51 protein-coding genes, 1 pseudogene and 2 riboswitches (2 of these 54 cut by a window edge) are annotated in these 57,671 nt (G+C 47.2%); of the genes and pseudogenes, 13 read left to right on the top strand and 39 right to left on the bottom strand.

The window, feature by feature from the left end; all coding sequences use genetic code 11:
• The 3 genes in view from gatB to gatC are tightly spaced (at most 14 nt apart) and all read right to left on the bottom strand, a layout consistent with a single transcriptional unit that may run on beyond the window.
• Positions 1-1,074: the 5' portion of an Asp-tRNA(Asn)/Glu-tRNA(Gln) amidotransferase subunit GatB gene (gene gatB, locus J7E26_RS00960; RefSeq protein WP_214800491.1), read on the bottom strand. The gene continues 357 nt to the left of window position 1, outside the view; only the first 1,074 of its 1,431 coding nucleotides appear in the window; it begins with the start codon at positions 1,072-1,074; its stop codon lies off the left edge, out of view.
• Positions 1,075-1,087: 13 nt separating this feature from the next.
• Positions 1,088-2,545 (bottom strand): Asp-tRNA(Asn)/Glu-tRNA(Gln) amidotransferase subunit GatA, encoded by a 1,458-nt coding sequence (gene gatA, locus J7E26_RS00965; protein ID WP_214800492.1) that lies wholly within the window; start codon positions 2,543-2,545, stop codon positions 1,088-1,090.
• Positions 2,546-2,559: 14 nt separating this feature from the next.
• A complete protein-coding gene (gene gatC / locus J7E26_RS00970; RefSeq protein WP_039062737.1) occupies positions 2,560-2,850 on the bottom strand; it encodes an Asp-tRNA(Asn)/Glu-tRNA(Gln) amidotransferase subunit GatC in 291 nt (96 codons plus the stop codon).
• Between the two features lie 421 nt (positions 2,851-3,271).
• On the opposite strand from gatC, the gene putP reads away from it, so the two are divergent.
• Positions 3,272-4,750 carry a sodium/proline symporter PutP gene (gene putP, locus J7E26_RS00975; protein ID WP_214800493.1) on the top strand — a complete coding sequence of 493 codons (1,479 nt, stop codon included), beginning with the start codon at positions 3,272-3,274 and terminating at the stop codon, positions 4,748-4,750.
• A gap of 111 nt (positions 4,751-4,861) precedes the next feature.
• Positions 4,862-5,560 (top strand): MgtC/SapB family protein, encoded by a 699-nt coding sequence (locus tag J7E26_RS00980; protein ID WP_214812897.1) that lies wholly within the window; start codon positions 4,862-4,864, stop codon positions 5,558-5,560.
• An 81-nt stretch (positions 5,561-5,641) separates the two neighbouring features.
• Here the strand turns inward: J7E26_RS00980 and J7E26_RS00985 are convergent, their stop codons facing one another.
• The 5 genes from J7E26_RS00985 to pcrB form a co-directional block, all read right to left on the bottom strand.
• Positions 5,642-6,643: a phosphotransferase enzyme family protein gene (locus J7E26_RS00985; protein WP_214800494.1), complete on the bottom strand. Its 1,002-nt coding sequence runs from the start codon at positions 6,641-6,643 to the stop codon at positions 5,642-5,644.
• Between the two features lie 284 nt (positions 6,644-6,927).
• On the bottom strand, positions 6,928-8,124 hold the full coding sequence (locus J7E26_RS00990; RefSeq protein ID WP_214812898.1) for a CamS family sex pheromone protein: 1,197 nt from the start codon (positions 8,122-8,124) through the stop codon (positions 6,928-6,930).
• 15 nt (positions 8,125-8,139) lie between these two features.
• Positions 8,140-10,146, bottom strand: a complete 2,007-nt coding sequence (gene ligA, locus J7E26_RS00995) for an NAD-dependent DNA ligase LigA (RefSeq protein ID WP_214800496.1) — start codon at positions 10,144-10,146, stop codon at positions 8,140-8,142.
• Between the two features lie 24 nt (positions 10,147-10,170).
• On the bottom strand, positions 10,171-12,387 hold the full coding sequence (gene pcrA, locus J7E26_RS01000) for a DNA helicase PcrA (protein ID WP_214800497.1): 2,217 nt from the start codon (positions 12,385-12,387) through the stop codon (positions 10,171-10,173).
• A 58-nt stretch (positions 12,388-12,445) separates the two neighbouring features.
• Entirely contained in the window at positions 12,446-13,135 is a 690-nt protein-coding gene (pcrB, locus tag J7E26_RS01005) for a heptaprenylglyceryl phosphate synthase (protein WP_214800498.1), read from the bottom strand.
• Positions 13,136-13,367: 232 nt separating this feature from the next.
• On the opposite strand from pcrB, the gene J7E26_RS01010 reads away from it, so the two are divergent.
• Positions 13,368-14,942: an FMN-binding glutamate synthase family protein gene (locus J7E26_RS01010; RefSeq protein ID WP_214800499.1), complete on the top strand. Its 1,575-nt coding sequence runs from the start codon at positions 13,368-13,370 to the stop codon at positions 14,940-14,942.
• A 35-nt stretch (positions 14,943-14,977) separates the two neighbouring features.
• Here J7E26_RS01010 and J7E26_RS01015 read toward each other — a convergent pair whose 3' ends face one another.
• The 3 genes from J7E26_RS01015 to J7E26_RS01025 are packed head-to-tail and all read right to left on the bottom strand — an operon-like array spanning position 14,978 to position 18,056.
• Entirely contained in the window at positions 14,978-15,289 is a 312-nt protein-coding gene (locus J7E26_RS01015) for a YerC/YecD family TrpR-related protein (RefSeq protein WP_003155745.1), read from the bottom strand.
• Positions 15,290-15,291: 2 nt separating this feature from the next.
• Positions 15,292-16,287: a DUF3048 domain-containing protein gene (locus tag J7E26_RS01020; RefSeq protein ID WP_214800500.1), complete on the bottom strand. Its 996-nt coding sequence runs from the start codon at positions 16,285-16,287 to the stop codon at positions 15,292-15,294.
• Positions 16,288-16,313: 26 nt separating this feature from the next.
• Positions 16,314-18,056 (bottom strand): adenine deaminase, encoded by a 1,743-nt coding sequence (locus J7E26_RS01025; RefSeq protein WP_214800501.1) that lies wholly within the window; start codon positions 18,054-18,056, stop codon positions 16,314-16,316.
• A 121-nt stretch (positions 18,057-18,177) separates the two neighbouring features.
• Between J7E26_RS01025 and J7E26_RS01030 the strand changes: the two genes are divergently transcribed.
• A complete protein-coding gene (locus J7E26_RS01030; RefSeq protein ID WP_214800502.1) occupies positions 18,178-18,411 on the top strand; it encodes a YgaP family membrane protein in 234 nt (77 codons plus the stop codon).
• 22 nt (positions 18,412-18,433) lie between these two features.
• Here the strand turns inward: J7E26_RS01030 and J7E26_RS01035 are convergent, their stop codons facing one another.
• Entirely contained in the window at positions 18,434-19,672 is a 1,239-nt protein-coding gene (locus J7E26_RS01035; RefSeq protein ID WP_214800503.1) for an APC family permease, read from the bottom strand.
• Positions 19,673-19,817: 145 nt separating this feature from the next.
• Between J7E26_RS01035 and J7E26_RS01040 the strand changes: the two genes are divergently transcribed.
• The gene (locus J7E26_RS01040; protein WP_214800604.1) at positions 19,818-20,240 is read left to right on the top strand and encodes an Lrp/AsnC family transcriptional regulator; all 423 of its coding nucleotides are present in this window, start codon (positions 19,818-19,820) and stop codon (positions 20,238-20,240) included.
• Between the two features lie 39 nt (positions 20,241-20,279).
• On the opposite strand, the gene purD is transcribed toward J7E26_RS01040, so the two are convergent.
• The 24 genes and pseudogenes from purD to J7E26_RS01160 form a co-directional block, all read right to left on the bottom strand.
• The gene (gene purD / locus J7E26_RS01045) at positions 20,280-21,548 is read right to left on the bottom strand and encodes a phosphoribosylamine--glycine ligase (RefSeq protein ID WP_214800504.1); all 1,269 of its coding nucleotides are present in this window, start codon (positions 21,546-21,548) and stop codon (positions 20,280-20,282) included.
• Between the two features lie 15 nt (positions 21,549-21,563).
• Positions 21,564-23,102 carry a bifunctional phosphoribosylaminoimidazolecarboxamide formyltransferase/IMP cyclohydrolase gene (purH, locus tag J7E26_RS01050; protein WP_214800505.1) on the bottom strand — a complete coding sequence of 513 codons (1,539 nt, stop codon included), beginning with the start codon at positions 23,100-23,102 and terminating at the stop codon, positions 21,564-21,566.
• On the bottom strand, positions 23,099-23,686 hold the full coding sequence (gene purN / locus J7E26_RS01055) for a phosphoribosylglycinamide formyltransferase (RefSeq protein WP_214800506.1): 588 nt from the start codon (positions 23,684-23,686) through the stop codon (positions 23,099-23,101). Before purN ends, purH begins: the two co-directional genes overlap by 4 nt.
• On the bottom strand, positions 23,683-24,723 hold the full coding sequence (gene purM, locus J7E26_RS01060; RefSeq protein WP_214800507.1) for a phosphoribosylformylglycinamidine cyclo-ligase: 1,041 nt from the start codon (positions 24,721-24,723) through the stop codon (positions 23,683-23,685). The genes purN and purM overlap by 4 nt, the downstream gene beginning before the upstream one ends.
• A gap of 91 nt (positions 24,724-24,814) precedes the next feature.
• Positions 24,815-26,245, bottom strand: coding sequence for an amidophosphoribosyltransferase (purF, locus tag J7E26_RS01065; RefSeq protein WP_214800508.1), 1,431 nt, complete (start codon positions 26,243-26,245; stop codon positions 24,815-24,817).
• Positions 26,221-28,449, bottom strand: a complete 2,229-nt coding sequence (purL, locus tag J7E26_RS01070) for a phosphoribosylformylglycinamidine synthase subunit PurL (protein WP_214800509.1) — start codon at positions 28,447-28,449, stop codon at positions 26,221-26,223. The genes purF and purL overlap by 25 nt, the downstream gene beginning before the upstream one ends.
• Positions 28,433-29,116 carry a phosphoribosylformylglycinamidine synthase subunit PurQ gene (gene purQ, locus J7E26_RS01075; protein ID WP_214800510.1) on the bottom strand — a complete coding sequence of 228 codons (684 nt, stop codon included), beginning with the start codon at positions 29,114-29,116 and terminating at the stop codon, positions 28,433-28,435. Before purQ ends, purL begins: the two co-directional genes overlap by 17 nt.
• The gene (gene purS, locus J7E26_RS01080) at positions 29,113-29,367 is read right to left on the bottom strand and encodes a phosphoribosylformylglycinamidine synthase subunit PurS (RefSeq protein WP_061520208.1); all 255 of its coding nucleotides are present in this window, start codon (positions 29,365-29,367) and stop codon (positions 29,113-29,115) included. The genes purQ and purS overlap by 4 nt, the downstream gene beginning before the upstream one ends.
• Positions 29,367-30,086 carry a phosphoribosylaminoimidazolesuccinocarboxamide synthase gene (gene purC / locus J7E26_RS01085; protein ID WP_214800511.1) on the bottom strand — a complete coding sequence of 240 codons (720 nt, stop codon included), beginning with the start codon at positions 30,084-30,086 and terminating at the stop codon, positions 29,367-29,369. Before purC ends, purS begins: the two co-directional genes overlap by 1 nt.
• Positions 30,087-30,161: 75 nt before the next feature.
• Positions 30,162-31,454: an adenylosuccinate lyase gene (gene purB, locus J7E26_RS01090; RefSeq protein WP_061520206.1), complete on the bottom strand. Its 1,293-nt coding sequence runs from the start codon at positions 31,452-31,454 to the stop codon at positions 30,162-30,164.
• Positions 31,454-32,593, bottom strand: a complete 1,140-nt coding sequence (gene purK, locus J7E26_RS01095; RefSeq protein WP_214800512.1) for a 5-(carboxyamino)imidazole ribonucleotide synthase — start codon at positions 32,591-32,593, stop codon at positions 31,454-31,456. The genes purB and purK overlap by 1 nt, the downstream gene beginning before the upstream one ends.
• Positions 32,586-33,074, bottom strand: coding sequence for a 5-(carboxyamino)imidazole ribonucleotide mutase (gene purE, locus J7E26_RS01100; RefSeq protein ID WP_214800513.1), 489 nt, complete (start codon positions 33,072-33,074; stop codon positions 32,586-32,588). The genes purK and purE overlap by 8 nt, the downstream gene beginning before the upstream one ends.
• A 131-nt stretch (positions 33,075-33,205) precedes the next feature.
• A riboswitch (purine riboswitch) is annotated at positions 33,206-33,307 on the bottom strand.
• Positions 33,308-33,385: 78 nt separating this feature from the next.
• Positions 33,386-33,583: an NETI motif-containing protein gene (locus J7E26_RS01105; protein WP_003155772.1), complete on the bottom strand. Its 198-nt coding sequence runs from the start codon at positions 33,581-33,583 to the stop codon at positions 33,386-33,388.
• Positions 33,580-34,134: a DUF2179 domain-containing protein gene (locus tag J7E26_RS01110; RefSeq protein ID WP_061520202.1), complete on the bottom strand. Its 555-nt coding sequence runs from the start codon at positions 34,132-34,134 to the stop codon at positions 33,580-33,582. Before J7E26_RS01110 ends, J7E26_RS01105 begins: the two co-directional genes overlap by 4 nt.
• Before the next feature lie 166 nt (positions 34,135-34,300).
• Positions 34,301-34,477, bottom strand: a complete 177-nt coding sequence (locus J7E26_RS01115; protein ID WP_214800514.1) for a Fur-regulated basic protein FbpA — start codon at positions 34,475-34,477, stop codon at positions 34,301-34,303.
• A 138-nt stretch (positions 34,478-34,615) separates the two neighbouring features.
• Complete coding sequence (locus J7E26_RS01120) at positions 34,616-35,398, bottom strand: hypothetical protein (protein ID WP_214800515.1); 783 nt, start codon at positions 35,396-35,398, stop codon at positions 34,616-34,618.
• A gap of 199 nt (positions 35,399-35,597) precedes the next feature.
• Positions 35,598-36,920: an NCS2 family permease gene (locus J7E26_RS01125; protein WP_214800516.1), complete on the bottom strand. Its 1,323-nt coding sequence runs from the start codon at positions 36,918-36,920 to the stop codon at positions 35,598-35,600.
• Positions 36,921-37,054: 134 nt separating this feature from the next.
• A riboswitch (purine riboswitch) is annotated at positions 37,055-37,156 on the bottom strand.
• Between the two features lie 137 nt (positions 37,157-37,293).
• A pseudogene (locus tag J7E26_RS01130) lies at positions 37,294-38,732 on the bottom strand (DUF4179 domain-containing protein).
• Positions 38,714-39,247: a sigma-70 family RNA polymerase sigma factor gene (locus J7E26_RS01135; RefSeq protein WP_214800517.1), complete on the bottom strand. Its 534-nt coding sequence runs from the start codon at positions 39,245-39,247 to the stop codon at positions 38,714-38,716. Before J7E26_RS01135 ends, J7E26_RS01130 begins: the two are co-directional and overlap by 19 nt.
• A 111-nt stretch (positions 39,248-39,358) precedes the next feature.
• Positions 39,359-40,900, bottom strand: coding sequence for a glutamine-hydrolyzing GMP synthase (gene guaA / locus J7E26_RS01140; protein ID WP_214800518.1), 1,542 nt, complete (start codon positions 40,898-40,900; stop codon positions 39,359-39,361).
• Positions 40,901-41,061: 161 nt separating this feature from the next.
• The gene (locus tag J7E26_RS01145) at positions 41,062-43,269 is read right to left on the bottom strand and encodes a transglutaminase TgpA family protein (RefSeq protein ID WP_214812899.1); all 2,208 of its coding nucleotides are present in this window, start codon (positions 43,267-43,269) and stop codon (positions 41,062-41,064) included.
• Between the two features lie 20 nt (positions 43,270-43,289).
• Positions 43,290-44,471: a DUF58 domain-containing protein gene (locus tag J7E26_RS01150; RefSeq protein WP_214800520.1), complete on the bottom strand. Its 1,182-nt coding sequence runs from the start codon at positions 44,469-44,471 to the stop codon at positions 43,290-43,292.
• Positions 44,471-45,433 (bottom strand): AAA family ATPase, encoded by a 963-nt coding sequence (locus J7E26_RS01155; RefSeq protein ID WP_214800521.1) that lies wholly within the window; start codon positions 45,431-45,433, stop codon positions 44,471-44,473. The genes J7E26_RS01150 and J7E26_RS01155 overlap by 1 nt, the downstream gene beginning before the upstream one ends.
• 145 nt (positions 45,434-45,578) lie before the next feature.
• Positions 45,579-46,454, bottom strand: a complete 876-nt coding sequence (locus J7E26_RS01160; RefSeq protein ID WP_214800522.1) for a cation diffusion facilitator family transporter — start codon at positions 46,452-46,454, stop codon at positions 45,579-45,581.
• Positions 46,455-46,845: 391 nt separating this feature from the next.
• Between J7E26_RS01160 and gabP the strand changes: the two genes are divergently transcribed.
• From gabP to J7E26_RS01180, 4 genes are all read left to right on the top strand, one after another.
• Entirely contained in the window at positions 46,846-48,231 is a 1,386-nt protein-coding gene (gene gabP, locus J7E26_RS01165; protein WP_214800523.1) for a GABA permease, read from the top strand.
• A 108-nt stretch (positions 48,232-48,339) separates the two neighbouring features.
• Entirely contained in the window at positions 48,340-49,878 is a 1,539-nt protein-coding gene (gene cotA, locus J7E26_RS01170; RefSeq protein ID WP_214812901.1) for an outer spore coat copper-dependent laccase CotA, read from the top strand.
• Positions 49,879-50,084: 206 nt separating this feature from the next.
• Entirely contained in the window at positions 50,085-50,294 is a 210-nt protein-coding gene (locus J7E26_RS01175) for a cold-shock protein (RefSeq protein WP_214800525.1), read from the top strand.
• A gap of 112 nt (positions 50,295-50,406) precedes the next feature.
• A complete protein-coding gene (locus J7E26_RS01180; RefSeq protein WP_214812904.1) occupies positions 50,407-50,565 on the top strand; it encodes a hypothetical protein in 159 nt (52 codons plus the stop codon).
• A 34-nt stretch (positions 50,566-50,599) separates the two neighbouring features.
• On the opposite strand, the gene J7E26_RS01185 is transcribed toward J7E26_RS01180, so the two are convergent.
• Together J7E26_RS01185 and J7E26_RS01190 are read right to left on the bottom strand one after the other, a co-directional pair.
• Entirely contained in the window at positions 50,600-51,643 is a 1,044-nt protein-coding gene (locus J7E26_RS01185) for a PD40 domain-containing protein (RefSeq protein ID WP_214800526.1), read from the bottom strand.
• Between the two features lie 63 nt (positions 51,644-51,706).
• Positions 51,707-52,075: an RlpA-like double-psi beta-barrel domain-containing protein gene (locus J7E26_RS01190; RefSeq protein ID WP_214800527.1), complete on the bottom strand. Its 369-nt coding sequence runs from the start codon at positions 52,073-52,075 to the stop codon at positions 51,707-51,709.
• A gap of 363 nt (positions 52,076-52,438) precedes the next feature.
• Between J7E26_RS01190 and J7E26_RS01195 the strand changes: the two genes are divergently transcribed.
• The 4 genes from J7E26_RS01195 to J7E26_RS01210 all read left to right on the top strand — a co-directional run bounded on the left by J7E26_RS01195 (position 52,439) and on the right by J7E26_RS01210 (position 57,210).
• Positions 52,439-53,479, top strand: coding sequence for a 2,3-butanediol dehydrogenase (locus J7E26_RS01195; RefSeq protein WP_214800528.1), 1,041 nt, complete (start codon positions 52,439-52,441; stop codon positions 53,477-53,479).
• A gap of 187 nt (positions 53,480-53,666) precedes the next feature.
• Entirely contained in the window at positions 53,667-54,164 is a 498-nt protein-coding gene (locus J7E26_RS01200; protein ID WP_214800529.1) for an RNA polymerase sigma factor SigV, read from the top strand.
• Positions 54,164-55,024 carry an anti-sigma-V factor RsiV gene (gene rsiV, locus J7E26_RS01205; RefSeq protein ID WP_214800530.1) on the top strand — a complete coding sequence of 287 codons (861 nt, stop codon included), beginning with the start codon at positions 54,164-54,166 and terminating at the stop codon, positions 55,022-55,024. The genes J7E26_RS01200 and rsiV overlap by 1 nt, the downstream gene beginning before the upstream one ends.
• A 269-nt stretch (positions 55,025-55,293) precedes the next feature.
• Positions 55,294-57,210: an acyltransferase family protein gene (locus J7E26_RS01210; RefSeq protein ID WP_214812906.1), complete on the top strand. Its 1,917-nt coding sequence runs from the start codon at positions 55,294-55,296 to the stop codon at positions 57,208-57,210.
• A 48-nt stretch (positions 57,211-57,258) separates the two neighbouring features.
• Here the strand turns inward: J7E26_RS01210 and J7E26_RS01215 are convergent, their stop codons facing one another.
• Positions 57,259-57,671, bottom strand: partial view of an SPFH domain-containing protein gene (locus J7E26_RS01215; RefSeq protein ID WP_214800532.1) — the end only. Its footprint extends 592 nt past the window's final position; the window shows 413 of its 1,005 coding nt (coding positions 593-1,005); its start codon lies beyond the right edge, outside the window; the stop codon is at positions 57,259-57,261.

A 57,671-nucleotide genomic window follows, 5' to 3' on the forward strand; every position in this document is an offset into this window, starting at 1 on the left:
TTTTTGCTCAGCGTTCAGATAGGCTGACACTTCACCCATGAGCCAGTTTGATGCCTGCTTTGCTTCGGCGCCTTTTTTGACTGTTTCTTCGAAGAAGTCAGCCATTTCTTTTGTAAGCGTCAATACCATGGCATCATATGCAGGCAGTCCGAGCTCTTCGATATAACGCTTGCGGCGTTCATCCGGAAGCTCAGGAATGCTGGCCTTTACCCGCTCTTTCCATTCGTCATCGATGTAAAGCTCGACAAGATCCGGCTCTGGGAAGTAGCGGTAGTCGTCTGACCCTTCTTTAATACGCATAAGAATGGTTTTTTTCGTTGCTTCATCATAACGGCGTGTTTCCTGCTGGATGATTCCGCCGGAAAGGAGAACCTGCTCCTGGCGTTTTTCTTCATGCTCAAGGCCTTTTTGCACGAACGCGAAGGAGTTCAAGTTTTTCAGCTCTGTTTTTGTGCCGAATTTCTCTTGGCCGATCGGGCGGAGGGAAATGTTGGCGTCACAGCGCAGCGATCCTTCTTCCATTTTACAGTCAGAAACGCCTGTGTACTGAATAATTGATTTCAGTTTTTCAAGGTATGCGTATGCTTCCTCCGGTGTGCGGATATCCGGCTCAGACACGATTTCGACCAGCGGCGTGCCTTGGCGGTTGAAGTCAACGAGGGAATAGCCGTCGCCTGTATGCGTCAGTTTTCCCGCATCTTCCTCAAGGTGAAGACGTGTGATGCCGATTTTTTTCGTTTTTCCGCCGACTTCAATTTCAATCCAGCCGTTTTCGCCGATCGGCTTGTCGAATTGAGAAATTTGATACGCCTTCGGGTTATCCGGATAGAAATAGTTTTTACGGTCAAACTTCGTATCCGTCGCGATTTCGCAGTTTAGGGCCATAGCGGCTTTCATCGCGAATTCGACTGCCTCTTTGTTTAACACGGGCAATACGCCCGGGTAACCGAGGTCGATAACGCTCGTTTGGGTATTTGCATCCGCGCCGAATGGCGTCGGAGAGCTTGAGAAAATTTTAGATTTCGTTTTTAACTCCACATGGACTTCTAGTCCGATTACCGTTTCAAAGTTCACTTCATTTCACCCCTTACAGTTCAGGTTTTGCTTTATGATGGTCTGTTGCCTGTTCAAACGCATGAGCGACACGGTACACAGTGCCTTCATCGAAGTGTTTTCCGATGATTTGCAGCCCGAGCGGCAGTCCGTCCGTAAATCCGCACGGCACGCTGATTCCCGGTACGCCCGCAAGGTTGACAGGGATCGTTAAAATATCGTTGGCGTACATTGTCAGCGGATCGCTTGTTTTCTCGCCGATTTTAAATGCCGGTGTCGGCGTTGTCGGCCCGACGATGACGTCATATTTCTCAAATACGTCTTCAAAGTCTTTTTTAATGAGCGTGCGCACTTTTTGCGCTTTTTTGTAGTACGCGTCATAGTAGCCTGAGCTGAGAGCGAATGTGCCGAGCATAATACGGCGTTTCACTTCGTTGCCGAAGCCTTCTGAGCGTGTTTGTTTATACAGGTCGATCAGGTTGTCCGCATTGTCCGTGCGGTATCCGTAGCGGATGCCGTCAAAGCGTGCAAGGTTCGCAGACGCTTCTGAAGAGGACAGCAGGTAATACGTCGCAAGGGCGTATTTACTGTGCGGAAGAGATACTTCTTCCCATGTTGCGCCGAGACCCTCAAGCACCTTCAAAGCGGCAAGAACGGATTCCTTCGCTTCTTTGCCGACGCCTTCGCCGAGATATTCTTTCGGAACGGCAATTTTTAAGCCTTTAATATCGCCCGTTAATGAAGAAAGAAAGTCAGGCACATCCACATTGGCGCTTGTCGCATCCATTTTGTCAGCGCCTGCAATCGCTTGAAGCAAAAATGCGTTGTCTTCTACCGTTCTTGTGATCGGGCCGATTTGGTCTAATGAAGAGGCAAAGGCAACTAAACCGTAACGTGACACGCGTCCGTATGTAGGCTTTAATCCGACAACGCCGCAGAATGAAGCCGGCTGGCGGATGGAGCCGCCCGTGTCAGATCCGAGTGAAAACGGCACTTCTCCCGCTGCAACCGCAGCCGCGGAGCCGCCGCTTGAACCGCCGGGAACCGTATCCAGATTCCAAGGGTTTTTCGTGGCTTTGTACGCGGAGTTTTCGGTTGAAGACCCCATCGCGAATTCGTCCATGTTCAGCTTTCCGATTGTGACAGCTTCAGCAGCCTGAAGGCGCTCGACAACCGTCGCATCGTAAATAGGATCAAAGTTTTCAAGAATTTTGCTTGAACATGTCGTGCGAAGCCCTTTTGTCACGATATTGTCTTTGACGCCGATCGGCATTCCGAACAGAAGGCCGTGTTCAGAACGGCCGTCCACCGCTTCATCGAGCTCTTTTGCGTAAGCGCGCGCTTTTTCTTCATCAAGCTGCAAAAACGCCTGAACCTTATCATCTACGGATGCGATCCGTTTGTAAGATTCATCAACAAGATCAGAAATTTTGATCTCTTTTTTATGTATCATTTGTTTCAGTTCTGTGATTTTGTGATCAAATAATGACATACTGTCTCCCTCCTTTAATCCAGAATTGATGGCACACGAACATAGCCGTCTTTATGATCGGGAGCATTTTTCATAACATCCTCGATCGGAAGGCCTTTACCCGCTTCATCTTCTCTCATTACGTTTTTCATTTTCAGCACGTGAGTCGTCGGCTCCACGTTATCCGTATCCACTTCATTCAGCTCCTCGGCAAACGAGATGATGCTGTCAAGCTGTTCAGTGAACATTTCAGCTTCTTCATCCGTAATGGCAAGTCTCGCCAAATGAGCAACATGCTTTACTTCTTCTATAGAAATTCGTGACATAAGATCCACCTCCGCATAATTCTCCGTTTCGTCATATAATACTGATCATATCAAAAACAAGCCCTCTAAAGCAACAGAACGCCGCCTTCTAAGCCATGATGAAACCTTCTCTATTTTATCCTAAAACGAGGCGAAAGAGAAACGAAATATATGTCAGAAAATTTTTACTTTTATAAATTATTGACAGCGTTTTCATCTTTAAGCTGTTCTAGGTTGACGGCGGATTTCCCCCTGAATAGGCGAGGTTTCAGCAGTTGATTGATCGGGGATACTTTGTTAGGTTTAGTAACCATAGCCTGCACGAAATCGTGCGAGCCGCATGTAATAATGGCAAAAGGCTTACCGCCGGCGCTTGTTCCGGCACTATCAAAATGCAGAGGTGATGTCAAAATTAACAGGAAAGAAGAGAGGGTCCAGAAACGTGAGTATTGAATTAATTATATCTTTAGGAATTTACTTTGCTGCCATGCTGTTAATCGGCTGGTACGCTTTTAGAAAAACGACGAATATCAATGACTATATGCTGGGCGGAAGAGGACTCGGACCGTTCGTAACGGCGCTGTCTGCAGGGGCCGCTGATATGAGTGCATGGATGCTGATGGGGGTTCCCGGCGCAATGTTCGCAACGGGATTATCTACCTTATGGCTGGCGCTCGGATTGACAATCGGCGCATATTCAAACTATCTGCTGCTTGCTCCGAGGCTTCGCGCTTACACGGAAGTGGCGGACGATGCGATTACGATTCCTGACTTCTTTGATAAACGGTTCCGCCATTCGTCATCATTGCTGAAAATTGTTTCCGCCGTGATTATTATGGTCTTTTTCACACTGTACACATCGTCCGGAATGGTATCCGGAGGCAGATTGTTTGAATCAGCATTTGGCGCCGACTACAAATTCGGTCTGTTCTTAACGGCCGGTGTTGTTGTGCTTTACACGCTGTTTGGCGGTTTTCTCGCTGTCAGTCTGACTGACTTTGTACAGGGAGCGATCATGTTTGCGGCATTAGTGCTTGTGCCGATCGTTGCTTTTACCCAGCTCGGGAGCGTTTCAACGACGATTGATTCGATCAACGCCGTAGATCCGAAGCTATTGGATATCTTTAAAGGCGCGAGCGTCATTAGCATTATTTCTTATTTGGCATGGGGACTCGGCTACTACGGCCAGCCTCATATCATCGTGCGATTTATGGCGATCAAAGAAGTGAAGGATTTAAAACCGGCCCGCAGAATCGGCATGAGCTGGATGGTTATTTCCGTTCTCGGTTCATTGCTGACGGGGATCATAGGTGTTGCGTATTCTCATCACTTCGGAGTTGCCGTAAAAGATCCGGAAACGATTTTCATTATATTTTCTAAAATACTGTTCCATCCGCTGATTACGGGCTTCTTATTGTCAGCGATTTTAGCGGCGATTATGAGTTCCATCTCCTCGCAGCTTTTAGTAACGGCAAGCGCCATTACGGAAGATTTATACCGCGCCTTTTTCAGACGGGAAGCGAGCGATAAAGAATTGGTCATGATCGGCCGCATGTCGGTATTGATCGTGGCCGTCATTGCTATCTTTCTTTCCCTAAATCCGAACAGCACGATTCTTGACCTGGTCGGATATGCGTGGGCAGGCTTCGGTTCGGCCATCGGGCCCGCGCTTCTGCTCAGTCTGTACTGGAAACGGATGAATGAATGGGGAGCGCTTGCGGCGATGATTACCGGAGCCGCGGCCGTTTTAATCTGGATTACGACGGGCCTTGCCGTTTCAACCGGCGTATATGAAATCATCCCGGGGTTCTTCCTCAGTTTGATTGCAGGTATCACTGTCAGTCTTTTAACCAAAAAACCGGCGGATGCTTCTTATCAGCTGTTCAGCCGGATGGAAACACTTTTAAAAAGCAAAAAATAAGCAAAAGCCGTCAGAATTTATCCCTGACGGCTTTTTTCTTCAGCTCTTGTCCTGCTATAAATACTGTGAGAAAATCATATCAATTTACTATAAGCAAAATGTGGAGGTGCTGTGGAATTGAGCTGGCCTATCGATCCAGACATTTTATTAAAGCTGGGCATTGCCACGCTGATCGGCATGATTATCGGGCTTGAGCGCGAATTAAAGAATAAACCGCTCGGACTGAAAACCTGCATTGTCATCGCCGTCAGCTCTTGTATGCTGACGATTGTCAGCATTAATGCGGCATATCATTTCCCAAAATATTACCGTATCATGATGGACCCGCTCCGCCTTCCCGCCCAAATCATTTCCGGTGTCGGTTTTATCGGCGCGGGCGTGATTCTGCGCAAAAGCAATGATGTCATTTCCGGGCTGACGACATCCGCCATAATCTGGGGCGCGGCCGGGCTTGGTCTGGCAACGGGAGCCGGCTTTTATAAAGAAGCATTCGCGAGCCTCTTGTTCATCCTGATCAGCGTTGAATTTCTGCCGTGGTTCATCAGAAAAATCGGCCCCGACCGCTTGCAGGAAAAAGATATCCGCGTGAGGATGTCTCTTTCTGACAAAGATAAAATGACCGAGATTTTAAAGGAAATGAAAAGCAAACAGATCCGTATCCACTCCGTCCGGATTGATGATCTGCATGAAAAGGAATTTCCGATTATGGAAGTGAAAATCAGAGTCCATAAAAACCGTTACACCACGGACGTATATTATGATATTAAAGCGATTCAAGGTGTCGTCGGGGTGAAGTGCGATACGTTATAAAGGTCTTCAGGATGTAACATCCTGGAGACCTTTGTTTAGATTGCAACACAACGCCGGCCTGATGTCAGCCGGCGCTTTCTCTTATACTAAGGCAGAGAAATTGAATTCAGTAATCGGTGTTTGTTTTTCTATATCGTTTCTGAAACCTTCAAGCATCCGACGCTCTTCATCCCCAAGTGAATCAAGATCAAATGCCTGATGCAATAAACCGTAAATCAGCATATGGCGCAGACGGAGAAAAACCGGTATTTTTTCAAGCCAAGAAGGGTCAAGATCATTTTCCTCTCTGTATCCCTTCATAAAATGAGTCATAAACTCCTCAGTAAAAGCAGCCTTATCTTCATACGGAATAACCGGGTACCATAAAATGTTGTAGAGCAAAATACTGATATCATTCACAAACCAATTGTAGCCGATATCATCAAAATCAAATGTAGTGATTTTCCCATTGTCCCAGTTGAAATTGCCGTGGTGCAAATCGCCATGCACAAGGCCGTAGTTTTCCGGGTTCTTCGGCAATTGGCGCAGTTCCTCCATTAAAGCATCCGCCCGCTCAAATACGAGATGCTGATCATCCGGCACATATTTTCTCAGTTTCAGCTGCTCCTCTTCATCCCACTCTTGTCTTTTGAATCTTGGATTGCTCAGACGGTAGCTTTTTGTCAGACGGTGCATCTTTCCCGTATACTTTCCAAGCTCATAAAACAGAGTCCCGTTCCAGTCTGATTCCTCTGCTTTATGACCGGGCGCTTTTTCATAGGCTCTCAATAAAAACGCCCCGCCTTTTCCATCCGGCACTTCCCCCACAACATTTTCTCTTAATGAAGAGATCGGCTTCGCTACAGAAAGCCCTTCCTTCGCCAAATGGTGAAGCCAGTCCATTTCCCCGAGAATATATTCAGGCGTTCTGCGGATCGTATGCGTAATTTTCAAAATATAAGGTTCATTTTCTTTTATTATTTCGTATACATAGTTTTCCGCGTCCGCCAAAAACTGGGCCTGATCTTTTGTAAAACCATATATCTCGCCGGCTTCGGCCAGCACTTTATCCTCATCATAAATGGCTTTTATATCTTTATGCATGCTGATTCACCCTCGTCATATATTTTAAAAGTTCCCTTATGGTGTGGCTTTTGCAACATGAGATAAAAAAGAAGGAACCAAACCATATATTATGATTTTTATAAAATCAGAACACAAAATAAAAGGATTTATTTTTCATATTTTCTACTCGTTTCTAACTATCCGATTACCCGCATCATAACATAAAAAAATACCCTCTCCAACAGTATTTACAAATGTAACTTGGTTGTTATATTTACTATAAAAAAACCCCTGTTCATAATAAATGAACAAGGGCATCTGTGTTAATCGTAAATATGGACGGTCGGTTCTTTGTCGCCTGCATTGCGGACGATAAGCGCTTCTTGGCCGTCTGATGAGGTAATGTTGATTTCGACATCGACTGAGCCTTTTGAATAATAATCCATCAGCTCGCCCGTTAAGTATTGGGTGAAGGCGATCACTTCGCTTTTTCCGTAAAATTGCATCGGAATTTCAATTTTCATTTTTCTCATTTCATCATTTTCATACATTGCCGTTCCGACCACCCCGGTGTAGTTCGGGAAGTAGCTGTCAATGGCATTTTTGAAACGTTTAAACACCTCAGAATCGTCAGGGTATTTCTGTGCTGTCGCTGTGTCCGCCGGATAGAAAACATACTTTTCTTTGACATTATCCCAGCTTGAAATCGTGGATGAGCCAGCTTTGACTTCGGTTTTTGCAATGTAATTCCCCGGTACGATTGATGTTTTGGGCGCTTGTTTATAAAGGGCGATGGTAATCGGTACGTTTTTCAGATTATCCATTTTGCGAAGACGGTTAATGACTTCCTGAGCAATTTGTTCCCCGTGGCTGCGGATCGTTTTGTCGTCAAGCTCTACTTCTTGCTGCGGATCGCCTGTGTTTTCGCGGTAATAGTACACAGAGTTGAGAGCCAGGCCGATCATGACGCCGCCAAGCTGAATGGAATTTTTATCTTTTCTCACTAAGTAGTCCTGCTCCAGCATAGACGCTAAATAAATCGGGTTGCTTTCATTTTTCGATTTTGCCGAACCTGAGCTTGGCAGGACTGGGTTTAAGCCGAGATTTTCGAAATTGGCATCAGCCTTTTTCGCCTTTTTCAGATCGCTGCCTTCTTTTTTGCGGTCAAGCCAGTTTAATACCGTGTCTTCATCCAAATACTGGCCTTCCTGATAAAGGTAATCATCAGTCGGGATGGTATCCTGGGCGAGGCGCATCAGCCCTGTTTCGAATTCATCGATATCGAGTCTCGTATTCAGTCGGTCAGCCGTCAGGCCGCGGGCTTTTCCCGCTTTAAACGGCAGCACCATTTTATAGTAGGAATCAGAGATATTATATTTCGGTATAATCGCTTTTTCAGAGGACTTTTCCGTTTTTTGCGTGATTTCTTCCTCTTTGTTCCCCCCAAAACTCGGCGTGCAGGCCGACAGCATAAACACTGCCGCGGTTGCCGTTGCCGCCAATGCCAACATCTTTTTCAATAGAAAACACTCCTCTTATTTCTTTAGCTCTCCCAATAACTGTGCTTCATTCCATACTTCGATGTTTAATTCCTGCGCTTTTGTCAGCTTGCTTCCCGCCGCTTCTCCGGCGATGACTAAGTCTGTGTTTTTGCTGACAGATCCCGTCAGCTTTCCGCCGAGCGCTTCGATTTGCGCTTTCGCGTCATTTCTGGACAGCTCTTCAAGCTTTCCTGTCAAAACGATGGTCTTGCCGGCAAAATAAGAGTCGCTGTCCTCTGCTTTTACTTTTTTCGGACCTTTATAGAGTGTGTTCACACCGAGCTCTTCCAGTTCATTCAGAAGCTCGAGCATTTCTTCTTTGCGAAAATAGGTGATGATTGCATCAGCCATTTTTTCACCGATTTCATCCACTGCAAGCAGCTCTTCTTCCGTGGCTTTTTTCAGATTTTCCAGGCTTTCAAAATGCATGGCGAGCGTTTTGGCTGCTTTTGCGCCTATAAAACGGATGCCGAGGCCGAACAGCAGGCGTTCCAAAGAATTCTCTTTTGATTTTTGGATGGAGCTGATCAGATTGTCCGTTGATTTTTCTCCCATCCGTTCGAGCTGAATGACCTGTTCCTTTGTCAGTTTATATAAATCAGCGACATTGCGGACGAGGTCTTCCCGGAAAAGCTGTGTAATCACCCGTTCTCCAAGCCCGTCAATATTCATCGCATTCCGTGAGACAAAGTGAATCAGGCCCTCTCTGATTTGCGCCGGACATTCGGGATTAATGCAGCGTAAAGCGACTTCTCCTTCGATGCGCACAAGCTCACTTTCACACTCCGGACAGGCGGTCGGCATATTGAATTCTTTTTCCTCTCCGGTCCGCTGTTCAACTAAGACATTGACGACCTCAGGAATGATATCGCCCGCTTTTTTGATGACGACTTTATCGAGAATGCGGATATCCTTTTCCTTAATTAAATCTTCGTTATGAAGGGATGCCCTTGAGACCGTTGTACCTGCAACTTTTACCGGTTCAAGGATGGCGGTCGGCGTAATGACGCCCGTTCTTCCGACATTCAGTTCGATGTCGAGAAGCTTTGTCACGACCTCCTCGGCCGGGAATTTAAAAGCAATCGCCCAGCGCGGGCTTTTTGCCGTATACCCGAGCTCCTCCTGCTGATCAAGCGAATCCACCTTGATGACAATGCCGTCAATTTCATACGGCAGCTCGGCTCGTTTCGCCTGCAGCTCTTCGATCATTTCAATCACTTCATCTATTGTCGTGCATTTTTTTCGTTCCTGGTTTGTTTTGAAGCCGATTTCATCGAGAAAATCGAGTCCTTGGCTTTGTGTTTCCACACCCATTTCGTCAAGCTCCGCTATACTGTAGACGAAGATGTCGAGATTTCGTTTCGCTGCAATTTTCGGATCAAGCTGTCTGAGTGAGCCGGCAGCTGCATTCCGCGGATTGGCGAATGGCTCTTCTTCTTTTTTCAGCCGCTCTTCATTAAGCGCTTCAAATGATTGTTTCGGCATGAAAGCCTCGCCGCGCACTTCGATGGAGAGCTTCCGTTTCATTTTCAGCGGGATATTGCGGATCGTTTTTAAATTCTCCGTGATATCCTCGCCCGTTGTTCCGTCTCCTCTTGTCGCGCCTCTGACGAAATAGCCATCTTCATAACGGAGAGAAACAGCAAGACCGTCTATTTTCAGCTCCACATTGTATGCGACATCGTCACCGACAGCCTGACGGACACGGCGGTCAAAATCACGAAGATCATCATCGTTAAACGCATTGCCGAGACTGAGCATCGGCGTGCCGTGCTGCACTTTTTGAAAAGATTCCAGCACGGCCCCCCCGACCCGCTGTGTGGGCGAATCTGGCGTTCTGAGATCCGGATGCTCTTCTTCTATGGCAATCAGCTCCTGCATCAGCCTGTCGTACTCGGAATCCGGCACGCTCGGTTCATCTAAGGTGTAATATTCATAGCTATACTGATCGATGGTGCGGCGCAATCCTTCTGCCCGGTGTTTCGCTGTTTCTTTGTCCATCATGTTCTTCCTTTCATCTTCAGGTTACTGCTTTTCAATCGGCGCAAAGGCTGCCAAGAGGCGTTTGACGCCGACGGGGCTCGGGAACGCGATATCAAGCTCCGTGCTTTCGCCTTCCCCTTTTACACTGACAACCGTGCCGGTGCCCCATTTTTTATGGCCGGCTTTATCGCCGACAGCCCAGCTGAGTGTGTCGCCGCCTGTTTTATTCGCGTAGGAAACAGGGCGGGAAACGGGACCGCGTTTTTGCTGCATTTTTCTTCCCGGCTGCGTCCGCGGGTTTGTCTTCTCATTTAGGTTCTCCAATAAATCCTCAGGTATTTCCCCAATAAAGCGCGATTCCGGATTCATATTGGTACGCCCGAATAAGGTGCGCATTTTGGCATTGGTTAAATACAGCTCTTCTTCCGCTCTCGTAATGCCTACATACGCGAGCCTGCGCTCTTCCTCCATCTCTGCTTCCTCCATCAGGGAGCGGCTGTGCGGGAATACGCCTTCTTCAAGGCCCATTAAGAACACAACGGGGAATTCCAGGCCCTTTGCGGCGTGCAGCGTCATTAACGTCACGGCATCCTTGCCGCCTGATTCCTCTTCTTTCTGGTCGAGCTGGTCAATATCCGCAATCAGCGCCAAATCTGTCAGAAACGCGACTAATGTTTTGTCTTCGCTTTTTTGCTCAAAGTTTTTCGTAACAGAAAGAAACTCGTCGATATTTTCCAACCGGCTTTGGGCTTCGATTGATTTTTCCGCCTTCAGCATCTCTCTGTATTCCGTTTTATCAAGAATTTCTTCCGTCAGCTCTGTAATCGACAGGTAATCCTGCATATTCGTCAGATGTTCAATCATCGTGCCGAAGCTGTCGAGCGCGTTGGCCGCTTTGGCGCTGACACCGATGAAATCAACCTGTTTAATCGCCTGAAACAGCGACATGCCGTTCATCGCCGCGTAAGAAGCAATTTTTTCAAGCGATGTGGCGCCGACGCCGCGCTTCGGTACATTGACAATCCGCGTGAAGCTGATGTCATCGTCTGGATTTGAGACAAGGCGCAGGTACGCGAGAATATCTTTAATTTCTTTCCTGTCGTAGAACTTGGTTCCGCCGACGATATTGTAATTTAATCCGGCTTTCAGAAGCGTTTCCTCTATAACACGCGACTGGGCGTTTGTCCGGTATAAAATCGCGATGTCAGATAGCTTCCGCTTGCCCGAACAGAGCTGATGAATTTTTCCGGCGACAAATTGTCCTTCGCCGAATTCATTGTCACCTCTGTAATAAGAAAGCTTGATGCCTTCGTCGTTTTCCGTCCACAGTTTTTTCGGCTTACGGTTTGAGTTGTTTTTGATGACTTCATTCGCCGCGTTTAGAATCCGCTTAGTCGAGCGGTAGTTTTGTTCGAGCAGAATGACATTTGCGCTCGGGTAATCCTTTTCAAAGGAAAGGATATTGGCGATGTCCGCCCCGCGCCATCTGTAGATCGACTGGTCGGAGTCACCGACGACGCAAATATTTTCCAGGCGCGCCGCAAGCTGCTTCACAAGCAGATATTGCGCTCTGTTCGTATCCTGATACTCATCCACGTGAATGTATTGGAATTTGCGCTGGTAAAATTCAAGCACTTCAGGCACACGGTCAAAAAGCTTAATCGTTGTCATGATTAAATCATCGAAATCGAGCGATTGGTTTTTCAACAGTTTTTTCTGATAATCCGTGTACACGTCACTCGTGACTTGATCGTAGTAGCTCCCGGCCGTTTTTGCGAATTCCTCAGGTTCGATCAATTCATTTTTTGCGCTGCTGATGGAGCCGAGGATGCTTCTCGGGTCGAATTTTTTCGGATCGATGTTCCGCTCCTTCAAAATCCCTTTTATGACGGAGAGCTGGTCAGCCGTATCAAGGATGGAGAAATTGCGGTTGATCCCGATTCTGTCAATATCCCGCCGTAAAATCCGCACGCACATGCTGTGGAATGTGGATATCCAAATATCATCCGCACCGGGTCCGAGGATGCTCTCCACCCGTTCTTTCATTTCTCTGGCCGCTTTATTGGTAAATGTGATCGCCAGAATGTTCCATGGGGCCACGTGTTTTTCCGCCATTAAGTATGCGATTCTGTGCGTCAAAACGCGTGTTTTTCCGCTTCCCGCGCCCGCCATGAGAAGCAGCGGCCCGTCTGTCGTCTTCACCGCTTCCTGCTGAACAGGGTTTAATCCGCTTAATAATTGATTGCTAATGTAATTCAAAATCCGTTCACCGCCTATCAAACATATGTTCTATCATAAATCAAATCCGTCCGCTTGGCTACTTTTCCTTTACAGCCGCCACCGTTCGGAGCGCCTGATCGAAATCCTCATATACCGCGTTTCCTACGACAATGACATCCGCATGGCGGCCGAACCTTTCCGCCGTTTCCGCGTCTTTAATGCCGCCTCCGTAAAATAGGACAGACTTGTCCAACACAGCCTTCGTTTTCTCCACCGTGTCTATGTCCGCCAGCATACCGCTGTATTCCAAGTAAAAAATCGGAAGATGAAGCAAATGCTCCGCGACCCGCGCATAAGCGAGAATATCTTCTGTCTCTATATTTGTATCAGCCTCTGTCAAAGCAGCCGCCTTACAATCCGGGTTGACGATGCAATAGCCCTCCGGCACAATTTCCTCCATTGACATCAGTTCGCCGTATTCCTTCATCGCCTGATGGTGCATGCCGACAATCCAGTCCGCATTTTTGCTGTTGAGCACACTCGGAATGAAATAAAGATCAAAGCCGGGTACAATCGAATCAATTGTCGACACTTCAAGGACGCACGGGACTAAAAAGCGCCGCACCTTCGACATCAGCCTCAGCACATTGTCTTCGGTTACGTCATCGCTTCCCCCGATCACAATCGCGTCGGTCCCTGATTCACAAAGAATTTCAAGCTGTTCATCCGGTAAATCTTTATTCGGATCGAGTTTAAAGACGTGCTTCCACTCGTTAACATCGTACATGCGTTTTCGTTCCTCCATTCGTTTCTTGCCATTTAAACATTATAACAAATTCGTTTCGTGCGGAAAAACGGAAAAAGACGTCATTCACGTGATTCACGAAAAAAGATGTTTCATTCCTACACATAAAAATAATCCATTCATTTACATTTAACAACTGGTTTTTCATGCCGACGTTTGAAGACAGACAAAATGTGGAATGTCAAAGAGTAAAAAGGTAAGGAGTGTGATCTAGATGGAACAAGCAATCATCGTTCTGATTTGTATATTAATCTTCATTATTTTAGTTCCCGCCGTATTGCTGGTTTGGATATACATAAGGGACGAAAAGCAGGAAGAACACTCAGTGCTTCGCAATTATCCCGTGGCCGGAAAGCTTCGCTATATCTTTGAGAAAATCGGGCCTGAGCTTCGGCAATATTTATTCAGCAACGATAATGAGGAACAGCCGTTTTCCCGAAGAGAATACGAGCAGACCGTCCTGTCCGGAAAGTATAAAAGCAGAATGATGGGCTTCGGTTCGGAAAGGGATTTTGATCAGCCGGGGTATTATATCCGCAACGCCCTTTTTCCGAAACAAAGAGAGGAGCTTCGTATCGGCCAATCGCCTAAGATCGAAACGATGGTGTATCGCATCGACAAGGACAATCTGCTCAAGCGGAATGAGCATCGCGAAAAAATAAAGGCCGATCCTTTTTACCTGCATCCGGACGACGTACAGGTCATCGGCAAAGACACATGCCAGAAACCGTTTTATGTAAAAGGCTTGATCGGACAATCAGCAATGAGCTACGGCTCGCTGGGTGACCGTGCAATTACCGCGCTGTCAAAAGGGCTTCGCCAAGCGGGCGGCACATGGATGAATACCGGGGAAGGCGGACTGTCAGAGCATCATCTGAAAGGCGGAGCGGATATTATATGCCAAATCGGCCCCGGCCTGTTCGGCGTCCGTTCTCAAGACGGCGAATTTTCGTGGGAAGAGTTTAAGAAAAAAAGCCAATTAGAGCAAATCAAAGCATTTGAACTGAAGCTGGCGCAAGGGGCAAAGGCGCGAGGCGGTCATATTGACGGCTCAAAAGTTACTGAAGAAATTGCCGCCATCAGAAATGTAAAACCGGGACAATCCATTGACAGCCCCAATCGGTTCAATGAATTCTCAAGCGTCCCGGCCATGCTCGATTTTATCGAAAAAATGCGGGCCGTCGGCCAAAAGCCGGTCGGAATCAAAATCGTGGCGGGAAACCAGAAAGATTTGGAAAATCTGATCTCATGTATGAGTTCGAGCGGCAAGCACCCTGATTTTATTACGATTGACGGCAGTGAAGGCGGAACGGGCGCTTCGTTTCATGAGCTGGCTGATTCCGTCGGATTGCCGATTTTAACAGGCCTCCCCCTCGTGGACGGGCTGCTGAAGGAGTACGGCATAAGAGATAAGCTGAAAATTTTCGCATCCGGAAAGCTGCTCACCCCGGATAAAATTGCCGTCGCCCTCGCTTTAGGCGCAGATTTTGTCAATATTGCCCGGGGAATGATGTTTTCAGTCGGCTGTATCCGCGCGCAAGTCTGCCACACCAACCATTGTCCCGTCGGTGTCGCAACGACGGATCCTAAGCTGCAGCGCGCGCTCAGCATCGAAGACAAACAGCACCGCGTATGCAACTACGTGCTTTCATTGCGAGAAGGGCTGTTTCACCTCGCTGCGGCGGCAGGCATCAGCTCTCCGATTCATTTTACTAATGAACACATCGTGTACAGAGAAAAAGACGGCACAATAAAGGAACTTCCAGACCTCATGAAGCAGCACGCATAAAAAAAGCCGCCTGCCGTTATCGGCAGAGCGGTTTTTTATGTTGCAGAGGAGGATTCTCCTTTGTTTACACGGTCAAGCGCCATTTCATAGGCGTCGTTTCCGTAGTTTAAGCAGCGTTTCACACGCGAAATCGTGGCTGTCGAAGCCCCCGTTTCGCTTTCAATTTTATGATACGTATTTCCTTCGCGGAGCATTCTCGCTACTTCCAAACGCTGCGCCAGCGATTGAATTTCATTAATCGTACAAAGATCATCAAAGAAACGATAGCATTCCTCCAGATCTTTCAGCGACAAAATAGATAGAAATAACTGGTCCAGTTCTTTTCCGCGTAATTTATCGATTTGCATCGTCACACACCTTCTCCTTTACTAATGGAAGCTGCATCGAGATCAGGCACGATATTGATCCATGTCTTCCCTGGCACAAACGGAAGAATCTCACCGCCTTTTACGGGCAAAATACGGCCGTCTTTATATTCCCAGTCTGACTCAATAACATCGCCGTGCTGAAGCAAGAGACCTTTACCCCCTGATTGAATATCGATGTCCCGCCTTCCATCTTTGTCTGTAATGCGATGGCCGGCTTCAGCAATAAAAATGTTGTGCATAGCTAAAGGCTTCCCGGTCTCCCGGTCAGTCGCTTTCACACCATCAGAGCTTCTCGTATAAGCATCAGTTTTTTTATCATAATCGTATTCGACAAGATTTGTAACGTTTTGTGTTCCATAATCTATCCGAACATTGTAGGTTTCGTTTCCGGGTTTTGCATCTGATGTTTGAAAAGGGAGCGGCTCTGTTTCTCCGTTCAGCTGAAATCCCTTTTGTTCCGCCGCCTTTTTTATGTTTTCATAAGACGTATAGGAATTGTGGGGAGGCTTGCTGAAATCAGCTCTCCATAACAGGCTTCCGTCAAAATCCAAACCGTTTATATAATCGTAAGCGCCGGATTCCAGCTGCTTTTTGGCTCCGGGGCTCCAGCCATGATGGACAAAAATGCTGTTAAACCCGCTGCTGAGAGTGACGAAATATTCCCTCGCGCTCCGTACAGGCCCGACAGTTTCCGGCATCTCGCTTTGGAAAATCGCCAAAAATCTTGTGATCGGCCCCTCCGCAAGCGCCTCAATGACAATATCCGCCTTGGAAAGCCCGGATTGAGGCCTGGCCTTCGGGTGGTTGTTCACTGCAACAGCAATCGGACGGCGTTCTGCAAGCTTTCGCTCCGTCTTTAAACCGGTTAAAGGAGCTTCCGGCTTTTTCGTCTGCGCCTGATCGGCATCATTTTGCCGGCAGGCGGCAAGCAGCAAAAACGCAAAACATAACATACAAACGGTTATCCATCTCTTCATATGTCGGCTCCCTGCTCTTTTATATTTTAACGCATTATCGATGGAAAGAGTACAGTTTTTTTCATCACGTCAAATATACCTCTGGGAGTAATACGAATATAAGGCAGATGTGTGCCTTGCAAAAAGAGCAGCGTATAGATCGGATCACAAAATTGATAGCCGCGATCCTCAAGCAGTGTTCTCAGCTTTTGTTCCTTCTCCAGCACGGCCTCATAATCTTCAGCCGAAGCGCAGCCGTGCAGAGCGAGGGGAATTTCATGCAGAATGTTCCCGTTCTCAGCCAGTACGATTCCCCCGCCGATTTCCTTCATGCGTGAGAAAGCAAGCAGGATATCGTCCTTATTTTTTCCGGCGGCGATAATATCACCGGTCGTCGTATAAGAGCTTACAAATCCCTGCACACGATCGGCAAAGCCTTTCAACATCGTGTTCACCCGCCATTTTCCGTGCTTGTCAAGAAGAGTGAGAAAGCACTCATCATGGTCAAAAGAAAGCTGGTCAACGGAGTTATCAATCTCAATCATATACGGCTCCATAATGACCGCATTGCGCATTTTCACTCCCATCGGCATCGAAAACTGTAAATCATCCATCGTCATATCATATGAAAGCTCAAGAGGGACAAGACCGCCCTTTTTCCAGTCTGTTTCTGTAAACGCCTTCATATTTTGGCCGTCTTCTTTCAGCATGGCCCCTTTTGATATAACGGTGACCGGGTTCGGATTCATAGGGTCTTCCAAAATATTTAATGATGCCAGCCTTCCCGGCCCCACTACGCCGAGATAGTCGTCAATCTGATAATACTTTGCAATATTAAAGGACGCCATATTGTAAGCATCAATCGCCGGAACCCCTTCTTCCAAAGCGATCCTGATCAATTCATTCGTCATGCCGCCTTGATAGAAATGAGGCGTCGCACCGTCCGTTGTGTAAAAGAAATGGTCATAATGGCGGAACCCTTTTTCATGCAGATCCTTCAAAATCGTTCTCAGGTCAGGCCGGATGGATGAATGCCTGAGTGAAACATAGTAGCCCAATTCAAGCCGTCTCATCACTTCATCGCCATTCATAGCCTCGTGGTCGCAATCGGCTCCGAACAGCTTCATTTTCGTAAGTGTTTTTTCGGACGCTCCGGGAAAATGCCCTTCGATCCGCTTGCGCTGTCTCTTTGTCGCCTGCATGCAGTGCAGCATAAGATCATCACCGTCCATAAGCCGCGGCCAACCCGTCAATTCTCCGCCTTGGATGACATCGGGGTGCTCAATCCACTGCTTGCGGACGTCAAAAGAAAGAAGCTGGTCCTCATTCTGCACTTCGGTTTGCAGGTCGTATCTTGACCACCAGAAATATTGAACAGGCTGTTTTTTCAGTTCCTCTAATATAGTAAGCGCTTTCTTTTTACCGCTGTGCAAAAGGAAAAAAAGGTTATCATTAATAAACGTCGTCGTTCCGAATTGAGACACATATTCGGCGAGCGTTTGGGGATTATATATTTGAAAAGGATGTGTATGCGGTTCAATGTAACCTGGCACAATGTATTTTCCTTCACAATTTATGGTATGGATGTGCTCTGCTGCATCAGGAAGCTCATCACCGACATAAACAATTCTGTCTTGGTAAATCCAAATGTTTTTTTTCAGCCATTGTTTTAAAAAGGGATTTAAGACGAGAGCATTCCGTAAAAGTAGCGTTGGAAGCAGCTTTGAGTCTACAACATCCGCCTGTGATCTGATGTCTTTATTTTTCCAGTTAAAGGTACGTTCGGACATTCACATACTCTCCTTCGCTTATATTAGACCCATCGTATCACATCCGCACGATTATCGCACGGCTAAATCGTTACAAATTATTGAAGATGCACGAAAATTTCATTAAAAGGGAGCTGAAAGCATGAAACCGAATATCAGCCTGCTGAACGCCGTCATCCGAATCACCTGCGGCCTCACCATTTTGTCAGCTGCAGCAGCGAAATACACGAGAAAGCCTTGGTGCAAAATGCATCTTTTCTGTATGATGATGGGCGCTATGAAAGCCGCATCCGGCATAGTGCGTTTCTGTCCGGTCACGTATATGTTCCAAGCCGGAATGACTAACCAAAGTGACAGCAATCATCAAGAAAAATAACAAGCCGTTTTCGGCTTGTTATTTATTTTCTCCTTTTATACAACAAGCCCGCCACTCCCAGAATCACCGGATAAAAGAAAGCCCAGCCGCTGAAGCCGTAAAGGCCGATGCACAGCAAAAAAGACGCTGACGCAAACCACCAGCCGATGCTCAAACGGCGCAATAACTTGAGCGCGGCCGCCATGGTAAAGACATATGAGGCAATAAATGCGGCACTCGGCCCCTTCAAAAGCACTTCAAGATCAGGCTTAAAAACCCACTGAATCAAAAGCACCGCACAAAACACGGCGCCCAGCCATAACAGCACCCGCACCGGGGTATTGCTTTTTGCATGCAGCCTGGCAAAATACCTCGGGATATGCCCTTCTCTTGACATAGCGTACACCATTCTGGAAAACCCGGCGATATTGGCATGAATCGTACTGAATGTAATGAACAGCGCCAGGCACGCGGTGATGTAAACACCGCTTTCCCCCGCTCCATTCGCCATTAACAAATTAAGCGAGGCAATGCCTTTTCCGCTCCCATAAGCATGTGTTCCGACCGTTACAAAAGCGGTCATCACATATAACAGAGCCACGCAGGCAGCGGCTGCAAACAGGCTGATCGGAATATCTCTTTTCGGATTCTTGAACTCTTCTGCAAGCGGCGTAATCATTTCCCAGCCGACAAACGAAAAAAAGATCATGACAGAGGCCGAACCGGCAGCATGCCATCCATGCGGAAGAAACGGATGAAAGGAGCCGGATGAGACATGAGGCAGCGAGACGGCAATAGCCGCAGCCAGCAGCAATATGATCAAACAAATGACAAGGGTGCTGATTTTGGCTGAGAGCTGAAGCCCTTTCATGTTAAGAATAAGAGACAAACCGAGCATAACAGCCGCGATCAATATTATGGCTCCTGTCCCAGCTCCGGTGACCGCACCAATATATTGAGCGCCGGTCAGGGCGATAATCGGGACACCGATCGGTACTGACCCAAGCATGATCCAGCCTAAAACGGCTGCTGCCTTTCCTTGAAAAGCGAGTTGTACATATGCTGTAATTCCTCCTGCACTTGGCACTTTCTGCACGAGTACGGAAAGCGTCCCCACAATCGGAAATGCCAATAAAGACATCATCAGCCAAGCAGCGAGCGAGGCCGGGCCTGCCGTATTTGCCGTGACAGAAGGCAAAATTAAAATTCCGCATCCCAGTACGGCCCCTATCGTCAGTGCGGTTCCCTGCACCCAAGTGAGTGAGCGGCGCAGCGTATTCATGATGATTCCCCCTTTTTAAAAGCTGGCTTTATTATAAAAAAAGAAGTCAGACAGCCATATGCTACAATTAAGCAAAAATGATTCTTTCTATTTAAAATTGAAGGAATCTGCATAAGATTGCTTAAAAAGAAAAGGAGTGATCATCCTGGATCGAACGGACTTGCATATTCTCTCGCTTTTACAAAAAAACGCCCGGCTGACAATGGTGGAACTCGGCAAGCTTGTCGGACTTAGCTCTCCAAGCGCTGCCGAAAGAGTCAAAAAGCTTGAAGAAAGAGGAGTAATCACATGCTACAGCGCTAATATTTGCTTTGAAAAGCTTAATAAACAGGTAACAGCATTTATCCTTATGGAGCCGAGAAACTGCAAGCATTACGCCGCCTTTGCCGGGAAGCACCCTGACGTTGCGGAAAACCACAGAATTACCGGTATGTACAGCTACATAACAAAGGTCGTGACGGAATCCGTCCATACGCTTGAGGATTTTATCGATGAATGTATGGCTCACGGCAAGCCGACGACTTTGGTTGTCCTCTCCTCCTCAGCCTTTCAACATACTTTTTCGTGAGAAAAACCCCGCAGCTCGGGTGCTGCGGGGTTCTGCCTGTTATCGTTGAGAAGCTTTCAGCGCTCGGGCGCCGATATCGTTTCTGAAAAACAAGCCGGGTTTGGTCAGGTCAGAAACGGCGCTGTATACTCTTTCTCTCGCCGCTTCAAATGTATCAGCAAATGCCGTAACATTAGCTACCCGGCCGCCGTTTGTGACAAATTGGTCTCCGTCTTTTTTCGTGCCGGCGTGGAAAACAGCGATCCCTTCTTCATTTGCAGTCAGAGAACCGATCGGCGTGCCTTTCTCATAGCTTTCAGGGTAACCCTCGGAAGCAAGGACGACGCTGACTGCGGCCGTATCCTTCCATTTCAAGTCAACGTCCTTCTCCTGAAGCAGATCGAGTAGCACTTGGATGAGGTCTGAATCCATTCTCGGAAGAACGACCTGTGTTTCCGGATCGCCGAAGCGGGCATTAAATTCAATCACTTTTGAGCCGTTTTCCGTCAGAATCAGCCCCGCGTACAGCACGCCTGTAAAGGAGCGGCCTTCTTGCACCATGGCTTTTGCCGCAGGCTTCACGATTGTTTCAACGGCGTGCTGCACGATTTCTTCAGTAATGTGCGGAACCGGCGAATAGGCGCCCATTCCGCCTGTATTCGGCCCTTTGTCTCCATCAAACGCACGTTTATGGTCTTGGGCGATCACCATCGGGCAGACGGTTTCTCCTTTGACAAACGCCATTAAGGAAAACTCTTCACCGGCGAGAAATTCTTCAATGACGACAGACGCACTCGCCTCGCCAAACTTCTCATCCTCAAGAAAATCGTGCAGGCATTCGATCGCTTCTTCTTCTGTCATCGCAACCGTTACGCCTTTGCCGGCAGCAAGGCCGTCCGCCTTAATAACAATCGGCGCGCCTTTTTTCTGAACGTACGTTTTCGCCTCTTCAAAAGACGTAAATGTGCCATATTCCGCTGTCGGAATGCCGTATTTTTTCATTAAGTCTTTTGCAAATTGTTTGCTTCCCTCAATGATCGCCGCTTGTTTTGACGGTCCGAACACAAGCAGTCCGGCTTTTTCAAATTCGTCGGCAAGCCCTTCAATTAAAGGGACTTCAGGGCCGATAATCGTCAGGCCGACATGATGTTCTTTCGCAAACGCAACGAGCCCGGCATGATCACTTTCTTCAATGCTGACGAGAGTCGCGCTGTTTGCCATTCCGTCGTTTCCGGGCGCGGCGTACACTGTGTCAACAAGTGCGCTTTGCGCCGCTTTCCATGCCAGTGTATGCTCTCTGCCGCCTTTACCGATAATCAATACATTCACGCTTTGTTCATCCCCTTAATGTTTAAAGTGTCTGATGCCTGTGAATACCATGGCAATGCCGTATTCATCCGCTTTTTTGATCGAATCTTCATCACGCACTGAACCGCCCGGCTGGATAATCGCTGTTACGCCAGCTTTTGCGGCTTCTTCAACCGTATCCGGCATCGGGAAAAACGCGTCTGAACCAAGAGCGCTGCCCTTTGCTTTTTCTCCGGCCTGTTCGATAGCGATTTTGGCTGAACCGACACGATTCATCTGTCCCGCTCCTACACCGACGGTCATATGATCTTTCGCAAGGACGATTGCGTTTGATTTCACGTGTTTTACAACTTTCCAAGCAAGCTTCAGGTCTTTCCACTCCTGCTCGTTCGGCTCTCTTTTTGTCGGGATGCTGATATCGGCATCGTCAAAGCCGTGCACATCTAAATCTTGAATCAAAAGTCCGCCCTGAACGGATGTCAGCTGCTTTTCTTTCTTTCCTGAAGCGGTCACGTCAAGCGTCAGCAAGCGGAGGTTTTTCTTCGCCGTTAATACCTCAAGCGCTTCTTCACTGAAAGATGGGGCGATAATGATTTCTAAAAAGATGCCGTGAAGGATCTCAGCCGCCGCCTTATCGACTTCACGGTTGAGCGCGATAATGCCGCCGAAAATAGATGTTTTATCAGCCTCATAGGCTTTGTTAAAGGCTTCTTCGATCGAAGCCCCCGTACCGACTCCGCACGGGTTCATATGTTTAACGGCAACAGCCGCGGGCTCTGTGAATTCAAGGACGATTTGAACTGCCGCATCCGCGTCTTTAATGTTGTTGTAAGAAAGCTCTTTGCCGTGAAGCTGTTTTGCAGCCGCAATTGAACCGCTGACCGGAAGTGCGCTTTGGCAGAAAACAGCCTCTTGGTGTGGATTTTCTCCATAGCGAAGCGATTGCTTTTTCTCAAATGTGACAGTAAATTGCTCGGGGTCTTTTTCTCCGGCTTCATTTGTTAAATACTCAGCGATTAATGCATCGTAAGCTGCGGTATGGCGGAATACTTTAGCAGCCAGCTGGCGTTTTTTCTGAAGCGAGACGCCGCCTGTTTCCTTGATTTCACTGATCACGGCGCTGTAATCGGCCGGATCCACGATAACCGTCACATCCTGATGGTTTTTGGAAGCTGCGCGCAGCATTCCCGGACCGCCGATATCAATGTTTTCTATTGCCTCTTCATATGTCACGTCTTCTTTTGAAATCGTTGCTTTAAACGGATAAAGGTTGACGACCACAAGATCAATGGGCTTAATGCCGTGTTCATTGATTTGCGCCATATGCTCATCATTGTCTCTTACGGCAAGAAGTCCGCCGTGAATATTAGGATGAAGTGTTTTTAACCGTCCGTCCATAATCTCAGGAAATCCCGTCACTTCTGAAATGCCGATGACGTCCGCACCGTTTTCTTGAAGGAGTTTTTTTGTTCCGCCTGTCGAAATGACCTCGACGCCAAGCTCTGTCAGTTCCTTTACGAAAGGTACGAGATTTGTTTTATCAGAAACACTGATTAATGCGCGTTTGATTGTCATGCCTTTTCACCTCTGTTATTTAGTCCCAGCAGCTGTTTAATCATGCTTGGATACCACTTGTGCTCAAGCTTGCGTATCGTTTTTTCCATGTCTTCGAGCGTATCATTTTCCTGTATCTCAAATGCTTTTTGCGCGATGATCGGCCCGGTGTCCATTCCTTCGTCTACGTAATGAACGGTGATCCCCGCAACCTTCACACCCGCCCGATGTGCCTGTCCGATCGCGTCAATTCCCGGGAATGCCGGGAGAAGCGATGGATGAATGTTAATGATTTTGCCGCCGTACGCTTTGAGTAAAGTGTCTCCGATCAGCCTCATATAACCGGCAAGAACAATTAATTCCGCCTCGTGCAGACGAAGCTGTTCGATAATTGCCCGCTCAAAGGCAGCCTTATTTTCATAAGCTGACGGCTCAAATGCAAATGAAGGGATGTTCAGCGCCTCCGCCCTTTCAACCGCCTTGGCCTGAGGCTTGTCTGTGACGAGCAGCGACAGCTCCGCATCCCAATTTTCTTCTTTCAGACGATTGGCAATGGCCTCAAAGTTCGACCCGTTTCCAGAAGCAAATACCGCGAACTTTTTCATGAAAGAGCCGCACCGCCGAAAGCAACGCCGTGCCCCTGTTTCACACGCCCGATTAAATATGCCTTTTCGCCATGCGCTTCAAGCGTTTCGATTACTTCCGTCATGCATTCTTCTTTCACAGCCAGGACAAAACCGATGCCCATATTAAAGACGTTGAACATTTCTTCTTCTTTCAGCCTGCCGTGCTCCTGCAAAAACGGAAAAATCGGCGGAATCGGCCATGAGCCGTGATCAATCTCGGCGCTCAGACCTTCCGGCAGCATCCGCGGAATATTTTCGATAAAGCCTCCGCCCGTCACATGTGCCATGCCGTCGATTTTGCCGCTTTTTACCGCCGCAAGCACGGGCTTCACATAAATTTTCGTCGGTTCCAGCAGTTCTTCTCCGAGAGGCCGCTCAAACGGCTCATATACAGAATCCAAATCAAGCTGGGCATCATCCAGAAGCACTTTTCTCACAAGAGAAAACCCGTTGCTGTGAAGGCCGCTTGAAGTAAGTCCGATTAAGAGATGTCCTTCTTCGATCTTTTCGCCGGTTACGATTTCGTCTTTTTCAACGACTCCGACTGAAAAACCGGCAATATCATACTCGTCAGCCGTGTATAAGCCCGGCATTTCCGCCGTCTCACCGCCGACAAGCGCAGAGCCGGACTGCTCGCAGCCGTCTGCCACGCCTTGAACGATCTGCTCAATTTTCACCGGATCAGCCTTGCCGACTGCTAAATAATCAAGGAAAAACAGCGGCTCTGCTCCTTGAGCGAGAACATCGTTTACACACATTGCGACCGCGTCCACACCGATCGTGTCATGCTTATCCATGGAGAATGCAAGTTTCAGCTTTGTACCGACGCCGTCTGTTCCTGAAATTAAAACAGGCTTTTGATACGGAAGCTCTGACAGATCAAACATTCCGCCAAAACCGCCCAGACTTCCCATCACGCCCAGCCTTTTTGTACGCTCCACGTGTTTTTTCATTCGTTTGACGGCTTCATATCCGGCTTCGATATCAACTCCGGCGTTTTTATAAGCATCAGACATCCCTACCACTCCTTGTCAATTCGTTTCTCCTTAAAAGGCAGAAAGAGAAAGGCAGCCGGAATTCGCGCTGCCTTTATGTCATTTTCAAAAATTATTTTGTTAACACCGCTTCTTTCACATGAGGAAGCACTGTATCCTGATAAATTTCTGTCGGGTATTTGCCCGTAAAGCATGCGAGACATTGTCCGCAGTTGGTGTCTTCAAATTTACGGCCGACCCCTTTTAACAATCCGTCTACGCTTAAGAAAGAAAGTGTGTCGGCACCGATGATTTGGCGGATTTCTTCAACCGAATGGGCGGAAGCGATCAGCTCTTCATGCGTTGAAGTATCGATACCGTAGAAGCACGGATGAGCGATTGGCGGTGAACTGATTTTCACATGCACCTCTGTCGCCCCAGCTTCTCTGAGCATCGTGACGATCCGGCGGCTTGTCGTCCCGCGCACGATGGAATCATCGACCATAACGACGCGTTTCCCTTCAACAACTCCGCGTACGGCTGACAGCTTCATTCTGACTCCTTGTTCGCGAAGAGCCTGTGACGGCTGGATAAAGGTTCTGCCGACATAACGGTTTTTAATGAGGCCGAGCTCGTACGGAATACCCGTTGCCTCGGCGTAGCCGATTGCCGCAGAAATACTGGAATCAGGCACGCCTGTGACGACATCCGCTTCAACCGCCGATTCCTTCGCAAGCATTTTTCCGAGGTTTTTACGCGCGCTGTGCACGTTAATGCCGTCGATATTGCTGTCCGGTCTTGAGAAATAGATATACTCCATGCTGCAAATGGAGCGGTTAATGTTCATGGAGAAACGTTCAGTCTGCATGCCTTCGTCATTAATAATGAGCATTTCGCCAGGCTCGACATCCCGCAGATACGCGGCGCCGACAACGTCAAACGCGCACGTTTCACTGGCAACGACATAAGCGTCGCCGAGCATTCCGATGGATAGCGGTCTGAGTCCGTTCGGGTCAAGCGCCACAATCATTTCTGTTTCCGTCATGATTAAGAAGGCGTAGGCGCCTTTCAGCATGGACAGAGAATTTTTGATTTGGTCTTTTAATGTAAAATGGCCGCTGCGTTTAATCAGGTGAGCCAGCACTTCCGTATCGGAGGAAGTCTGAAAGATGCTCCCTTGGTTTTCAAGCTGCTGCTTCAATTGTGTGGCGTTGACTAAGTTGCCGTTATGGGCGAGTGCGAGACTCCCGTTATTTTGCGAGCGGAACAAAAGCGGCTGGACATTTTCATATCCTCCGCCTCCGGCCGTCGCATAACGGACGTGGCCGATGGCGCCTTTGCCCTTCACTTTGCTCAGTTCGCCGTTTTGGAACACTTCAGTAATGAGCCCCTGGCCTTTGTGCGCTGTCAGCTTTTTGCCGTCAGTTGCCACGATTCCGGCGCCCTCTTGCCCTCTGTGCTGCAGGCTGTGCAGGCCGTAATACGTAATTTGCGGAGCCTCTTCATGCCCCCAGATGCCAAACACACCGCATTCTTCATTTAGGCCTTTGATTTCAGCAAGCATGGAATAGCTCCTTTCCACGCGCGCTCAAGCTCTTTCGTCTGCGCGTGAACCAATTGGTGTCCTTCTTGGCTTCGAATGGTCAAAAGTCCGTCAGCTGTCACTTCACCGATGTGAACGGCATCTGCCACAGCCGCTTCAAACGCCGCCTTGTTTTCTTCCTTCACGGATACAACGAAACGTGATTGAGACTCACTGAATAACAGAGCCGCTTCTTCAAATGCCATAACGTTTGCGCCGAGGCTGTCTGTCGTCATGACGCTTTCTGCAATCGCTACGCCGAGCCCGCCTTCAGAAACGTCATGGGCTGATTGAACCAATCCTTGTTTAATCGCATTCAGAAGCGCTTTTTGGCGTGCCTCTTCTACGGCCAGGTCAATTTCCGGCGCTCTGCCGTAAATTTTGCCTTCCGTCATTTTTTGCAGCTCGCTTCCCGCAAACTCCGGTTTTGTTTCGCCGATCACATAGATCAGGTCTCCGGCCGCTTTGACATGCTGCGTCGTAATATGAGCTGTATCTTCGATTAAACCGACCATGCCGATGACCGGTGTCGGGTAGATAGCCGTTCCGTTTGATTCATTATAAAGTGATACGTTGCCCCCTATTACAGGGGTGCTGAGTACGTTGCACGCCTCGCTGATCCCGACGGCCGCTTTTTCAATCTGCCAGAAGATCTCAGGTTTTTCAGGGTTCCCGAAGTTCAGGTTATCCGTGACCGCAAGCGGCTCAGCACCGGAACATACAATATTGCGCGCCGCTTCGGCAACAGCGATTTTTCCGCCGATTTCTGGATCAAGGTATAAATAACGAGCATTACAATCTGTCGTCATCGCCAGCGCTTTTTTCGTTCCGCGGATTCTGAGCACACCGGCGTCAGATCCCGGGGCAACAACTGTATTGGTGCGGACCATATAATCGTATTGGTCGTACACCCACTCTTTGCTGGCGATCGTCGGCTGCTGCAAAAGAGCGAAAAGTGTTTCCGTCGCATCCTTCACTTCCGGGACAGAAACTTCTGTTTCCTGAAACTCACGATAGTATGCCGGTTCACTTGAAGGCTTGTGATATACAGGCGCTTCTTCCGCAAGCGCATCAACCGGAAGTTCGCAAACGACCTTTCCGTTATGGCGGAGGCGGAGCATTTTATCATCGGTTACATGGCCGACAGAAACGGCTTCAAGGTCATATTTTTCAAAAATATCGACGATTTCCTGCTCACGCCCGCGTTCAATGACGAGAAGCATCCGTTCCTGAGATTCAGAAAGCATCATTTCGTAAGCGGTCATGCCTGTTTCACGCTGCGGAATGAGATCAAGATTCATTTCAATGCCGGAGCCGGCTTTACTTGCCATTTCTGCGCTTGAGCTTGTCAAACCGGCCGCCCCCATGTCCTGAATGCCCACTAACGCGTCGCATTGGATGACTTCAAGGCAGGCTTCAAGCAGAAGCTTCTCCATGAAAGGATCGCCCACTTGTACCGCAGACCGTTTTTCTTCAGATGAATCTGACATTTCCTCCGAAGCGAATGTAGCGCCGTGAATACCATCGCGGCCTGTTTTTGCACCGACATACATGACGGTATTGCCGACTCCCTTCGCCTGGCCTTTCTTAATATCCTTATGATCAATTAGGCCGACACACATGGCGTTGACAAGCGGATTGCCTTCATAGCTGGCGTCGAATTGCACTTCTCCTCCGACCGTCGGAATACCGATACAGTTTCCGTATCCCGCGATTCCCGCAACTACTTCTTCAAACAAGTACTTCACACGCGGTGAAGTGAGTTCACCAAATCGAAGAGAGTTTAATACAGCAATCGGACGGGCGCCCATTGAGAATACGTCACGGATGATGCCGCCCACTCCTGTTGCAGCTCCTTGGTAAGGCTCAAGCGCTGACGGGTGGTTATGTGATTCAATTTTGAACACAACCGCCTGATTGTCTCCGATGTCAACGATTCCGGCGCCTTCTCCCGGGCCTTGCAGCACGCGTTCGCCGCTTGTCGGGAATTTGCGTAAAATCGGCTTAGAGTTTTTGTAGCTGCAATGCTCAGACCACATGACGGAAAAAATTCCGATTTCTGTGTAGTTTGGCAATCTTCCGATAATAGATTCAATGAGTGCGAACTCGTCATCACTGACACCCATTTGCTGATAGAGTTTCTCTTCTTTAATTTGTTCTTTACTTGGTTCAAGCAGTAGCGACATGAGTTTCCCTCCAATTTTTCACGATAGACTGGAATAATTTTAGACCGTCTGCGCTGCCGAGCAACTCGTCAACCGCGCGTTCAGGGTGAGGCATCATGCCTAGTACATTGCCTTTTTCATTTACGACACCCGCGATGCCGCTGACACTTCCGTTAATATCCGTTCCGTATGTGAAGGCGATTTGATTGTTTTCTTTTAATGCTTCAAGCGTTTCGTCGTCACAGTAGAAGTTCCCTTCGCCATGGGCTACCGGAATAGTGATTGATTCGCCGTTTTCATATGAAGTGGTAAACAGCGTCTTCTCATTTTGCACAACCAACTCAGCCGGGCGGCAAATAAATTTTAAATCTTTGTTTCGTCTCATCGCGCCGGGCAGAAGGCCAAGCTCCTGCAAAATCTGAAAACCGTTGCAAACGCCGAGAACCGGTTTTCCTTCAGCTGCCGCTTTTTTGACAGCCGGCATGATGTTTGCGAATCTGGCAATGGCGCCGCATCTTAAGTAATCGCCGTAAGAGAAGCCGCCGGGGATGAGCACGCCGTCAAATCCGTCAAGGCTTGTTTCCTCGTGCCAGACATACTCGACTTCTTCGCCTAGTTCGTCCTTTACAGCGTGAAACATATCAATATCGCAGTTAGAGCCTGGTAACACAATCACCGCAAATTTCACTGTGCGACAACCTCCTCAACTTCATATCGGTAGTCTTCGATCACCGTATTGGCGAGCAGTTTTTCACACATTTCTTTCACAAGCCCGTCAAGATCGCGGTCAGATTTTTCAATCGTCAGCTCCATGTATTTTCCGATGCGCACATCCTGCACTTCATTGTAGGTCATACTGTGCAGTGCATGCTGCACCGCGCTCCCTTGCGGATCAAGTACACTTTCTTTTAAGCTGACATATACCTTCACTTTATACATTATGAAATGCCTCCCAGTCTTTTGAAAATCTCTTCGTATGCATCGGTTAAGCTTCCTAAATTCCGTCTGAACAGATCTTTATCAAGCTTTTCGTTTGTGTCTTTGTCCCACAGACGGCACGTATCAGGAGAAATTTCATCCGCTAACAGCACCTGTCCCTCTGCGTCCGCACCGAATTCAAGCTTAAAATCTATTAATCTGACACCGCAGCCGTCAAAAATGTGCTGAAGCTCTTTGTTCACCTGTTTTGTAATGGATTTGACCTTTTCCACCTGTTCAGGCGAAGCCGCTTTTAACAGCCAAATATGATCTTCTGTAATGAGCGGATCACCAAGTGCGTCATCTTTGTAGTAAAATTCGATAATCGGCTGCGGAAGCTCTGTTCCTTCCGGGATGCCGAGGCGTTTGGACATGCTTCCGGCTGCAACGTTTCTGACGACGACTTCAAGCGGTATGATGCTCACTTTTTTGATGAGCTGTTCTGTTTCAGAGATGCGCTCAACGAAATGGTTGTCGATTCCTTGGGCATGCAGATGTTTGAAAATCAGGCTTGAGATTTCATTGTTCAGACGGCCTTTCCCGCTGATCTCCGCTTTTTTCTCACCGTTAAAAGCTGTGGCGGAATCTTTATAAACCACGTAAAGTATCTGTTCGTCTTCAGTTTTGTAAATTCGTTTCGCTTTTCCTTCATAAAGAAGTTCGTTTTTCACAATATTCACCGAAGGCCTCCTAACCCGAATGTTTGAAATTTTCAATCTGGGACGGCTGAAGAAGCCGCCTCCGGCTGGCTTCTTCTATAAACCTAAACGGTCAAAGATCAAGTCGACGTTTTTTAAGTGATAATTGTAGTCAAAGCAGTCAGCAATTTGTTCCGGCGTGAGTCGGGAAGTGATTTTTTCCTCCGCTTCGACAAGCTGGCGGAACGGAACTTGCTTTTCCCACGCTTCCATTGCTTTCGGCTGAACCGTGTCATATGCTTCCTCGCGAGGCAGGCCCGTGTCAATTAAAGCGAGCAGCACGCGCTGAGAGTAAATTAAACCGAGCGTGCGGTCCATGTTGCGTTTCATATTTTCAGGGAATACCGTTAAGTTTTTGACGATATTGCTGAAACGGTTCAGCATGTAGTTAAGCGCAATGGTCGCATCCGGAAGAATAATCCGTTCTGCTGATGAATGAGAAATATCGCGCTCATGCCATAATGGAACATTTTCATATGCCGTCAGCATGTAGCCGCGGATGACGCGCGCCATGCCTGTCATATTTTCTGAACCGATCGGATTCCGTTTGTGCGGCATAGCCGATGATCCTTTTTGTCCTTTTGCGAAAAACTCTTCCACTTCGCGCGTTTCACTTTTTTGCAGTCCGCGGATTTCAACTGCGAATTTTTCAATGCTTGTCGCGATCAGGGCAAGTGCTGCCATATAATCCGCATGGCGGTCACGCTGCAGCGTTTGCGTCGAAATCGGCGCCGCTTTCAGTCCCAGCTTCTCACAAACATATTGCTCTACAAACGGATCAATGTTCGCATATGTGCCGACCGCGCCGGAAAGCTTACCGACTTCGATGCCTGCTTTCGCCTGCTTGAAGCGTTCAAGATTGCGTTTCATCTCTTCATGCCAAAGCGCAAGCTTCAGGCCGAATGTTGTCGGCTCAGCGTGTACGCCGTGTGTGCGTCCCATCATCACCGTATATTTATGTTCTTTCGCTTTTTCTTTTATGATGTCAACAAATCTCTCAATGTCCTTGAGCAAAATGTCGTTTGCCTGTTTTAATAGGTAAGAAAGAGCCGTATCCACGACGTCGGTTGAAGTCAGGCCGTAGTGCACCCATTTTCTTTCTTCGCCTAATGATTCAGAAACCGCGCGGGTAAAAGCAACGACGTCATGACGCGTATCCTGCTCGATTTCTAAAATGCGGTTAATGTCGAAAGACGCGTTTTCGCGCATGACTTTGACGTCTTCTTTCGGAATGACGCCAAGCTCCGCCCAGGCTTCACAGGCTAAAATTTCAACTTCCAGCCATGCTTGGTATCTGTTCTCGTCCGTCCAAATCGCGGACATTTCAGGTCTTGAATAACGTTCGATCATTATGCTCGTCCTCCGTCTCTATTCATCCATATATTCGCCATGTCCTGAATCCATTCGTCATCAGGCTCCCGCAAAAACGTGATATGTCCCATTTTGCGGCCTTTTTTAATGTCATGTTTCCCGTACAGGTAAAGCTTGGCTTCCTTTAAAAGCTCCGTCTTTTCCTCAACGAGTTTCACTTCATCTCCGAGAAGATTCACCATCATTCCGGGTTTTAACAGTTCGGTTTTGCCAAGCGGCAAACCGCAAACCGCTCTGATATGCTGCTCGAATTGGCTCGTTTCGCAAAGATCAAGCGTATAGTGCCCTGAGTTGTGCGGACGCGGCGCCAATTCATTGATGAGAAGATCTCCTTCTTCCGTCACAAACATTTCCACCGCAAGCGGTCCGACAAGCCCCAATGTTTCGGCGAGCTGAACGGCGAGCGCCTCGGCCCGCTTTTGAACCGCCTCATCCACCCTCGCAGGCACAATGCTTTGGAACAAAATATTATTGTGGTGAATGTTTTCAGCTGCCGGAAAAGTTGAAATCTCTCCGTGCACTGATCTTGTCACGATGACAGACAGCTCCATTCGGAACGGGACCCAGCTTTCAAGAATGCAGGTTCCGTTCTCTAACAGTGCGGATGCTTCGTCTGCCTGCTCCTCTTCCTTAATGACAAATTGACCTTTTCCGTCATATCCGCCGCGGCAGGTTTTTAAAACCGCCGGCAGTCCGAGTGACTGAATGGCCTGCTTCAGCTCAGTCGCGCTATTGACAATCCGATAAGGGGCGACTTGGCAGCCGGCTGATTGGATCGCTTTTTTCTCCGTCTCCCGGTTCTGGGTGATGAGCAGAAGCTCGCTTCCCTGCGGGAGATACGCGTTATCCTTAAGCCAGTTCAGCGCCTCGTAATCAATATTTTCAAATTCATAGGTGATAATGTCACTGATATCCGCCAGCTTCCGAATCGCTTCACGGTCATTATAAGGGGCGGTAATTTCCACATCGGCGACCTGTCCGCACGGCGAGTCTTTCACAGGATCGACGACAGCCACTTTATATCCCATCTGCTTTGCGGCAACGGCCATCATTTTTCCAAGCTGTCCGCCGCCGATTATGCCGATTACGGCACCCGGGTAGATCGTATGATTAGACAAGCTGATCACTGCTTTCCAGCACCGCTTGTTCAGTGGTGTTTCTTCTCGCCTCTAGTCTTTGCGCAATGTCTTCGTCAAATGCCGACAAAATTTGCGCGGCTAACAGACCGGCGTTCACCGCGCCCGCTTTTCCGATGGCTGTCGTCGCGACCGGCACGCCGCCAGGCATCTGCACGATGGACAGTAGTGAATCCAGCCCGTTGAGCGCTTTAGACTGAATCGGCACGCCAATGACCGGAAGCGTCGTTTTCGCCGCCGTCATTCCCGGCAGATGCGCCGCTCCTCCGGCTCCGGCAATGATGACTTTTAAGCCTCTGTCTCTGGCGCTCGCTGCGTATTCAAACATCAAATCAGGCGTCCGATGAGCGGATACAACCTGTTTTTCATAAGGGATGTGAAGTTCGTCAAGTATGTCACATGTATGTTTCATTGTCTCCCAATCAGAGGTGCTTCCCATGATGATTCCTGCTAGCGGCTGCATTCTGTTCCCACCTTTTCATGCTTTGTTTTCAGACAAAAAAAACCCGGTTCGCATTGCACTATGAGGAAGCAATACAAACCGGGCATGGCGCGTGTATCGTCAGTCGTTCGCTTCTGCGATATCCATGTCAGCTGTTTATCACTTTCCTGCATAGTCCGGCCGTTTACGGCAGCCGGGTAGAAACTTATGGGCCATATTCCCAAGATTATATGAGGTCGTGTTTTGATTTCATGTTTATCTTAACAACGGACTTAGATAATGTCAACGACATTATCGAACGATATAAAAATTCTTTCTTTTAATGTTCGTGTTTAGATCAATTTGCCTTCAAATACGATTTTTTTCCCGCAAGGAACGACTTGAATTGATCCATTTTCTTTCTTTTCTGTAAAGATCGGCTCTTCCATACGCCTGACTGGCATATATCCCTCTTCTTTCATTAAAGTGAGAATGGTATCGATCGTTTCATGTTCTGTCACTTCAAAGCGTTTCTTTTTTGGCTTTGTCATTCCTTAATTCTCCTCTTCTTCACTGCTTTTACCCAGAAACCGCCGTGGATGGTTTTCGGTTCGAAGGCGATGATAAACGCTTTTTCGTCAAGCGTTTTAATCGTATCATACAGCTGGAGCTCATATTTTCGCGGTGTCAGAATCTGCATGGCGGTCCGGTCTCCTTCAAGTCCGCCCGCTACCCAGCTTGTGACTCCGTATCCCTTTTCCCGCAGCTGTCTCGGAAGATCTAAATCAAGCTCCTTCGTAATGACATTGACCGTGATATACCCGAGCGCGAGCTTTTCTTCAATTTTCATTCCGACGATGACGCCAAGACCGTAGCCGAGAGCGTAAGCGATAACGTTTTGAATTTGGTTCAGATTGCCGAGCACGAGGCTCAGGCCGGTCACATACACAAGAATCTCAATTGTACTGATGCCTGCTGCCAAATAGCGCTGGCCCTTTAACGTCAGAATCATTCTGATCGTAAAAAAAGATACATATATGATGTTAATAATGAGAATAATGAGAACCATGCCTATACTGTTTGATAAGATCGTTTGCATCATTGATCATCCCCCCTCTGATTCAAGAAGCACTCATATTCTGCTGGAGAAAACGGCAGCGGTGCAGCCGCACAAACCTTTCGACAAAAATAGTTTACCCTCTTTTGCCCGTTTTCAAAAGAAAAATAAAAAAGCCCGCCTTTAAAAGGCAGACTTCCATTCTCTCATATTAGTGCAGCCGGGGCTTCTTTTTAATACTCTTTAATATTTCATATTCCTTTTCAAGCTCACTCAGCGTATATCCGGCCAGTTCATGGCCATGATCTTGATAAAAACCTGAGTGAATCAGCTTCGTCTGCAGCAGCTGCTTCTTTCGATTAATGGCTTCGCGCAACAATGGGGCCATCCTCAATCATCCTTTCCGAATCATTAAGTTTGATGCCTCTAGCGTTTTTCTGTTGCTCCTATCATATATCGGCCTGCACAGTAAAACAACACGTGAAATTAGAAATATTTGTAAACATTGTGTCAGACACATTTCGACTTATAACGGTATCAGCGAGGCCGTAAAGTACTCCGAGACGAGCGGCCATGTCAATGCCGTAAATACAAGCATAATGAATGCGGCCGCCAGAATGCAGTACATCACATCGACCGATGCCCGTTCAGCCGTTTTATACAGTATCTGGACAAACTGCACGATTGCGGAAACAACCAAAAACAGCGTAAGGGCTGTAAAAATGACGGTGATCACCGGCAGATTCAGTATGGCGAAAATCATCCACACAATAGAGCAGGCTACAGCGGGTACCAAAAGTGAGCCAAACCCAGCAGCCGCATCACGCATCGTAATTTTTTGTTTCATCATATAGCGTGATACAAGCCAGACCGCCCCGGCCGCAGCGGCTAAAAAGACGAGCGAATACACGAGAACAACGGTAAATCCGTCAAAAAACGTATGATGCCGCTCTCCGAATCCGAGAGTTCTTTGCTGGCTTGCCCTCAGCTGAAACCAATTTCCGATTGAAAAAAAGATACTGAACACAAGCATTGAAATAAGGGCATATTTAAAACGGGAGAATTCGTCCTCCTCCACGATTTTCACCGGTGATTGCAAGATGCGCAAGGCAAAACGGCAATACCGTTTGACAGCAGCCCATACAGTGCCGACCTTTTCCGTAAAAGGCGCGGCCGGGCGCCGCTGCTTTTCCTTTTTCTTTTGCTTCTGATGGCGTCCCGCATTTCTGGACATTCTCGACAGCGGTTCTTCATCTATTTTCTGATTCTGTTTTTCTTCTTCAAACGTTTCTTTTCTTTCTTCCGTCATGTCAGCAACTCCTATCAAAAAAATACGGCGGAATCTGTTAAACAAGAAAATAAAACACTTATATAAGGTACCGAAGCGTCCTTGAACAGTCAAGTGATTCCTTTATTCGGACATCCACATGACGTTTTATTGTATGTAATGGTTTTACAAAATACGATAAAAAACAAAAACCGGCTGGTTACGCAGCCGGTTTTTTCCATTATTTTAAGAAAATAAAGTACAGAATAAAGATGACGAACAGCCCGTACATAATCGGATGAACGCTTTTTCCTTTTCCTTTACAGATCATTGTAATCGGGTAGAAAATAAAGCCGATCGCAATCCCGGTCGCAATGCTGTACGTCAGCGGCATCATGATCATTGTTAAGAATGCCGGAACCGCCACCTCAAATTTATCCCAGGCGATTTTGCCGAGCGGCGCCACCATCAGCGCGCCGACAATAATCAAAGCCGGAGCCGTCACATTTGTGGTAACGACGGACAGAAGCGGCGAGAAAAACATCGCAAGCAAAAAGAGAATCCCCGTAACGACAGCCGCAAATCCCGAACGCGCACCCGCAGCAACGCCTGAGCTTGATTCAACATATGATGTCGTTGTCGAAGTGCCGAGCACTGCCCCGATCACAATAGACGTGGAATCTGCAAGAAGAGCTCTTCCCGCGCGCGGAAGTTTATTTTCTTTCATCAGTCCGGCCTGGGTCGCTACAGCCACAAGCGTACCCGCTGTATCAAAGAACCCGACGAACAAGAAGGTTAAAATGACAATCAGCATTTGAACGGAGAAAATGTCCGACAGGTGCATCCATGCTTGTCCGAAAGTCGGCGCAAGGCTCGGCACACTCCCGATAATATGCGTCGGAACAGTAATCAAACCGCAGATCATTCCGGCAATGGCCGTCAGAAGCATTCCGATAAAAACACCGCCGTTCACGCGAAGCACCATTAAAATGACGGTCACAATGACGCCGAAAATCGTTAACAGCACAGGTCCGCTATGAATGTTGCCGATAGAAACAAGAGTGGATGAGTTCGCTTCAATAATGCCGGAGCCCTGTAAGCCGACAAATGTAATAAACAAACCGATTCCTGCGCCTACCGCCAATTTCAGCTCCGGCGGAATCGCATTTATGATTTTTTCACGCAATCCTGTTAACGAAAGCGCAACGAAAATGATCCCGGAAATCAATACGCCGGAAAGCGCCGCCTGCCAGGAAATCCCCATGCCGAGAACGACAGAGAATGCAAAAAACGCGTTTAATCCCATACCCGGCGCAATCGCAATTGGATACCTCGCGATCAGCCCCATTAAAATACAGCCGGCCGCAGACGCAAGTGCAGTTGCGGTGAAAACCGCTCCCTGATCAATTTTTAATGCTTCCGGAAATGCCTTCACACCGTTTAGTGACAGTGTCAGAGGGTTTACGAACAGGATGTACGCCATTGACAAAAAGGTCGTTAATCCGCCGATAATTTCATTACGATAGCTTGTCCCCAGCTCATCAAACTGAAAAAATTGCTTCAAGCCAATTGCCTCCTTCATTCTCTCCCATTTATTCTGCCCGTTATCCGCCAAATAAAAAACGCCCCAACAAATTTGGGACGCTTGACTACATACGTTCAGTTTGAATAATAAATAAGGAATGTATTATTTATATCAAACGATTGAGATTTATCCGTAGTCAAGCCATTTACGGTAGCTTGGTAGAAACTTGCGGGCCATATCCCCGCGATTATACGATATCAATGCATATTTGATTTCTGAGTCTATTGTATCAATTCAATTTTGAAAACTCAATATAAAAAACGAACAATACCGAGAAAAAAAATTAGTTTATTCGTCAATTGACCAAATGATTCCAAAAATAAAGGCGGCAAAACAGCCGCCTTTAAAGGATTTATTTTTCTGACATTTGCCGGATCGGCACTTCGAATGTGAGATCGTTATTTGTCAGCAGATTCATATGGGTTTTTTCAATATAAAGGGCGTATGAGCCGAGCGAGAAATGGCGTAATGAATACTCTTTATTGTGTGAATCATCCAATTCAAATACGGATTCCATTTCACCTTTTTTAAGATTTGTGACTTTTGCCTTGTTTCCTTTGAGATAATAGCCTTTCTCATAATCGTCTGGAGATGACCAAGCTTTCATCTTTTTCGTGTGGCCCAGACCGATCGTTTCCCCGACATTAATCAGCTGATCCGCATCTGTTTTTTCCAAGTCGATTCCGGTGAATTGATAGTCGGCAACGACACGCCTGCCTTCTTGCTTGATTTTATTGATTTTTATTCCGATGTGATGGTGTTCTGTTTTATAGCTGACCGGCAGTTTTGTTTGCAGAGGTACGATTTCGCTGGTTTCCGTTTCAAATTTCACATCACCCGTAATGAAGAGCTTTTTCGCTTTTGGATCAATTGGTTTGCTGAATTGAGTTTGTCCCCGGGCTCTTTCATCTCCGCTGGATAGTTTCTTCCTATTCCCCAGTTCAATATTGGATAACGTCATTTCATAATGGTTGCCTGCATCATCCGTTGCGCCATAAATGGAAATGACGTCTTTTTTGGCAATACCGTGATAGTCAATTGTATATTGCAGAGCAGAACCCCTCGTTCCGTTTTCCGCTCGAATATCGAACAGCCGATACAATCCGTTATTTATCGTCACATCTTTCGTTCCTTCTAAAAAGGTTGAATGCTGTTTTTTTACAGGGAGTTTAAATCGCCAGTTTCCTGGGATGTCCTTAACTGTGTAATGACAAGCGGGAACTTATCACCGTCTTTTAACTTTGAGCTATCTGTGAAAAAACGAAGCTGGCCTCCATACCGTCCATCTGTCAATTTTTTCAATTCCCGGCTGTCATAATCTTCAGCTAAAATATTAAGGTCATCCTTATAATCAACTTGAAACGAAATATGGTCCTCATCGGATTTCAGGTGATCAACAATAAAATTATAAACGAGCTGGCCGCTGTCGTAATACACACTTTTCACCGTTACTGTGATTCCGCGCGATTCCGCTTTTTCATTCAGCTTCGTCACCAGATTGCTTTTAAAAAGTGCTGAACCCGCCTTATCTTGAAAAAGATTATAAATTTGTCCGGCAACTGGGATATTTCCCATAGCCGTATTAACGGAGGGGATGAACAAGCCGGAGGACAGATAAAGCAAAAACAAAGCAGCAGCGACGGCCAGACCGTTTGTCAGTTTTCTTCCCCATCTCCGTTTGGCTGCGCCTTCTTTTCCGGCACGGGAAGCAGCGCTTTGTATCGCTTTTTTCAATTCCTGCTTCGGCACATCAATGTCTTGATACAATTGTTTCATTTGATGCTTTTCCATGTTTGTTTATCCTCCTTTTCCAGCTCCTGCTTCAATGCTTTTCTCGCGCGGTGCAGATGTGTTTTAACGGTGCCTTCCGCCATGCCGGTCTGCTCAGCAATCATCGGTATCGAAAAGTCCTGAAAATAATAAAGCTGAATCGTCAGCTGCACATGTTCGTCAAGTGTTTCAAGCGCGTTTCGAAGATCTATGTATTCTTCAATGTTTCGGTTCACCGCTCCCGCTTCATGCTGCGATTCAAACGGGATAACATCCCCCTGCTTTTTCTTCATCGCAAAAATTGTATCGAGCAGAATGCGTATGAGCCACGTTTTAAAGTACTTCGGCTCCTTGAGTTTCCCTATGTTGAGAAAAGCCTTGTACGCCGTTTCCTGCACCGCGTCCAGCGTGTCTTCCTTATGATGTAAATAGAGATAAACCGTTTTATATAAAGTCTCCTGATGAGCTGTGTTCAGTTTTTCAAAGGCGGCGGTATTACCTTTTCTCGCCTTTGTGATCAATCGTTCTTCCTTCACCTTATCCACCTCCCATGTTCTTAGATACGAAACACTCCGAAACGGTTTCAAAAAGATGACAAGAAAGAAAAAAACGCCTCTTTTGTAAGAGACGTTTTACGGATACTTTATTTATTCCCACTCAATTGTTGCAGGCGGCTTGCTCGTAATGTCATACACGACGCGGTTAATGTGTTTGACTTCATTTACGATGCGTGTTGAGATCACTTCAAGCACATCCCAAGGGATACGCGCCCAGTCAGATGTCATGCCGTCGATTGATGTAACGGCGCGGATGCCTATTGTGTAATCGTACGTTCTCGCATCTCCCATAACGCCAACGCTGCGGATGTCAGGAAGAACGGTGAAGTATTGCCAGATGTCGCGTTCGAGGCCGTGGTTCGCCACTTCTTCACGCAGAATCGCATCTGATTCACGAACGATTTCAAGTTTTTCCTCGGTCACTTCACCGAGAACACGGATGCCAAGGCCCGGTCCAGGGAACGGCTGGCGCCATACGATGTCATCAGGAATGCCGAGTTCTGTGCCGAGCGCGCGCACTTCGTCTTTAAAGAGCGTATTCAGCGGTTCAATCAATTCAAACTGCATGTCTTCAGGAAGTCCGCCGACATTGTGGTGTGATTTAATCGTTTGGGCAGTCGCCGTGCCGCTCTCGATAATATCTGTGTAAAGCGTTCCTTGCGCAAGGTAATCGATTCCTTTGAGCTTGTCCGCTTCATCATCAAACACGTAAATAAATTCATTTCCGATGATTTTACGTTTTTTCTCCGGATCAGATACGCCTTTCAGCTTGTTCAGGAAACGGTCTTGCGCGTCTACTTTAATCACGTTCATGTTAAAGCCTTCGCTGAACGTTTTCATGACGCCTTCCGCTTCGCCTTTACGCAGCAAGCCGTGATCGACGAAGATACAAGTCAGCTGGTCGCCGATCGCTTTATGAATCAAAACGGCTACGACAGAAGAGTCTACTCCGCCGCTCAACGCGCAAAGCACTTGTTTGTCTCCGACTGTTTCACGGATTTTTTGCATTTCGATTTCGATAAAGTTTTCCATTGACCATTCGCCTTTACATTCACAAGCGTCGAAGACAAAGTTTTTCAGAAGGTCATTTCCGTATTCTGAATGACGAACTTCCGGATGGAACTGAACACCGTACCATTTTTTGTCTTTCTTACTCATCGCTGAATTAGGGCAGTGATGGCTTGTCGCGTCTACCGTAAATCCTTCCGGCACTTTCACGACTAAGTCGCCGTGGCTCATCCAAACCACTTGCTCTTCAGGAAGATCTTTGAACAAATCAGGAGTGCCTTGAATGTGAATGTTCGCTTTTCCGTATTCACGCTGGCTGGCTGCTTCCACTTTACCTCCGAGGTAATGAGTCATCAGCTGCATTCCGTAGCAGATACCCAGTACAGGGATATCCAGTTCAAAGATTTTTTCGTCGCAGCGGAATGATCCTTCATCATACACACTGTTCGGTCCGCCTGAAAGGATAATTCCTTTTGGATTCATTTCTTTGATTTCTTCAGCTGTCAATGTATGGGGATGCAGCTCGCTATATACACCAAATTCACGGATCCGGCGGGTAATCAGCTGGTTATACTGACTGCCGAAATCAAGAACAAGAATCATTTCATTCACTAACTTCGTCATGGTTGTCACCTAATCTCCTCTAAGTTTTTGACACAGAAAAAAACGGAGGACACACGTTCCGCCCTCTGCCGGCAAGACTTGTTCGGAGCCCGGCTTTTAACGCTCCCGGGCTCCCATTTAACATTCATTTATTCTAACAACAGGAACATATGCGGTCAAGACTATCTTCTTTTAATTATATTTTCCCACAACTGTCTCGATTCATTCCAAAGCTCGGCTGGATCGTCATTGCGGTACAAGGCCCGCTCATAGCGAAGCGTGAGTTCAGACATATCTTCTGTTTCGTATGCAGCGTCTATTCTCGCGGCGAAATCACGCAGCGTTTCACCGCCACCCCTGCCGTATCCTTTTCTTTTCAGCTGGCGGAGCAATGCGGCGTATGCATCAAAAAACGCATCTTCATCGGTTCGCCGTTTCAGTCTGGCGGCTTCAGCAAATGGAATCCAGCGGGAACGGAAAAACCACGCAAGCGCCGCTGCCGCTGCAAAAATGATAAGGGCTGCGGCATACGGCCAAAAATGTGCCGCCGCTTGTTTCTGCAAGGCCGGGTTCGGTGTAAAACTGCGCTTTTCTTGGTCTTTCGGCGCAGCTTCCTTTTTCGGCTTTGTTTCTTCGCGCGGCTTTTCGGAAGATTTCTCCGATTTTTTTGTTGAGTCGTTGCTGCCGTCAGCAGAGCTTTTCATCTCTGACGTAAATTCCGTCGGATTGGTGAACCCTTTTGTCGGTTCAAATGTGACCCAGCCCTGATCAGGGAAATAAACCTCCACCCAAGAATGGGCGTTGTTATTGGTCACTTCATAAATCGATCCGTTTTGATCCCCGGCTGCTTTATACTCCCCCGAGGTGTACCCTTTCACCCAGCGGGCCGGAATTCCCGACGATCTCAGCAGCACGGCCATCGCTGAAGAAAAGTTATCGCAATATCCTCTTTTCGTTTCGAAAAGAAACTGGTCGACATAGTCCTGATCCTGTTTCGGCACTGCGACGTCTTGCGTTTGATATGAAAAGGCGGAAGACCCTAAATAATCTTCGATCGCTTTCGCTTTATCAAACATATTGTGATGATCGCGCGTCAGCTTCTCCGCGAGCTTCCCCACCCTTTCCGGCAGGTTGTCAGGAAGCTGTAAATAACGGTCATTAAATTGATTTTGCGAGCGGTTTTGCTTTACTTTCACCTTTCTGAGTTCATTCAGCTTAAAGACAGGCGACTGAAATGTCAGCGTATACCTGCCCATATTCCGAATATTGCCCACTTGTTCACTGACGGGTGTGATTTGCTCAGTGTTCCCGTTCATTTCAAGCTGGACGGATTGTTTCGGCTTAATATTGGATACGCCGATCGGATACATGACGTGATTATAGAGGTAATTTTTGTCGATGGACACCTGCGCTGTATAACGCTTTGTCTGTACACTCCGGTCAAACCACAGGTCTTCCACGTTTCCCCTGTCAATTTTATAAGACATGCCTTGATCTGTTTCCACCCAGCCTTTTCCCGTATACGTATCCTTCGTTTCTACGCGGAAATAAGCCCGTTCCTTCCCCTTCCATTTAAATACAGGAGTATCATCCTGCTGGAAAGGACCGCCCAGCGTTTCATCATGGTTGCCGTAGCCGATTTTGCTTTCAGCGGCCGGCACCTGATGCTGATTGGTGATTTTTTTGAAAAACGGCACCGGATCAGGCCAATTCGGGTCTGATTTCGGAGCCGCCAAGCCGAATATGACAGAAGCACAAATGAAAAGCGCCAGAGGGAAAAACCATTTGGCGATAAGCCTTTTCTTCAATGCTATGTTTTCCGTCAGGCGAATGCGTTCCATGTACAAAAGCCCCATCATCAGAAAGCCAATGAAGACGATACGGATGACGGCGTATGCGGCATCATAAGGCGTAAATGTATCAAGCACCGTAATATACGCCACCGTCATAATAAAAAAGAATAGAATTTTCCGCTGATAGATCACCCAGTAATGCAGCAAATACACGAGCAGCCATAAGAGCACAAAAAACAGCAGTGTGCGGAAAGAAGGGTTCATATCATTCCATCTGCCGGTTCCGATGTGCCCGGTATTCAGCATCACGTCCCGTAAAAAAGAGCTGAGCCATCCCAGATTCAAAATTGATCCTTTATAAAACAAAATATGAATGCTGATTAATGTAAACAGGATACAAGACGGCACGGTTACATACCATCTCATCCGAAAAAATGACAGCAGAAATGTCAGGCCGATAAATACAATGAAAAAACCTTTATGTTTTGTATCCGTAAAATTCTGCAGCGGCCTGAGCCATTCCCATAACAACAAAAAAGCGAGAAAATAAAACAGCAGCAAGCTCAGCCTGCTTCCCTGGTTCTCGTCATGCGGCATGCGGCGCGCCACCTCTCTTTCTATACAACATGAGACACCCGTCCGTCCCTGATCATTTGTACATTTATATTCTTTTGAGCAAAGCGGAGAGCGAGTTTCCGTTCCGATTCCGGAAGCGCGGCATTCGTTTCTTTCGCTACGAAAACGGTCATGTTTGCCGAACCGGCCTCAGCCTGCACCAGCAGCTCCTCTGAAAGCCTGCCCGTAACGACGGCAATCGCGGCTTGGCGCACTCGGCGGTTTGCCAGTTCTTCCCTTAAACGGCTCATCGGATTCGTGTTCACATCAGCGGCTGATGCTAAGTAACGCAGGATGTTTCTGAAATGCCGCTCACCCTCCTGAACCGGAAAGACAGTGCGTTCATTGCCCAATGGAACAAATCCGGCAAAAGAGCCGCCGATTAAAACTGTATAAAGAAGAGAAGCGGACGCTGACACCGCTGCTTCAAACGAAGGAGACGACTGGCAGTCCAGAATCAGGACCAGATTCATGCTCGTCAACGGTTCAAATTCCTTTGTCATCAGTTCATTGCGGCGCGCCGATGTTTTCCAATCGACCGCTGAAAACCGGTCGCCCGGCTGATAATTTCTGACGCTTGCGGCGACTGTGGAGCGGTGCATATGAAATGGCGCAGCCGCACCCGCGCCTTCTTCCTGCCGGGCTGCATACGGCTTGTAACGAAGAGCCGAATACACCGGATAGACTAAAATTGTATCCGCGATTGTAAAAGACGCTGTTTTTTCCAAAAGCCCGAGGACATCGCCTGTCCGCACCCTTACGGTATGTAAACGATGCTCTCCGCGGGGAACCGGTGACAATTGATAGTGAAACGTCAGTTTTTTTTGAAACCACGGAAATACAAGCTGTTTTGCACGACGCCTTTCACCAAGCGTTTCCGGCATTACATCCTCAATCACCATATACATCAGCGGAAACGGCAGGCGCCGCTTCAGCGTGACTGCCACGAAAAGCTTGTCTCCTGCGGTTAATTGGGCGGCAGATGTTTCACGCGTCACCTGAAACGCCCGCAGCGGGTACAGAGCGAGCAAGCCGGCGTACACTGTAAACGGCAAGAACGCATAAAATAAAAACCAGCTCACAAATCCGCCCTGAAACATGGCATAAGAGAAAACCGCTGCCGTCAGCATGATCAGCACGAGCAGCTTCCAGCCGTATACCAGCCAATACACTTTCTTTTTCATCAGCGGACCGACGCCCTTTGGACAGGCACTTTCACCGATGACAGGATTTCCTCTATAACCGCTTCCGGCGTTACTTCATTAAATTTCGCCTCAGCATGCAGGATCATCCTGTGCGGCAATGTGAACGGGGCCAGATACTGAATATCGTCAGGAATGACATAATCGCGATGATGAAGCAGTGCGTAAGCCTGCGCCGCTTTCATCAGGGATATGGAACCCCGCGGGCTTACGCCCAAATGCACAGACGGATGCCGCCGTGTCTCCTGAGTGATGCCGACGATATACGCTTTCACGCCGGCATCCACCCGCACCTGCTCCATGTTTTTTTGCAGGCAGATAAATTGTTCTTTAGAAATAACCGGTTCCATTGTTTCAAGCGGATTTCGCCCTTCCTGCAAAGACAGTACCTCAAGCTCCTCCTCGGCAGTCGGATACCCCATCTTCAGCTTAAATAAAAACCGATCAAGCTGGGCTTCGGGCAGCGGGTACGTCCCTTCGTATTCGACCGGATTTTGAGTAGCCATGACAAAAAACGGCTCACCCAGCGGCATCGTCTTCCCGTCTATCGTGACATTCCCCTCCTCCATTGCCTCAAGTAATGAGGATTGCGTTTTCGGAGAGGTTCTGTTAATTTCATCGGCCAGCACGATATTTCCCATAATGGGACCGGGGCGATATTCGAATTCCATCGTTTTCGTATTGTAAATAGAGACACCCGTGACATCTGACGGCAGCAGATCCGGGGTGAACTGAATTCTTTTAAAGTCCGCTCCGATCAATTTTGCCAAAGCGCGGACCATCATTGTTTTACCGACTCCCGGCACGTCCTCCAGCAGCACATGGCCTTTTGCAAGAATGGCGGCCAGGCTGAGTATGGCTATGTCTCTTTTTCCTATAATTACTTTTTCAATATGGTCAACGGCTTTACCCAGCAGCGGATGCAGCTCTTCTTTATAAGCCATTCTTTTCCTCCTAGTCATCTCTCAAATTTCAATTATCGTAATCTAACTTTACCACAAAATATAACCTGTATAAAAAACGTTTCCGGCAAATTGTTTCCAGTCCCGCACAGCAAAAAAGCTTCCCTGTGAAAGGAAGCTTCCTGATTCATTTACTCAGCTGCAGAGGCTCCATGTGAACGTGTGAATGGTCAATGGCATGTTCCTCTTTCATTTTACGCTCTACCTCATTGGCAATATCATGACTTTCTTTAATATTCAAATCTGACGATACCTCAATCACCACGTCTACATGGACGGAGCTGCCCAAATACCTCGCTTTAATATCTTTTAAGCGGCTGACGCCCGCAATCTGTTCAATCGTTTTTTTATAATCAGACATATCCTTGACATCAAAGCCGTCGGTTAACGAATGTGAGGACTCCTTGAAAATATCCCAAGCGGTTTTGCAAATGATCAAACCGATAATAAACGCAGTGACCGTGTCAACCCAGGCCAAATGGAACTGCGAAGCGAAAATACCGACAAACGTGCCGATACTGACGAGCGCATCGGATTTGTTATCAGCCGCGGCGGCTTGAAGCGCCTGGCTGTTTACCTTTTTAGCCAGCGTTTTCATATAGCGGTATACGATCAGCATAACAGCGGCGCTTCCTGCAGCTGTCCATGCGGCGATCATATCAGGCGTCTCCTCTTTCACGGAGAAAATAGATTCCGCGGCGCTGAACAGCACCTGCATCCCCACCAGCATCATAATAATAGAAGCAATGAGCGATGCAACGGTTTCCGCCCGAAAATGCCCGTAAGGATGATCTTCGTCAGGAGGTTTTTGAGAGATGCGCAAACCGATGAAAACAGCGGCAGATGCCACAATATCAGTCGTGTTATTTAACCCGTCCGCAAGAAGCGCCTCAGAGTGGAATACATAACCGATCACAAGCTTTACCGCGGACAATACGGCATATGCGGCAATACTGACAAGCGCCCCGGTTTCGCCTTTTTTCAATTCATTATATCTCTCCACTGAAAAAAACCTCCTTCCCGTTCAAATTTTTTCTTTCATTATCATACAAAGCGATGGCGCAGTGGGTCTATAGAAACATGATTCACTCTCCACAGAAAAATAGTGAGTATAGAACTTTTTTGGCATAACGCAAATTATTTTTATTCACAAAAACCTTTCTAACCTCAATAATACCAAGGCTTCTTGCCATCGGTCTCTTTTGGAATAAAATGCAATTCTCTCAAACGGACACAATGACAGAAAATTTTTTCTTTTTTCTTCCGTGTTGTCAGCCGCGGCTCGAAGAAAAATGTCACATTTCCTCACACAATTTCTATATGTCATATTCATTTATGATAGAATAATACTTGTCGGAATATTCAGCATAAAACAAAACCAAAGGAGGCAAAGAATGAATAAGCCTAATTCTTTATCGAAGGGGTTAAAGACCCGGCATATGACGATGATTTCAATCGCCGGCGTGATCGGCGCCGGATTATTTGTAGGAAGCGGCTCAGTCATTCATTCGACAGGACCGGGAGCCATTGTGTCATACGCATTGGCCGGACTTTTAGTCATTTTTATTATGCGAATGCTCGGGGAAATGTCTTCCGTTAACCCGACAAGCGGTTCGTTTTCACAGTATGCCCATGATGCCATCGGTCCGTGGGCCGGCTATACGATCGGGTGGCTGTATTGGTTTTTCTGGGTTATTGTCATCGCCATTGAAGCCATTGCAGGAGCCGGAATCATTCAGTACTGGTTCCCCGACATTCCGTTATGGCTGACGAGTCTGCTTCTGACCGTCTTATTAACGCTGACGAATATTTACTCAGTCAAATCCTTCGGTGAATTTGAATATTGGCTTTCCTTAATTAAGGTGGCCGCCATCGTTGTCTTCTTAATCGTGGGCTTTGCTTTTATTTTCGGAATCGCTCCCGGCAGCAAACCGGTCGGACTGGCCAATCTGACGGGCAATGGCGGATTTTTCCCCCAAGGCGTCAGTTCTGTCCTGCTGGGCATCGTCGTCGTGATTTTTTCTTTTATGGGCTCTGAAATTGTTGCGATCGCAGCGGGTGAGACCTCAAATCCGGTCGAATCTGTGATGAAAGCGACGCGCTCAGTCGTTTGGCGCATTATCATCTTTTACGTCGGCTCTATTGCAGTTGTCGTGACCTTGCTCCCATGGAATTCGGCCAATATTTTAGAAAGCCCCTTCGTTGCCGTTCTGGGACATATCGGGGTTCCCGCAGCCGCCCAAATCATGAACTTCATCGTGCTGACAGCTGTTCTGTCCTGCCTGAACTCAGGGCTTTATACCACATCAAGAATGCTTTATTCACTCGCTGAGCGAAACGAGGCGCCGCGCCGCTTTATGAAACTGAGTAAAAGAGGCGTACCGGTTCAAGCCATCATCGCCGGCACCTTTTTCTCTTATATTGCCGTTGTGATGAACTACTTTTCTCCCGACACCGTCTTCTTATTTTTAGTCAATTCATCAGGAGCTATCGCACTGCTCGTCTATCTTGTTATCGCAGTTTCTCAGCTTAAACTGAGAAAGCAAATCGAACAGACCGCCCCTGAGTCTTTGAAAATCAAAATGTGGTTTTACCCTTACTTAACCTACCTGACCATCATCGCCATTTGCGGAATTCTATTATCCATGCTGTTTATCAGCTCAATGCGGTCTGAATTTCTTCTGACAGGATTTATTACGTTGGTCGTCCTCGTCTCATACGTATTCCACAAAAAACAAAAACCGAAAAAAAGCGCTGCCGAAAGCCGTGTCGCGCAATAAACCGAAACACCTGCCTGAAAAAAGGGCGGGTGTTTTTTTAACCAACCTGTTTCCGACGGCATTAACTATAGTACAGGATTTGAATAAACGATAAGGACAGGATAAATAATGGAACTTGAGAAATTTGCAGATGAACTTCCGATTATCGAAACCTTAAAGCCTCTGAAGCAATCAAACGGCAGCACATACTACGAAGTTACCATGAAGGAATGCTATCACAAGCTGCACCGCGATCTTCCGCCGACCCGCCTTTGGGGATACAACGGGTTGTTTCCCGGCCCCACCATCGACGTGCAGCAAAATGAAAGTGTGTATATTAAATGGATGAATGACCTGCCGCAAACACATTTTCTTCCCGTCGATCATACCATCCATCATTCGGAAAGCGGACATTCGGAGTCTGATGTCAAAACCGTTGTCCATTTACACGGAGGAGCGACACCGCCTGAAAGCGACGGCTATCCGGAAGCCTGGTTCACCCGGCATTTTGAAGAAACGGGACCGTATTTTGAGAAAGAAATATATCATTATCCAAACAAACAGCGCGGGGCGCTCTTATGGTATCACGACCACGCCATGGCGATCACCAGGCTCAACGTATACGCCGGGCTTACCGGCATGTATATCATCCGTGAACAGAAAGAAAAACGGCTGAGGCTTCCTGAAGGAGAATACGACGTTCCGCTCATGATTCTGGACCGTACATTAAATGACGACGGTTCTCTGTTTTATCCGAGCGGACCGGATAACCCTTCCGAAACGCTGCCGAAACCTTCAATCGTTCCGTTTCTTTGCGGAGAAACCATTCTCGTCAACGGAAAAGCTTGGCCGTACATGGAAGTGGAACCGAGAACATACCGTTTCCGCATCCTCAATGCGTCCAATACCAGAACATTTACACTCGGACTCAGTAACGGCAGTGATTTTATCCAAATCGGATCTGACGGCGGACTGCTCCCCCGCTCTGTCAAAACGCAGTCAATCAGCTTAGCTCCGGCTGAGCGGTATGACGTTCTCATCGACTTTTCAGCCTTTAATGGAGAAAACATGATCTTAACAAACGGCACCGGTTGCGGAGGAGCCGCAAATCCGGAAACCGACGCCAGTGTCATGCAATTCCGCGTAACAAAGCCGCTCACAGGAAAAGACACAAGCCGAAAGCCGAAATATCTTGCTTCCATGCCTGATGTAACAGCCGGAAGAATCCAAAACATCAGAACGCTCAAGCTCACAAACACTCAAGATAAATACGGGCGGCCGGTTCTGACACTCAATAACAAGCGATGGCATGATCCGGTCACAGAAGCGCCTAAGCTCGGGACAACAGAAATATGGTCGATTATCAATCCGACAAGGGGAACCCACCCGATTCATCTGCACTTGGTTTCCTTTCAAGTGCTTGACCGAAGGCCATTTGACATGGATCGGTATAACGAATTCGGCGACATTGTCTTTACAGGACCCGCCATCCCGCCGCCGCCAAGCGAAAAAGGCTGGAAAGACACCGTGCAGGCACACGCCGGAGAAGTCATCAGAATCGCAGCTGTTTTCGGACCGTACAGCGGACGCTACGTATGGCATTGCCATATTTTAGAGCATGAAGATTACGATATGATGAGGCCGATGGACGTAACCGACCTGTCATAAGCAAAAAAGCACCCGCTTTTTCAGCCGGGTGCTTTTGGTTTAAAAAAGGAAAATATAATGGCACTTTTTTGCATATACTGTAATAACAGGGGGACGCTATGCCCCCCTCAAATGGAAATACGGATAGAAAAAGGAATTAGGAGTTTAGGGAAAAGTATGAGACAATGAAGATATGCACTAAAATTCATAAGGGAAGAAGTGACTTTATGTCTTACTACAACAAACGTAATCAGGAACCACTGCCTAAAGAGGAAGTAGGTACGTGGGAATGCACGAAAGAGGACTGTAATGGCTGGACCAGAAAAAATTTTGCCGCCAGCGATACCCCGACATGCCCTCTATGCGGCAGTAAGATGATCGACGGCGTCCGTTCGTTGGTGAATCTCCAAAACAACAGTCAATCGGCATCAAGTTAGACCTCCCTTTTACGATTCTCAAACATAGAGAAGGCCTCCATGCCATCATGAGAGGCCTTTGCGTTTTCTTTACCTTTTTATGGTATAATGTGAAGAAAAAGGGTTGATTGACTTGGAAAGCGATCAGCAGCATAAAGATCTGAAAGAAAGGGCGAAACAGCAAAAAGTCAACCTTGCATCCCAGTCATTCATCGAAACACTCAACTTCGCCGTTCCAATCCTCCGTTTCTTCAAATGGCTCGCCTCAGCCGCAGCCAGCTTTGTTCATTAAAAAACACCCAGCGGGCGCTGAGTGTTTTTTTACGTTATTGTATGACAGAAAAACTGTTGATAATTCCGTTGTCATGCTGCCAGACTTTTTGAAACTTCTTCGTATCCAGATGATAAGCGTAAATGGTGCGAACCTTCGCTTTCCGTCCGGTTTCATCTTTCAGACGCTTTGCCCCTTTGGCCTCAGCCATGAAATAAATGATGCTGCCGTCTTTAGAAAACTGAGGCTGGGCATCAATTAACGGCGTAAAATCCTTTTCATTTGAAATAATCGTTTCATATTTTTTCGTTTTGACGTTCATCAGCCGAATGGACGCTTTTTGCTCCGTCCCTTTTTGTGTATACGATGTAAAGACGAGATTCTTTCCGTCCGGTGACATCGCCACATCACTTATAAACTGATAAAGACTCGTCAGATTCTCAAAAGAGCCGCTCGTTCCCGCCGCAAAACGCACCTTGGCCGGTTCAGGATCTATCCCCTTCTCGTTCGCCTCATCGGTTTTTTTATAGTCCTCTTCCACCGAATAATGCAGAAGCGCAAATGAGTTTTTCTTGCGGTTATAAAAGAAATTGCTGACACTGTCGTCTTTATTATCCGCCGCAGGGAACAAATTTTGATAACGTTTTGTTTTTAAGTCAAAAGACGCGAGGCGAAAGTTATCCTCGTCCGCTTTGCCCAGCCGGAAATAAATGTGTGACAGATCCTTAGATAAAAACAAACTGTCTGCACTCGCCGATCCTTTATACAGTGTGCTCTTTTGTTTCGTTTTCAAATCAAGCTTATACAGCCGCATCTCATTTTGATCATTATTACCGACATAATAGAGCACCTGATGAGCGTCATCAAGCGCAAAAGCCGGATATGCCGAGAGTTTTTCCTCGTGCAGGACGCGGTCATCTTCGTAATATTTCGTTAACAGATCCGTGCCTGTAATGGAAACAAGCAGCTTATCATGCCCGCCGGATGCAACGGCAGCGTCTTCTCCGCTGCTTTTGCCTTTCACCATCAACACGGCTGCAAGCACCGCCCCTGCTAAAACAACCGCGGCTATGATCCAAAACAATAGTTTCTTTTTCATGATTATTCTCTCCATCAATTAGAAAAAGCAAGAATCAGTCTCCTTGCTTTTTACATGGTCTATTTAATAGCTGTAATGTCCGGATACTTTCCCTTTGCTTAACGGGTATCCCAGCGCTTTGAACGCTTTCGGGCTCACATCTAAAACTGCATTCGGCAGACGGCCGACATCATTTTTATATACTGTAATAACCTTTTTCGGTTTAGCTTTCGCATAAGCTCTGATTTTTGTTCCGTTTCTCGGTACGTCAAAACCTAACTTTGTCGCACAATCCCAATGGCCCAGTTTTTTACCGGAAGATCCTTTTTTGCCGACTCCATTATACCAAGTAATATTTCCGTTCACTTTTTTAGCACTTGCTGCAGAGGTATAACTGAACGCTCCCAGCGTACTTCCTGCTAAAATCAAAATGGCTAAGAATAACTTCTTCAAGCTTTCGTCCCCCTGACATGTTTTCTACTAGCAAAATTATACACCAAGATCGCTGTCATAATATTTCATTCACTTTACATGTTGATTACAGCTTAGGAGGAACTAAGCACACAAATATGACAACTTTCCAACAAACAAAATAATTCCATGGTAAATTATACTACAAAATTTAAATCATTAGAGGTATAATATTCCTAGAGTATTTCTGCATTCAATATGGACTTTTTATAAGGCCTATTGATAGTTGCGTAATATGATATATTTTGAGAAATCAGGCTTTGGGAAACGCTTTATTCCTTTTCATCAAGGTTCATATTGATCATGTACCTATACTCGTTTCTATCAGACTAGGAGTGATAATCAATGAAAGCGGCAAGATGGCACAATCAAAAAGACATTCGAATCGAAAACATTGATGAACCTAAAGCAGAACCGGGAAAAGTCAAAATTAAAGTCAAATGGTGCGGAATTTGCGGAAGCGACCTTCATGAATACTTAGGAGGCCCTATCTTTATTCCGGTCGGCAAACCGCATCCATTAACAAACGAAACTGCGCCTGTCACAATGGGCCACGAATTCTCAGGAGAAGTCGTGGAAGTGGGCGAAGGCGTCAAAAATTACAGCGTCGGCGACCGTGTCGTCGTTGAACCGATTTTTGCCACACACGGGCATCAGGGAGCCTACAACCTTGATGAACAAATGGGCTTTTTAGGCTTAGCAGGAGGCGGCGGCGGATTTTCTGAATATGTCTCCGTCGACGAAGAATTGCTGTTTAAGCTTCCTGAAGAGCTTTCTTACGAACAAGGCGCACTTGTTGAGCCTTCAGCGGTTGCGCTTTACGCCGTACGCCAAAGCAAATTAAAAGCGGGCGACACGGCTGCCGTTTTTGGCTGCGGACCGATCGGGCTGCTTGTCATTGAAGCCCTGAAGGCAGCGGGAGCTACGGATATTTACGCGGTTGAACTTTCACCTGAACGTCAGGAAAAGGCGAAAGAGCTTGGCGCTATCATCATTGATCCGTCAAAAACGGATGATGTCGTTGAAGAAATCGCAAAACGCACAAACGGCGGCGTTGATGTTTCTTATGAAGTAACAGGCGTCCCTGTCGTTCTCCGTCAAGCGATTCAATCAACAAGCATCGCGGGTGAAACAGTTATCGTCAGCATCTGGGAAAAAGGTGCGGAAATCCATCCGAACGATATCGTCATCAAAGAACGGACCGTTAAAGGCATTATCGGCTACCGTGACATTTTCCCTTCCGTCCTCGCACTGATGAAAGAGGGCTACTTCTCAGCAGATAAGCTCGTCACGAAAAAAATCGTGCTCGACGATCTGATTGAAGAAGGCTTCGGCGCTTTAATCAAAGAGAAAAACCAAGTAAAAATCTTAGTAAAACCGAACTAAGCCGTTCAGCAAAATACCAGACACATCCGAAAAGAGCCGTTCAGGCTCTTTTTTTTACTTCTTCCTCTTTCCTTCCTTTTCCTTTTAAAAATGATGCACTCTGTGCAAACTATTTTTCACCCTGTCCCGTCTATCCTTAGGTAACAGCCTATGATACGTATTTTCAAAAAAGGAGCCCTTTAAAGCAATGAAGAATCAAACAGCCAAAGCGTCGCTTGTGACGTGCATAACTGAGCGTAAGGAAGACTTTTACAGGTTGGCCTACAGTTATGTAAAGAACAAGGATGACGCGTTAGATATTGTACAGGAATCGATTCAAAAAGCGCTGACGTCAGTCGATTCCGTCCGAAATCCCGATACGATTAAAAGCTGGTTTTATAGTATTTTAGTGCGCACCGCCATTGATTTTCTCCGCAAGCAGAAAAAACTTAAAGTGATGGATGACGAAACGATTGAGTTTTTAAGCCGCGGAAAGGAAGATCACTACAAAGACACGGACCTTCATGAAGCGCTTGAAGAGCTGCCGCACCCATATAAAACGATCATTATTCTGCGTTTCTTTGAAGACTTGAAATTAGAAGAAATCGCGGAGATCACGGGGGAAAACATCAACACCGTCAAAACACGCCTTTACAGAGGCCTGAAGCTTATGCGCATTCAGTTGACGAAGGAGGATCTTTCTTAATGGAAAAGAGATTAGAACAATTAAGAGAAGAGTATAAAAATGTGCCCATTCCTAAAGAACTGGACAGCATTGTCGAAAAAGCCCTTCAGCATAAACCGAAAAAGAAACGAATCGTAATGTGGCCGACATCGGCGGCAGTCGCAGCGGCCGTCTTATTTACCGCCGTTGTGAATATCAATCCTGATGCCGCACACGCCATGTCAAAAATCCCCGTTATCGGCAAGGTCGTCCAAGCCATCACATTCGTCGAAACGAAAGAAGAAAAAGACCAATCAAGCATCGATGTAAAAACGCCCGCCCTGTCCGGCCTTTCTAATCACGAGCTTGAGGACAGCATCAACCAAAATTATATGAAAGAAAGCAAACAGCTGTATCAGGAATTTATGCAGGCGACCTCCAAAAAGAAAAAAGGCCACCTCAGCATCTACAGCGATTACGAAACCGTAACTGACACGCCGGACCTTATCTCAATACGCCGTGATATTGAAAAAACCCAAGCGTCATCTTACACCCAAAGCCGTTATATCACGATTGATAAGAAGAATGAGGCCTTGCTTACGTTAAAGAGCTTATTTAAAGATGACCGATATATTAAAGTCATCAGCCAAAATATAAAAGAACAAATGAAAAAGCAAATGAAAGAGGACTCGGATAAAATATATTGGGTTTCAGGAGATGATATGACAGAGCCTTTCAAAGCCATTCATGATGATCAAAACTTCTATATTACAGACCATCACAAACTCGTCATTTCATTTGACGAATATGAAGTGGCACCCGGATATATGGGCGTTACAGAGTTTAAAATTCCGACTTCCGTGATCTCACACCTGCTCGTCGGAGACCGCTACATCAGGTAAATAAAGAAAAAAATCCATGATTCCGCAGGTCATGGATTTTTTCTTTTCCCCCTGATAACAGCCAATTCCTCAGGGGCCCTTTTCATGATATAGACGCTGAAAGGGGACAAAAAAGTTTAAGAGAATCAGAACATTTCATTCATTTTTTCTGAAACAAAATCCCCTGCCTTATGCGTCTATTAACGGAACGAATGGAAGACTGTACAGAACTCTGCCATAACTATCCGCAAAACAGCGAGAATAACCGCACACACTATTGGAGGAATACCATGTTAGACAAGACACAACATCGCCGCTATATCCCCGGACTGGACGGACTTCGAGCTTTTGCCGTACTGGCGGTCATCGCTTATCATCTAAACTTCAATTGGGCCGACGGCGGCTTCATTGGCGTTGATATCTTTTTTGTTTTATCAGGCTATTTAATTACATCGATCATATTGCCTGCGCAGGGAAATGAAATCACTCTGGATTTTCGCGATTTTTGGGTGCGCCGGATTCGGCGTCTTCTGCCGGCGGCTTACCTCATGATCATCACAACTGTTATATGGGTCGTATTGTTCAACCGGGAGCTTCTGCATACAGTACGCGGAGATGCGGTCTCTTCTCTCTTTTACATAAGCAATTGGTGGTTTATTTTCCATAAGCTTTCCTATTTTGACAGCTTCGGTTCTCCTTCGCCGTTAAAAAACCTTTGGTCACTGGCGATTGAAGAACAGTTTTATATGATATGGCCCTTCATCCTGCTTGCGGGAATGCACATATGTAAAAAACGGACCCGGCTTGCGGCCGCGGTTATGTTCTTCGCGCTATGCTCAGCTGTCATGATGAGTATCATGTATGTGCCGGGCGGAGACCCGAGCCGTGTCTACTACGGGACCGATACACGTTCATTTGAACTGCTCATCGGGTGCTCGTTAGCCCTTGTGTGGCCGATGAAACGATTGTCATCGAAACGGCTGCCGAGCAGCATGAAACATATCCTGCACGGCACTGAGCTTGCCGCTTTTACCGTGTTACTGGTTTGCGTCGTTTCCGTTGATGAATATGAGCCCTTCCTTTACAGAGGAGGCATGCTTCTGATCAGCATCACCGCAGCCGCTCTCATAGCGTGTGTGTGCCATCCAAGCAGCTTTTTAGGACATGTGCTCTCATGGAAGCCGCTGCGCTGGATCGGAACAAGATCATACGGCATTTATCTCTGGCATTATCCCGTTATCGTATTAAGCACACCTGTTCAAGAAATCGGGAATCCGGTTTATTGGCATGCCGTCATCAGGATCGGCGCAACTTTCATTCTTGCCGAGCTTTCCTATCATTTTATTGAGAAGCCAATCCGCACCGACGGTTTCCGGCCATTTTTCCGCCGGGTTTTTCTGAACAGATTTCTGGAATGGAAAACGTCCTCTGTCATCAGCAGGATGTCGATAGGCCTCATTCTTGCCGCCGTCCTCGTTTTTGCGGGCGGACTGTCCGGAATAGCCGAGGGAAAAAAACAGCCGCAATGGACTTATACGCAAAGCGCTCAAGAAACAAACGCAGGTTCAGATCAGCCGCATGACCATCATAAACCGGCAGCGGATGAAAAGAAAAAGAAAGACGAGAAACCGAAAACAGCTTCAGCACCAGAAAAGAAAGAAACAAAAAGAAAAACAGATGCAAGCGCGCATAAAGAAAAAAAGGAGCACTCATCTCAGCAGGCAGCGGCTCAAAAGCCGGCCCATTCTGATAAAGAAGTGTTAGCCATCGGAGATTCCGTTATGCTGGACATTGCATCAAGTCTCCGGCAGTCTGTTCCCCATGTCACCATCGACGGGAAAGTGGGAAGACAAGTCTCACAAGCGCTTCAGCTGACGTCGGAATACGCGTCATTTAATCAGCCGGGCAAAGCGGTCATCATTGAGTTAGGGACGAACGGCTATTTCACAAACAGCCAAATTGAAGAGCTGGTCAACTCTTTCTCAAAAGCTCATATCTACCTCGTGAATACACGTGTGCCGCGGCAGTGGGAAAGCAAGGTAAACGAGTCATTGCGCCAGCAGGCAAACACCCGTCAAAATATTACGTTAGTGGATTGGCATGCCAAAGCTCTTCAGCACCCGGAATTTTTCACTCCTGACGGCGTACATTTGGTGCCTAAGGGCGCCGAAGCATTAACCGCTCTTATCGTTCAAGCGATGAAATAAATACAGCAAAAAAAGAGGCCTTCTTAGAGCCTCTTTTTTGTATCCTATTTATACGAGCTTATGGCCGCAATTCGGGCAGAAATTCGCTTCGCCCGTTTTCGTGCCGCAGTTCGGACAGAAATTCGGCTTAGCCGCTCCTTCCGAACCATTTGAAGGTGCAGGCGCCTGATGTTGCTGGTTTTGATTTTGCTGTGACTGGTTCTGCTGATTTTGATTCATTTGGTTCATCATTTGATTCGCCATATTCATTCCCATCATCATACCGGCCATATCAGAGGCAGGGCCGCTTCCGCTCATTTTTCCGGACGCCATTCCGTCCGTCATGGAAATCTGCTGGTACCGATTCACATCGCCCACCATGCCGTAAGAAGCATTTTTCGTAATCATATCCTGAACTTCCTGCGGATAGTTAAAGCTCATAATGTTGAAACCCGTGATCGACATGCCGTCTCCGATAAGCT

Origin of the sequence: Bacillus sp. ISL-51, assembly GCF_018613535.1 — a bacterium.
Taxonomy (GTDB): domain Bacteria; phylum Bacillota; class Bacilli; order Bacillales; family Bacillaceae; genus Bacillus.

What these genes read in the sequence shown, in the direction of transcription:
- purE (WP_214800513.1), bottom strand. Translation starts at nt 33,074, where the DNA reads ATGCAGCCGCTAGCAGGAATCATCATGGGAAGCACCTCTGATTGGGAG.
- rsiV (WP_214800530.1), top strand. Translation starts at nt 54,164, where the DNA reads ATGGAAAAGAGATTAGAACAATTAAGAGAAGAGTATAAAAATGTGCCC.
- J7E26_RS01210 (WP_214812906.1), top strand. Translation starts at nt 55,294, where the DNA reads ATGTTAGACAAGACACAACATCGCCGCTATATCCCCGGACTGGACGGA.
- J7E26_RS01155 (WP_214800521.1), bottom strand. Translation starts at nt 45,433, where the DNA reads ATGGCTTATAAAGAAGAGCTGCATCCGCTGCTGGGTAAAGCCGTTGAC.
- purS (WP_061520208.1), bottom strand. Translation starts at nt 29,367, where the DNA reads ATGTATAAAGTGAAGGTATATGTCAGCTTAAAAGAAAGTGTACTTGAT.
- purF (WP_214800508.1), bottom strand. Translation starts at nt 26,245, where the DNA reads ATGCTTGCTGAAATCAAAGGCCTAAATGAAGAATGCGGTGTGTTTGGC.
- purN (WP_214800506.1), bottom strand. Translation starts at nt 23,686, where the DNA reads ATGAAAAAGTTCGCGGTATTTGCTTCTGGAAACGGGTCGAACTTTGAG.
- J7E26_RS01025 (WP_214800501.1), bottom strand. Translation starts at nt 18,056, where the DNA reads ATGTCCGAACGTACCTTTAACTGGAAAAATAAAGACATCAGATCACAG.
- J7E26_RS01115 (WP_214800514.1), bottom strand. Translation starts at nt 34,477, where the DNA reads ATGGCCCCATTGTTGCGCGAAGCCATTAATCGAAAGAAGCAGCTGCTG.
- J7E26_RS01185 (WP_214800526.1), bottom strand. Translation starts at nt 51,643, where the DNA reads ATGAAAAAGAAACTATTGTTTTGGATCATAGCCGCGGTTGTTTTAGCA.
- J7E26_RS01105 (WP_003155772.1), bottom strand. Translation starts at nt 33,583, where the DNA reads ATGACAAAGCCAAAAAAGAAACGCTTTGAAGTGACAGAACATGAAACG.
- J7E26_RS01175 (WP_214800525.1), top strand. Translation starts at nt 50,085, where the DNA reads ATGTCTTACTACAACAAACGTAATCAGGAACCACTGCCTAAAGAGGAA.
- J7E26_RS01020 (WP_214800500.1), bottom strand. Translation starts at nt 16,287, where the DNA reads ATGAAGAGATGGATAACCGTTTGTATGTTATGTTTTGCGTTTTTGCTG.
- J7E26_RS00985 (WP_214800494.1), bottom strand. Translation starts at nt 6,643, where the DNA reads ATGCATAAAGATATAAAAGCCATTTATGATGAGGATAAAGTGCTGGCC.
- J7E26_RS01010 (WP_214800499.1), top strand. Translation starts at nt 13,368, where the DNA reads ATGGAACAAGCAATCATCGTTCTGATTTGTATATTAATCTTCATTATT.
- J7E26_RS01120 (WP_214800515.1), bottom strand. Translation starts at nt 35,398, where the DNA reads ATGACGGAAGAAAGAAAAGAAACGTTTGAAGAAGAAAAACAGAATCAG.
- purH (WP_214800505.1), bottom strand. Translation starts at nt 23,102, where the DNA reads ATGACAATCAAACGCGCATTAATCAGTGTTTCTGATAAAACAAATCTC.
- J7E26_RS01030 (WP_214800502.1), top strand. Translation starts at nt 18,178, where the DNA reads ATGAAACCGAATATCAGCCTGCTGAACGCCGTCATCCGAATCACCTGC.
- gatC (WP_039062737.1), bottom strand. Translation starts at nt 2,850, where the DNA reads ATGTCACGAATTTCTATAGAAGAAGTAAAGCATGTTGCTCATTTGGCG.
- pcrB (WP_214800498.1), bottom strand. Translation starts at nt 13,135, where the DNA reads ATGTACGATGTTAACGAGTGGAAGCACGTCTTTAAACTCGATCCGAAT.
- guaA (WP_214800518.1), bottom strand. Translation starts at nt 40,900, where the DNA reads ATGACGAAGTTAGTGAATGAAATGATTCTTGTTCTTGATTTCGGCAGT.
- J7E26_RS01035 (WP_214800503.1), bottom strand. Translation starts at nt 19,672, where the DNA reads ATGAATACGCTGCGCCGCTCACTCACTTGGGTGCAGGGAACCGCACTG.
- J7E26_RS01145 (WP_214812899.1), bottom strand. Translation starts at nt 43,269, where the DNA reads ATGCCGCATGACGAGAACCAGGGAAGCAGGCTGAGCTTGCTGCTGTTT.
- J7E26_RS01015 (WP_003155745.1), bottom strand. Translation starts at nt 15,289, where the DNA reads ATGCAAATCGATAAATTACGCGGAAAAGAACTGGACCAGTTATTTCTA.
- J7E26_RS01200 (WP_214800529.1), top strand. Translation starts at nt 53,667, where the DNA reads ATGAAGAATCAAACAGCCAAAGCGTCGCTTGTGACGTGCATAACTGAG.
- ligA (WP_214800496.1), bottom strand. Translation starts at nt 10,146, where the DNA reads ATGGACAAAGAAACAGCGAAACACCGGGCAGAAGGATTGCGCCGCACC.
- purB (WP_061520206.1), bottom strand. Translation starts at nt 31,454, where the DNA reads ATGATCGAACGTTATTCAAGACCTGAAATGTCCGCGATTTGGACGGAC.
- cotA (WP_214812901.1), top strand. Translation starts at nt 48,340, where the DNA reads ATGGAACTTGAGAAATTTGCAGATGAACTTCCGATTATCGAAACCTTA.
- gatA (WP_214800492.1), bottom strand. Translation starts at nt 2,545, where the DNA reads ATGTCATTATTTGATCACAAAATCACAGAACTGAAACAAATGATACAT.
- J7E26_RS01110 (WP_061520202.1), bottom strand. Translation starts at nt 34,134, where the DNA reads ATGATGCAAACGATCTTATCAAACAGTATAGGCATGGTTCTCATTATT.
- gabP (WP_214800523.1), top strand. Translation starts at nt 46,846, where the DNA reads ATGAATAAGCCTAATTCTTTATCGAAGGGGTTAAAGACCCGGCATATG.
- J7E26_RS01195 (WP_214800528.1), top strand. Translation starts at nt 52,439, where the DNA reads ATGAAAGCGGCAAGATGGCACAATCAAAAAGACATTCGAATCGAAAAC.
- purM (WP_214800507.1), bottom strand. Translation starts at nt 24,723, where the DNA reads ATGTCTGATGCTTATAAAAACGCCGGAGTTGATATCGAAGCCGGATAT.
- J7E26_RS01150 (WP_214800520.1), bottom strand. Translation starts at nt 44,471, where the DNA reads ATGAAAAAGAAAGTGTATTGGCTGGTATACGGCTGGAAGCTGCTCGTG.
- purL (WP_214800509.1), bottom strand. Translation starts at nt 28,449, where the DNA reads ATGTCGCTACTGCTTGAACCAAGTAAAGAACAAATTAAAGAAGAGAAA.